At 35.9% G+C, this 57,671-nt stretch carries 54 protein-coding genes, 1 other RNA gene, 1 pseudogene and 1 other annotated feature; of the genes and pseudogenes, 22 read left to right on the plus strand and 34 right to left on the minus strand.

Translation table 11 applies throughout. From position 1 onward, the window contains the following. The first annotated feature begins 402 nt into the window (after positions 1 to 402). Positions 403 to 915, plus strand: a complete 513-nt coding sequence (locus ACQKNC_RS19350; RefSeq protein WP_427426379.1) for a zf-HC2 domain-containing protein — start codon at positions 403 to 405, stop codon at positions 913 to 915. Positions 916 to 967: 52 nt separating this feature from the next. Here the strand turns inward: ACQKNC_RS19350 and ACQKNC_RS19355 are convergent, their stop codons facing one another. The 3 genes from ACQKNC_RS19355 to ACQKNC_RS19365 all read right to left on the minus strand — a co-directional run bounded on the left by ACQKNC_RS19355 (position 968) and on the right by ACQKNC_RS19365 (position 2,990). Continuing rightward, positions 968 to 1,969, minus strand: coding sequence for an anti sigma factor C-terminal domain-containing protein (locus ACQKNC_RS19355; protein ID WP_427426380.1), 1,002 nt, complete (start codon positions 1,967 to 1,969; stop codon positions 968 to 970). Beyond that, positions 1,962 to 2,492 (minus strand): sigma-70 family RNA polymerase sigma factor, encoded by a 531-nt coding sequence (locus ACQKNC_RS19360; protein ID WP_427426381.1) that lies wholly within the window; start codon positions 2,490 to 2,492, stop codon positions 1,962 to 1,964. Before ACQKNC_RS19360 ends, ACQKNC_RS19355 begins: the two co-directional genes overlap by 8 nt. A gap of 159 nt (positions 2,493 to 2,651) precedes the next feature. Further along, positions 2,652 to 2,990, minus strand: coding sequence for a zinc ribbon domain-containing protein YjdM (locus tag ACQKNC_RS19365; protein WP_370048458.1), 339 nt, complete (start codon positions 2,988 to 2,990; stop codon positions 2,652 to 2,654). A 438-nt stretch (positions 2,991 to 3,428) separates the two neighbouring features. Between ACQKNC_RS19365 and ssrS the strand changes: the two genes are divergently transcribed. Continuing rightward, positions 3,429 to 3,621, plus strand: a non-coding RNA gene (gene ssrS / locus ACQKNC_RS19370) — 6S RNA. A gap of 502 nt (positions 3,622 to 4,123) precedes the next feature. Beyond that, entirely contained in the window at positions 4,124 to 4,642 is a 519-nt protein-coding gene (locus ACQKNC_RS19375) for a CcdC family protein (protein ID WP_427426382.1), read from the plus strand. A gap of 615 nt (positions 4,643 to 5,257) precedes the next feature. On the opposite strand, the gene ACQKNC_RS19380 is transcribed toward ACQKNC_RS19375, so the two are convergent. From ACQKNC_RS19380 to ACQKNC_RS19390, 3 genes are read right to left on the minus strand one after another with little or no spacing between them, the layout of a single operon-like run. Beyond that, on the minus strand, positions 5,258 to 5,476 hold the full coding sequence (locus ACQKNC_RS19380) for a DUF3955 domain-containing protein (RefSeq protein WP_427426383.1): 219 nt from the start codon (positions 5,474 to 5,476) through the stop codon (positions 5,258 to 5,260). 25 nt (positions 5,477 to 5,501) lie between these two features. Further along, complete coding sequence (locus ACQKNC_RS19385) at positions 5,502 to 5,711, minus strand: helix-turn-helix domain-containing protein (protein ID WP_427426384.1); 210 nt, start codon at positions 5,709 to 5,711, stop codon at positions 5,502 to 5,504. An 8-nt stretch (positions 5,712 to 5,719) separates the two neighbouring features. Beyond that, positions 5,720 to 6,199: a DUF2975 domain-containing protein gene (locus ACQKNC_RS19390; RefSeq protein ID WP_427426385.1), complete on the minus strand. Its 480-nt coding sequence runs from the start codon at positions 6,197 to 6,199 to the stop codon at positions 5,720 to 5,722. Between the two features lie 673 nt (positions 6,200 to 6,872). Between ACQKNC_RS19390 and ACQKNC_RS19395 the strand changes: the two genes are divergently transcribed. Next, positions 6,873 to 7,115, plus strand: a complete 243-nt coding sequence (locus tag ACQKNC_RS19395) for a DUF3923 family protein (protein WP_427426448.1) — start codon at positions 6,873 to 6,875, stop codon at positions 7,113 to 7,115. A gap of 219 nt (positions 7,116 to 7,334) precedes the next feature. On the opposite strand, the gene ACQKNC_RS19400 is transcribed toward ACQKNC_RS19395, so the two are convergent. After that, entirely contained in the window at positions 7,335 to 8,516 is a 1,182-nt protein-coding gene (locus ACQKNC_RS19400) for a NupC/NupG family nucleoside CNT transporter (RefSeq protein ID WP_427426386.1), read from the minus strand. A gap of 429 nt (positions 8,517 to 8,945) precedes the next feature. On the opposite strand from ACQKNC_RS19400, the gene ACQKNC_RS19405 reads away from it, so the two are divergent. Then, on the plus strand, positions 8,946 to 9,401 hold the full coding sequence (locus tag ACQKNC_RS19405) for a hypothetical protein (protein ID WP_427426387.1): 456 nt from the start codon (positions 8,946 to 8,948) through the stop codon (positions 9,399 to 9,401). 202 nt (positions 9,402 to 9,603) lie between these two features. On the opposite strand, the gene ACQKNC_RS19410 is transcribed toward ACQKNC_RS19405, so the two are convergent. The 5 genes from ACQKNC_RS19410 to ACQKNC_RS19430 all read right to left on the minus strand — a co-directional run bounded on the left by ACQKNC_RS19410 (position 9,604) and on the right by ACQKNC_RS19430 (position 13,264). Further along, positions 9,604 to 10,017: a VOC family protein gene (locus tag ACQKNC_RS19410; protein ID WP_427426388.1), complete on the minus strand. Its 414-nt coding sequence runs from the start codon at positions 10,015 to 10,017 to the stop codon at positions 9,604 to 9,606. Positions 10,018 to 10,200: 183 nt separating this feature from the next. Beyond that, positions 10,201 to 10,827 (minus strand): kinase, encoded by a 627-nt coding sequence (locus ACQKNC_RS19415; RefSeq protein ID WP_427426389.1) that lies wholly within the window; start codon positions 10,825 to 10,827, stop codon positions 10,201 to 10,203. A 102-nt stretch (positions 10,828 to 10,929) separates the two neighbouring features. Then, complete coding sequence (locus ACQKNC_RS19420; protein ID WP_427426390.1) at positions 10,930 to 11,571, minus strand: 3-oxoacid CoA-transferase subunit B; 642 nt, start codon at positions 11,569 to 11,571, stop codon at positions 10,930 to 10,932. Next, complete coding sequence (locus ACQKNC_RS19425; RefSeq protein ID WP_427426391.1) at positions 11,571 to 12,278, minus strand: CoA transferase subunit A; 708 nt, start codon at positions 12,276 to 12,278, stop codon at positions 11,571 to 11,573. Before ACQKNC_RS19425 ends, ACQKNC_RS19420 begins: the two co-directional genes overlap by 1 nt. Before the next feature lie 107 nt (positions 12,279 to 12,385). After that, positions 12,386 to 13,264 carry a LysR family transcriptional regulator gene (locus ACQKNC_RS19430; protein ID WP_427426392.1) on the minus strand — a complete coding sequence of 293 codons (879 nt, stop codon included), beginning with the start codon at positions 13,262 to 13,264 and terminating at the stop codon, positions 12,386 to 12,388. Positions 13,265 to 13,456: 192 nt separating this feature from the next. On the opposite strand from ACQKNC_RS19430, the pseudogene ACQKNC_RS19435 reads away from it, so the two are divergent. Together ACQKNC_RS19435 and ACQKNC_RS19440 are read left to right on the plus strand one after the other, a co-directional pair. Continuing rightward, positions 13,457 to 13,774 (plus strand): annotated as a pseudogene (locus tag ACQKNC_RS19435) (TIGR00366 family protein); the annotation flags it as partial. A 165-nt stretch (positions 13,775 to 13,939) separates the two neighbouring features. Beyond that, positions 13,940 to 14,404 carry a DUF3291 domain-containing protein gene (locus ACQKNC_RS19440; protein WP_427426393.1) on the plus strand — a complete coding sequence of 155 codons (465 nt, stop codon included), beginning with the start codon at positions 13,940 to 13,942 and terminating at the stop codon, positions 14,402 to 14,404. Positions 14,405 to 14,641: 237 nt separating this feature from the next. Here the strand turns inward: ACQKNC_RS19440 and ACQKNC_RS19445 are convergent, their stop codons facing one another. Next, positions 14,642 to 15,283: a LysE family translocator gene (locus tag ACQKNC_RS19445; protein ID WP_427426394.1), complete on the minus strand. Its 642-nt coding sequence runs from the start codon at positions 15,281 to 15,283 to the stop codon at positions 14,642 to 14,644. A 174-nt stretch (positions 15,284 to 15,457) separates the two neighbouring features. Here ACQKNC_RS19445 and ACQKNC_RS19450 point away from each other — a divergent pair, with 174 nt between their 5' ends. Together ACQKNC_RS19450 and ACQKNC_RS19455 are read left to right on the plus strand one after the other, a co-directional pair. Beyond that, positions 15,458 to 15,883, plus strand: a complete 426-nt coding sequence (locus tag ACQKNC_RS19450) for an SRPBCC family protein (RefSeq protein WP_427426395.1) — start codon at positions 15,458 to 15,460, stop codon at positions 15,881 to 15,883. Further along, positions 15,880 to 16,206: an ArsR/SmtB family transcription factor gene (locus ACQKNC_RS19455; protein ID WP_427426396.1), complete on the plus strand. Its 327-nt coding sequence runs from the start codon at positions 15,880 to 15,882 to the stop codon at positions 16,204 to 16,206. The genes ACQKNC_RS19450 and ACQKNC_RS19455 overlap by 4 nt, the downstream gene beginning before the upstream one ends. Before the next feature lie 41 nt (positions 16,207 to 16,247). Here ACQKNC_RS19455 and ACQKNC_RS19460 read toward each other — a convergent pair whose 3' ends face one another. After that, the gene (locus ACQKNC_RS19460; protein ID WP_427426397.1) at positions 16,248 to 17,027 is read right to left on the minus strand and encodes a YqhG family protein; all 780 of its coding nucleotides are present in this window, start codon (positions 17,025 to 17,027) and stop codon (positions 16,248 to 16,250) included. 17 nt (positions 17,028 to 17,044) lie between these two features. Then, positions 17,045 to 18,559, minus strand: a complete 1,515-nt coding sequence (locus ACQKNC_RS19465) for a DEAD/DEAH box helicase (RefSeq protein WP_427426398.1) — start codon at positions 18,557 to 18,559, stop codon at positions 17,045 to 17,047. 743 nt (positions 18,560 to 19,302) lie between these two features. Between ACQKNC_RS19465 and ACQKNC_RS19470 the strand changes: the two genes are divergently transcribed. From ACQKNC_RS19470 to ACQKNC_RS19490, 5 genes are all read left to right on the plus strand, one after another. Further along, positions 19,303 to 20,127: a methyl-accepting chemotaxis protein gene (locus tag ACQKNC_RS19470; RefSeq protein ID WP_427426399.1), complete on the plus strand. Its 825-nt coding sequence runs from the start codon at positions 19,303 to 19,305 to the stop codon at positions 20,125 to 20,127. 186 nt (positions 20,128 to 20,313) lie between these two features. Further along, the gene (locus ACQKNC_RS19475) at positions 20,314 to 20,904 is read left to right on the plus strand and encodes a dienelactone hydrolase family protein (protein WP_427426400.1); all 591 of its coding nucleotides are present in this window, start codon (positions 20,314 to 20,316) and stop codon (positions 20,902 to 20,904) included. Continuing rightward, positions 20,904 to 21,860 (plus strand): LytTR family transcriptional regulator DNA-binding domain-containing protein, encoded by a 957-nt coding sequence (locus tag ACQKNC_RS19480; protein ID WP_427426401.1) that lies wholly within the window; start codon positions 20,904 to 20,906, stop codon positions 21,858 to 21,860. Before ACQKNC_RS19475 ends, ACQKNC_RS19480 begins: the two co-directional genes overlap by 1 nt. 151 nt (positions 21,861 to 22,011) lie before the next feature. Further along, positions 22,012 to 22,860 carry an ABC transporter ATP-binding protein gene (locus ACQKNC_RS19485; protein WP_427426402.1) on the plus strand — a complete coding sequence of 283 codons (849 nt, stop codon included), beginning with the start codon at positions 22,012 to 22,014 and terminating at the stop codon, positions 22,858 to 22,860. Continuing rightward, a complete protein-coding gene (locus ACQKNC_RS19490) occupies positions 22,857 to 23,564 on the plus strand; it encodes an ABC transporter permease (protein ID WP_427426403.1) in 708 nt (235 codons plus the stop codon). Before ACQKNC_RS19485 ends, ACQKNC_RS19490 begins: the two co-directional genes overlap by 4 nt. Positions 23,565 to 23,594: 30 nt before the next feature. Here ACQKNC_RS19490 and ACQKNC_RS19495 read toward each other — a convergent pair whose 3' ends face one another. Then, positions 23,595 to 24,191: a GNAT family N-acetyltransferase gene (locus ACQKNC_RS19495; protein WP_427426404.1), complete on the minus strand. Its 597-nt coding sequence runs from the start codon at positions 24,189 to 24,191 to the stop codon at positions 23,595 to 23,597. A gap of 95 nt (positions 24,192 to 24,286) precedes the next feature. On the opposite strand from ACQKNC_RS19495, the gene ACQKNC_RS19500 reads away from it, so the two are divergent. After that, positions 24,287 to 25,663, plus strand: a complete 1,377-nt coding sequence (locus ACQKNC_RS19500) for a PLP-dependent aminotransferase family protein (protein WP_427426405.1) — start codon at positions 24,287 to 24,289, stop codon at positions 25,661 to 25,663. Between the two features lie 73 nt (positions 25,664 to 25,736). Here ACQKNC_RS19500 and ACQKNC_RS19505 read toward each other — a convergent pair whose 3' ends face one another. The 3 genes from ACQKNC_RS19505 to ACQKNC_RS19515 all read right to left on the minus strand — a co-directional run bounded on the left by ACQKNC_RS19505 (position 25,737) and on the right by ACQKNC_RS19515 (position 29,962). Next, complete coding sequence (locus tag ACQKNC_RS19505) at positions 25,737 to 26,780, minus strand: hypothetical protein (protein WP_427426406.1); 1,044 nt, start codon at positions 26,778 to 26,780, stop codon at positions 25,737 to 25,739. Between the two features lie 18 nt (positions 26,781 to 26,798). Then, on the minus strand, positions 26,799 to 28,256 hold the full coding sequence (locus ACQKNC_RS19510) for an MBOAT family O-acyltransferase (RefSeq protein ID WP_427426407.1): 1,458 nt from the start codon (positions 28,254 to 28,256) through the stop codon (positions 26,799 to 26,801). 737 nt (positions 28,257 to 28,993) lie between these two features. Then, entirely contained in the window at positions 28,994 to 29,962 is a 969-nt protein-coding gene (locus ACQKNC_RS19515) for a quinone oxidoreductase family protein (protein ID WP_427426408.1), read from the minus strand. A gap of 78 nt (positions 29,963 to 30,040) precedes the next feature. On the opposite strand from ACQKNC_RS19515, the gene ACQKNC_RS19520 reads away from it, so the two are divergent. Both ACQKNC_RS19520 and ACQKNC_RS19525 read left to right on the plus strand, forming a co-directional pair. Beyond that, a complete protein-coding gene (locus ACQKNC_RS19520) occupies positions 30,041 to 31,675 on the plus strand; it encodes an ABC transporter substrate-binding protein (protein ID WP_427426409.1) in 1,635 nt (544 codons plus the stop codon). Then, positions 31,675 to 32,292, plus strand: coding sequence for a hypothetical protein (locus tag ACQKNC_RS19525; RefSeq protein WP_427426410.1), 618 nt, complete (start codon positions 31,675 to 31,677; stop codon positions 32,290 to 32,292). Before ACQKNC_RS19520 ends, ACQKNC_RS19525 begins: the two co-directional genes overlap by 1 nt. Before the next feature lie 224 nt (positions 32,293 to 32,516). Here ACQKNC_RS19525 and uhpC read toward each other — a convergent pair whose 3' ends face one another. The 4 genes from uhpC to ACQKNC_RS19545 form a co-directional block, all read right to left on the minus strand. Next, positions 32,517 to 33,839 (minus strand): MFS transporter family glucose-6-phosphate receptor UhpC, encoded by a 1,323-nt coding sequence (uhpC, locus tag ACQKNC_RS19530; protein ID WP_427426411.1) that lies wholly within the window; start codon positions 33,837 to 33,839, stop codon positions 32,517 to 32,519. A 274-nt stretch (positions 33,840 to 34,113) separates the two neighbouring features. After that, complete coding sequence (locus ACQKNC_RS19535; RefSeq protein ID WP_368638443.1) at positions 34,114 to 34,908, minus strand: inositol monophosphatase family protein; 795 nt, start codon at positions 34,906 to 34,908, stop codon at positions 34,114 to 34,116. Between the two features lie 298 nt (positions 34,909 to 35,206). Then, positions 35,207 to 36,184, minus strand: a complete 978-nt coding sequence (locus ACQKNC_RS19540) for an ornithine cyclodeaminase family protein (protein ID WP_427426412.1) — start codon at positions 36,182 to 36,184, stop codon at positions 35,207 to 35,209. An 82-nt stretch (positions 36,185 to 36,266) separates the two neighbouring features. Then, positions 36,267 to 37,268: a proline racemase family protein gene (locus ACQKNC_RS19545; protein WP_427426413.1), complete on the minus strand. Its 1,002-nt coding sequence runs from the start codon at positions 37,266 to 37,268 to the stop codon at positions 36,267 to 36,269. A gap of 440 nt (positions 37,269 to 37,708) precedes the next feature. Between ACQKNC_RS19545 and ACQKNC_RS19550 the strand changes: the two genes are divergently transcribed. Continuing rightward, the gene (locus ACQKNC_RS19550; protein ID WP_427426414.1) at positions 37,709 to 38,257 is read left to right on the plus strand and encodes a helix-turn-helix domain-containing protein; all 549 of its coding nucleotides are present in this window, start codon (positions 37,709 to 37,711) and stop codon (positions 38,255 to 38,257) included. A gap of 285 nt (positions 38,258 to 38,542) precedes the next feature. Beyond that, positions 38,543 to 38,807, plus strand: a binding site (T-box leader). 61 nt (positions 38,808 to 38,868) lie between these two features. Then, entirely contained in the window at positions 38,869 to 40,116 is a 1,248-nt protein-coding gene (locus ACQKNC_RS19555; RefSeq protein ID WP_427426415.1) for an MFS transporter, read from the plus strand. Positions 40,117 to 40,498: 382 nt separating this feature from the next. Here the strand turns inward: ACQKNC_RS19555 and ACQKNC_RS19560 are convergent, their stop codons facing one another. From ACQKNC_RS19560 to ACQKNC_RS19570, 3 genes are all read right to left on the minus strand, one after another. Continuing rightward, positions 40,499 to 41,683 carry an NAD(P)/FAD-dependent oxidoreductase gene (locus ACQKNC_RS19560; RefSeq protein WP_427426416.1) on the minus strand — a complete coding sequence of 395 codons (1,185 nt, stop codon included), beginning with the start codon at positions 41,681 to 41,683 and terminating at the stop codon, positions 40,499 to 40,501. A gap of 50 nt (positions 41,684 to 41,733) precedes the next feature. Next, complete coding sequence (locus ACQKNC_RS19565) at positions 41,734 to 42,162, minus strand: DUF1641 domain-containing protein (RefSeq protein WP_068985866.1); 429 nt, start codon at positions 42,160 to 42,162, stop codon at positions 41,734 to 41,736. Positions 42,163 to 42,663: 501 nt separating this feature from the next. Then, positions 42,664 to 43,281 carry a TetR/AcrR family transcriptional regulator gene (locus ACQKNC_RS19570; RefSeq protein ID WP_427426417.1) on the minus strand — a complete coding sequence of 206 codons (618 nt, stop codon included), beginning with the start codon at positions 43,279 to 43,281 and terminating at the stop codon, positions 42,664 to 42,666. 135 nt (positions 43,282 to 43,416) lie between these two features. Between ACQKNC_RS19570 and ACQKNC_RS19575 the strand changes: the two genes are divergently transcribed. Next, positions 43,417 to 45,603, plus strand: coding sequence for an MMPL family transporter (locus tag ACQKNC_RS19575; protein ID WP_427426418.1), 2,187 nt, complete (start codon positions 43,417 to 43,419; stop codon positions 45,601 to 45,603). Between the two features lie 534 nt (positions 45,604 to 46,137). Here the strand turns inward: ACQKNC_RS19575 and ACQKNC_RS19580 are convergent. Beyond that, the gene (locus tag ACQKNC_RS19580) at positions 46,138 to 47,649 is read right to left on the minus strand and encodes a DHA2 family efflux MFS transporter permease subunit (protein ID WP_427426419.1); all 1,512 of its coding nucleotides are present in this window, start codon (positions 47,647 to 47,649) and stop codon (positions 46,138 to 46,140) included. Between the two features lie 157 nt (positions 47,650 to 47,806). On the opposite strand from ACQKNC_RS19580, the gene ACQKNC_RS19585 reads away from it, so the two are divergent. Continuing rightward, complete coding sequence (locus ACQKNC_RS19585) at positions 47,807 to 48,709, plus strand: TetR/AcrR family transcriptional regulator (RefSeq protein WP_427426420.1); 903 nt, start codon at positions 47,807 to 47,809, stop codon at positions 48,707 to 48,709. An 83-nt stretch (positions 48,710 to 48,792) separates the two neighbouring features. Here ACQKNC_RS19585 and cydS read toward each other — a convergent pair whose 3' ends face one another. The 7 genes from cydS to ACQKNC_RS19620 form a co-directional block, all read right to left on the minus strand. Then, positions 48,793 to 48,894, minus strand: a complete 102-nt coding sequence (cydS, locus tag ACQKNC_RS19590; protein ID WP_427426421.1) for a cytochrome bd oxidase small subunit CydS — start codon at positions 48,892 to 48,894, stop codon at positions 48,793 to 48,795. 12 nt (positions 48,895 to 48,906) lie between these two features. After that, entirely contained in the window at positions 48,907 to 49,935 is a 1,029-nt protein-coding gene (locus ACQKNC_RS19595) for a cytochrome d ubiquinol oxidase subunit II (RefSeq protein WP_427426422.1), read from the minus strand. Then, on the minus strand, positions 49,932 to 51,275 hold the full coding sequence (locus ACQKNC_RS19600) for a cytochrome ubiquinol oxidase subunit I (RefSeq protein WP_427426423.1): 1,344 nt from the start codon (positions 51,273 to 51,275) through the stop codon (positions 49,932 to 49,934). The genes ACQKNC_RS19595 and ACQKNC_RS19600 overlap by 4 nt, the downstream gene beginning before the upstream one ends. Positions 51,276 to 51,940: 665 nt before the next feature. After that, positions 51,941 to 52,573, minus strand: a complete 633-nt coding sequence (locus ACQKNC_RS19605; protein WP_427426424.1) for a response regulator — start codon at positions 52,571 to 52,573, stop codon at positions 51,941 to 51,943. Continuing rightward, complete coding sequence (locus ACQKNC_RS19610; protein WP_427426425.1) at positions 52,570 to 53,607, minus strand: PAS domain-containing sensor histidine kinase; 1,038 nt, start codon at positions 53,605 to 53,607, stop codon at positions 52,570 to 52,572. Before ACQKNC_RS19610 ends, ACQKNC_RS19605 begins: the two co-directional genes overlap by 4 nt. Before the next feature lie 342 nt (positions 53,608 to 53,949). Beyond that, positions 53,950 to 55,596: a sensor histidine kinase gene (locus tag ACQKNC_RS19615; protein WP_427426426.1), complete on the minus strand. Its 1,647-nt coding sequence runs from the start codon at positions 55,594 to 55,596 to the stop codon at positions 53,950 to 53,952. Further along, entirely contained in the window at positions 55,593 to 56,291 is a 699-nt protein-coding gene (locus ACQKNC_RS19620) for a response regulator transcription factor (protein ID WP_427426427.1), read from the minus strand. Before ACQKNC_RS19620 ends, ACQKNC_RS19615 begins: the two co-directional genes overlap by 4 nt. 103 nt (positions 56,292 to 56,394) lie before the next feature. Here ACQKNC_RS19620 and ACQKNC_RS19625 point away from each other — a divergent pair, with 103 nt between their 5' ends. Beyond that, positions 56,395 to 57,561: a DUF418 domain-containing protein gene (locus tag ACQKNC_RS19625; RefSeq protein WP_427426428.1), complete on the plus strand. Its 1,167-nt coding sequence runs from the start codon at positions 56,395 to 56,397 to the stop codon at positions 57,559 to 57,561. Positions 57,562 to 57,671 lie beyond the last annotated feature (110 nt).

The following is a 57,671-nucleotide window of genomic DNA, read 5'->3' on the forward strand; positions in this document are numbered from 1 at the left end:
AGGTCAGTTAGCCGTTATCGCATGGATGCGATGATTTTAGGCTAACATCCTATGTGAACTCCTTTCCGATTCCGTGACATCCGCCAGAGGCATTGGGCCAACAAATGTTTTTTGCGCGAAAGCGAAGTGCTAACGCAGCGTCAGCAACGTGTTTTTGTCTGTGCGAAAGCAAAGCGACAGCAAAATGGTTTTATCTGCGCGAAAGCAAAGCGACAGCGGCAACACAGCATGATGTTGGTCACTCAGTCATTGCCACAGGACGTGGTGTTCTTAGACTGAGTTCCTCTATTTTAGCAAATGTTTTTTGTACCGAAAGCGTAGTGACAGGTACGGATGTTTGGACATCTACTGAAAGAAGTTAAAAAGTCGTATAATGAAAGTAGATCGATTGGAGGGAAGCTTTTGTCACAGGAATGTTCAATTGTAGAAGATTTATTACCTTTGTATAAAAAACAGGCGCTCCAAGCAACTACTATAGAATTTGTTAAACACCATTTAGCTAATTGTGAGCAATGTCGGCAGTTCGCTACTTCAAAGCAACCACAAGACTATAATTTACCAATAAAAAGAACGGTAACCTTTTTCCATGTTGTTTTTATCGTACTATCCTTTATGTTTGCCATTAACTCATCCTTACTTGGTAATCAAACAAGCTTTGCTATATCTTACGCGATTTTTGGCTGCCTTACTTATTTCTTTTATAAAAATATTTGGATTGTTTTTGCCATTAGCTCTGTACCTGTTTTCGTATGGGCTATTATTAACAATCTCAATAATTCACTCTATGTCACCCACTACTCCTTAACGGAAATTGGTACACTGTTAATTGGAGCTAGCTTCATAGCCATTTTACATACTATTTTCGCACTATTTGGTGCAGCTTTTGCTATTCTTTTTCGTAGGTTTACAAAATAATGTTACACCAACAGAAAGAAGTTGACTCAAGTATCTGAGACAACTTCTTTTATCACCAATTATACCCATTCATAAGCTCAACATCCCCTAGCATTTCATTAGAAATACCTTCTAAATCTTGAAGCATCCATAGTTGCTTTGTTGGTCCTGTTACAACAGCACCATATGCTTGAAATCCATTCTTTTTAATATAATCATAGCGTTCTTGCAAATGGCTTAAACCGAGAAATCCTTCGTAATAGCTTTTCTTTTCAGTTAAAAGTTTTTTCATACTTTCTAGCATCCAACGTTGGCTATCATTCACATTATATGATATTTCCTCTGCTTGCGATATATGTGAATAATCATCACTAACTTTTAAGCCTCCTGATAACCCGATTCTATCATAAATTGTAATTGTACCACTGGAGCGGCCAGAAGCAGTTGGTTCAAAGGATTTAAACTCACCTGTATATAATGGCATCCAAACGATTCGGACTTCGTACGGAGCAAGCATTTTTACCAATTCTATAGGCTCTTTAAATGTTGAAGTCGAAAATGCCATTTCCGCTACAGCTCCCTCAGGTAACTTTTCCAACACCTTCCATACATTGTTGTTAAGATGAGATGAGGTTGCTTTTCCCGTCACAGGATCTTCGGGTAAATTAAAATTAAATTGTTGTGATGTATTTGTCGACGGTAAGTCCATACTCTGAGATGAATTAGAATCCAATATAGATTTTTCAACATGCATTTCGCCGACTTCTACCTTTTCCTTTCCTACCTGCTTCTCTAGAGGATAGCTAAATTTTTGCGTCAGAAACGGTGTTATTTCAGCAGGCGAACCCATAGAATATTGACCTTTCATATTTGGATGTAGCCATTCAAGTACCATTAAAGAATTATAAGCATGTTTAAGATCTGGACGCGTTTTATCAAAAACGATGGACACCCCTGCTATATAGAGAGCATAAATAATGAAGCATATTAGCAATATACGTAGTACTCGAAATGTTAACGTAAAACGGTATTTTCTTAAAACCTTTTTTTCATTCTCCTGCGACCACTCAGCCATGTTGAAAACCTCCATTCTTTTTCACTATTTCCTCCAACCTTTTGCGAGCACGATGCAAAAGTATTTTCACCTGCCCCTCAGAAAGCTCTAGTGCCTCCTGCAATTCTAAGTAGGTGAATTGCTCATATTCACGTAAATATAAAATCGTTCGGTAATTTTCAGGCAAAAATTTCAGCAACGTCTGTACATCTTCTGATACTTCCTGCATTAAAAACTCCTCTTCTGGTAACCCATAAGGACTAAGCATTTCATCTTTCCAAAATAAGTGTGCGAACGGAATAGTCCTTCGCCTTTTCTGCTTACGCCATTCATCTAAATACGTGTTCCGCGCTACTTTGAATAACCATGCTCTCACATCCTCCTCTTTATAAAACGATAGCGAGACCGTAGCTCGTACAAATGTTTCTTGCACTAAATCTTCCGCTATATGTACCGACCCAGACATCTTCAGCAGAAAATAATATAACGATTTCGCGTATTTTTCATAAAGTTGCTCAAGCTCGTTTTTCCGCTGTCTGTCCATGCCATCCCCTCGCTTTGCAATTCCACAAGTAAAACGTATATCTTTTCTAAATGTTACAGTAATTTACTAAATTTTTTTAAAAATAAAAAAGAGTCGATTTAGAATAGCCTTCCAACTTCAAGTTTGGAGCGCTTCCTATTACGACTCTTTTTACAGTAATTATGCTTTTTTAACGAACTCTGACTTTAATTTCATTGCACCAAAGCCATCGATTTTACAATCAATATTGTGATCGCCTTCAACGAGACGAATGCTTTTCACCTTTGTCCCAATTTTTAGCGTTGAAGAACTACCTTTCACCTTTAAATCCTTAATAATTGTAACGGAATCACCGTCCGCAAGTAGATTGCCATGAGCATCCTTTACGATTAACGTATCTGTCTCCTGCTCCGTTACATCCGTGCTCCACTCATGTGCACATTCTGGACATACAAAGTTCGATCCATCCTCATATGTGTATTCAGAATTACATTTTGGACAATTTGGATAAGCTGCCATTTCCGCTTCCTCCTTTTACTTTTTTGCCTAGATCAATTTCACCTTGGCGTAATTGCGTCTGGATTTTGAATTGTGCCCGCACAATTCATTCCTTTGAAAATCCATGACATCCGCCGGAGGCTATATCTTCATTCAGTAGGGATTTGGACACCCACTGAAAGGGAATCAAAACTGCATTCATCTCACCCTGTTGAGATGTGTAGCCTTCTACTGAATGAAGGTAAACCCTATATATACTCCTTTATCTTTACATACAAGCCCTATTAAGTAAAGGTTGTTCGTATTTTTCGTTCGCATTTGTGAAAAGTATATGAATCTGTTTCATGCATTTGTCGCCATTTTCATTCTGGATTTGTATGATTTGGGACACTTGTCCATTGACTTTTTTGTACAAACCATCTTACTTGCAAGTTTGTTTATCATGCCTTATTATATCCTTAAAGGCTGCATTGTTCGTATAATATTAAGTTTTAACCTTTAAGCTGTAAAAGGGAGTTTTATTATTGGAGTTGGAATGACGGGCCTCACACCAAGGTGCATGAGGATAAGCAGGAAAGCTTCTGCGAACACCCACTTTGAGGAGTGGTGGTTTAAAACTTTCTATAATAACTACGGCATACGCGGCTTTTTAATTTAATCATACAGCCACTTGGCTTTGAAGCATTTCTCTCATAGTGAAAACTTTGGGGGATTTTTTGTTTGAGCAATAACTTTGGGAGAAAGTTGGGAGAAATAAGTTTTCTAACGTATACGATGCTCACCTAATATTATTTACCTCTTTTGCTTCTCAATTCTAACATTTCTTTTCTAAATGCAGCTTCTTCTTCTAGGGAAATCTTACCAGTTTCCGCTCATCCTTTTTCTCTTTCATTTAATTCTTAACCCCTTAATTGTACTTGAATTTTTTGATAATGGAATTTATTCATCATTACCTACTCTCTAGACAACATTACTTATAATTCTCCGTTCTTTAACTCCCATGAAAGAACTAAATCCCATCTTTCATTTTCTGTGGTGAAGAGCTTATTTTCGCGCTTCATGGATGGATAAAGGGGGCAGTTTAGAAGAAACGTGGATTTTGTTGGAATTTATGCAATAATAGAAATATTAAAACATAATTCAGGGAGGTTTTTATGCAAACTGCAATACCAGCTACTTCTATGTTTCTAATTATCGGATTGTTCATTTTAGTTCGTAGAATCCGTTCTATGTACAAACCAGCCAAAGGCAGAGGAGTGCGAATAATTCTTCCTCTTCTATTTTTAACACCAGGATTTTCATTTTTTCTAAACGCTTCTGGGCACGTCACATACCTTCAATTATCTGTAGCAATTCTTTTAGGAGTGGGGTTTTCTATTCCTCTTATTTTATGGTCAGATTATGAAATAAGAAATGATGGTTTAATTTATGCTAAGAAAAGTCCTGCTTTTATAATTACTTTCGCCATTATGATTGCTTTACGTTATTATTTTCGACAACATATTTCTACTATTGAACCAGGTACACTCAATATGCTAATTTTCTTACTTGTTATTTGTTATTTATTTCCTTGGAGAATAGCTTGCTATATAAAGTATAAAAAGGTTCTTAAACTAAAAATACAATCAGTCTCTAACACCCTCCAAAATGAAACAAGAAGTATTAGTTTGTGAATAAATGCACTTAAACTCCCATGAAAGAACTTAATCATCTTTCATTTTCTGTGGCGAAGTACTAATTTTTGTGCTTCATGGATGGCTAATGGGGAGTTATAATCACTTAATTTCCTACACTCACATCTACATATACTTTTATTGAACGGGCATATACACTAATTCGGATATGTTCTTACTTACAAAGTAATAAACAAAGCAATTAGTCAGTAAAGAAGATGAAGAAATAAATGCTCTATTCTCTATTCACTGTTTCTTCTATATATAATGATTTATTCGATTTATTGCTTAAAAGCTCTAAGTAAATTGAAATCATATCTACTGGAAACGTAGCTATCATTGACGATGTACAAGTTCATATTGCACTTGAAATTAAAGCAGGTATTTAGATATCTAAGATCATGGCCAAAACTACCTCTATACATATAGCTAAATAGGAAAAGGACATGTATGATATTGGTGATTAAATTTGAGAATTGAAGGATTTATTAGATGATGAGTTATTTACCCAGAAAGAATTTGACCCGAAGAAAAAGCAATTGTTAGGGATATAAAATAAAACCAGGCGCTCATATGAGTACCTGGTTATTTTAATGGTTGGTTGAATTTATTACTTTAATTTGAAACTTGTGTTTTCTTAAACATTGAAATTAATGCCACACCAGCTAATGACACAATACCTAAGAAGAATAATAAAAGTCCAATTGGAATTAAGAAGAAAGGTTCTTCTAAAGTGCCATCTATAGCTACTTTACTTCCAATGATAGCTTTTGCAATTAAACATATTACTCCTAAAAGTATTGGTGTAGATGCGATTACATATTTCATTTTCATAATATCTTCCTCCATTAAAGTTAGTTTAATTATTTTTTTGATATTCCAAAATATCACCTGGCTGACAGTCTAATACTTCACATATTTTTTCTAAAGTTGAAAATTTGATAGCTTTTGCTTTTCCATTTTTTAAAATTGAGACGTTTGCCATTGTGATACCAAGTCTTTCTGATAGTTCTGTAACACTCATTTTCCTTTTAGCTAGCATTACATCAAGATTAACTATGATGCCCATGTTACACCTCAAATCGTTAATTCATTATCCTCTTTAAGTTCACTTGCTTTACCCATCAAATAAGAAAGCAAAGAAGTAAATACAGAAATAACTACTGCAAAAAATAGAATAAGCAAAAGAATCATTAAAAGATTAGTATTGTAGTTCCCACTAATAAATATATAAAGCAATGCGATAACATATAAAACTCCTTCTGTCATTGCTAAAACGCTTATACGCATTAACCTTTTTGCATTTTTTAATGTGAAATCGTTACCTAAATTAATGTCTGAACAGATACTCCAGCCTATACATAAAGCATAAAAGTAAGGAATGCCAGTTATCCAAATAAACGCAATAAAAGGTTTATATAATTCTTTTAAGGAATGAGAATCTGACAATATACCCTTCCCTGTTTCTGGTCCAACATAGATACAGAATAATAAACCAAATACCCAGCAGAAAAAAATAATAATTTTTAACCACTTTGCTAATTCCTTATGTTTCATGATTCACCGCCTTCTCAACTTTCTTATGTTAGAATAATCGACAGCACATCCTTAGTCAATATTTTTTTATCGCAAAACGATAAATTTTTATTAATTCACTATAAATGACCATTATTGGTATACAGACAAAAAGCCCTGATTTTAAATTAAATAATACCTGGAATTTAAAATTTTTCGGATATAACATCTGTTACCTATGCTAATTTAGCTCTTACCTGAAAATGTACCTGTTCTAACACGGCATAACTGCCATCTAGCTCGATATATGCACCCAGCGAAAACGATGTTTACCCGACTACTTGCTTATTTAGGATGATATTTTTTTATATCGAGATAATGAGTAAATTAAGAGAGATAGCAGAAACATTAGGAAATCAGTCTTAAGGCTGAGAAGTAGCACCGCCTAAAGTTTGTTTCCAGTAAAAAGGGAAAGTGTTACAATTAAAAAACAATAATCGGAGCATTAAATTCATCATCTGGGGTGACATTTATTAAGAGCGTTTCTATCTCATTATCTTCGTTCTTAGGCGACTCTCTTCATGACCAACATCCTTTCCCACAAAACGGCACATCGGACGCCTCTGGAAAGTGCCTCGCCAGAAAGGAATCATTCCCAAGTTGCGGTAGCAAACCAAATCCAATTATGAATAAAAAGGAGATATTTATTTTGAGTATGAAAATATGGTGGGCTATAAATATTGTATGGCTATTCATTTTTGCTGCTGGGGCCATATTTATTGGCGTAAGAGAAGTTGATTACGCAGGGGTAGTTCAAACTCCTGAAGTTAGAATGGTCTCATTCATTGTTTTGGGTATTGCATTTTTGATTGTTGTACTATTTCAACTAATCCTACTCATTTTTATTCATTTTCTTAGAAAAGGTACAACCAATAATTCAATAAAAAGACTATCTTAACAACGGTGGTCTTTGTAGTTTTCTAAGTCACTTAAAGTGGCTTTTTTTAGGTGAAGTTAAAATGCCTAATGTTGTTGGACCGATGATCATTAAACTCCCCCCCTCTATTCTTCCACTAAACTGTTCCTTTAGTAAACGCTCACTTTAATCATAAAAAAACTGCACCCCAATAGATGTGTCTATCAATTGGAGTACAGTCAACTGCTTCTTTTTTATTAATTAAATAACCAAACCAACAATTGTAGCTGTTAAGATACTAACAAGTGTTGCTCCGTATAACAACTTTAAACCAAAACGAGCAACTACATCTCCTTGCCTTTCATTCAAACCTTTTACTGCTCCGGCAATAATACCGATCGATGAAAAGTTTGCAAAGGATACAACAAATACAGAAATAATGCCCAGTGTATGCGCACTCATAGACTTAGCTACTTCTTTAAGGCTTGCCATTGCAACAAATTCATTCGTTACTAATTTGGTTGCCATAATTCCTCCGGCAGAAACAGCATCTGCCCATGGTACACCCATTAGGAAAGCTATTGGTGCAAAGATATAACCTAAAATATCTTGGAAGGATATACCGAAAATCATATCAAATACTGAATTGATTAAATCCATTAATGCTACGAAACCGATAAGCATAGCTCCAACAATGACGGCTACTTTAAATCCATCCATGATATATTCTCCAAGCATTTGAAAGAAAGTTTGCTTATTTTCATCTTCAATCGCTAAGATATCTTCACTTTCTTCTACGCTATACGGATTAATGATTGAAGCAATAATAAATCCACCAAACAAGTTCAAGACAATCGCCGTTACAACATATTTTGGTTCAATCATCGTCATATATGCTCCAACAACTGACATAGAAACAGTTGACATTGCTGATGCGCATAATGTATACATTCGCTGTGGAGTAATCTTATCTAATTGTTTTTTTACAGTAATAAATACTTCAGATTGACCTACCATTGCTGAAGCAACAGCATTATATGATTCCAATTTCCCCATACCACTTACTTTACTTAAAAATAACCCTATCCACTTCATGATGAATGGGAGAATTTTAAAATGCTGTAAAATACCTATCAATACAGATATAAAAATAATCGGTAATAACACATTTAGGAAGAAGGAATACTCTCCTTTATTCGCTAAACCACCAAAAACAAAAGTTACACCCGTACTTGCATAAGACAATAAATGATCAAATACATTTGTAAATCCTTTGATTAGAACATAACCAAACTTCGTATTTAGCAGTAATGCTGCAAATATAAATTGAATGATTAACATAATAATTATGTTTTTATATTTTATTTCTTTTTTGTTTTTACTCATTAACAGAGCTAAACCAAAAACAAGTAGCAATCCACAAATGGATATTAAGTATCTCATGAGTTCCTCCATAAATAATATTGATAATATTTTTGCACGTTCGATATCCGAAACTACAAATCCTTCTGTCACTCATTATGTTCCATTATTGAAACTTGAATAAAACAGCTTTAGATCTTAAAACTGAAAATATGTAGATAGTCAGACGTCAGACAAATCACTTCACTATACATTGTTTTCACTAGCAATTCAATAGTTAAAGGAAAAAAACTCCGCGAAAAGTGTATACGCTTACAAGATTATCGTTTTATAAAAAAAGACCATCATAATGGATGGCCTCAGCTTACTACAAGTTTTTGTAAACTTTATTCAAATTATACTGATGTATAAAGATTTATTGCTCGCAAAAAAGAATTATAACCTTCCTTCTTTTTGTATAATTCACCTCCAATTTGCGCATATATGGTAGTAACAAGGGAGGTTATTACATTGAAGAAGTTATTTTATCTGTTTTTATTAGCCACACTATTATTATCAGCTTGCGGGAAAAATACTGCTCCAAAGGAAGTTGCCGTCGATAAAAATACTTCCGTTCAAGATATAGTAGGAGCTATCGTTAAAAATAAATTCACTGTTGAAGAAAAGAATGGTAACGTATCAATCTCCATACAGGATACAGATGTGAAAAAAGGTATGAAAAATCAAATGTTGAAGGATTCCACTAAAATCTTTGCAGAGCTGTCAAAGCTAAAAAGTATTAAAACTGCAGCTATTAACTGGTATGCTCCGTTAACGAAACCTAATGGGAACAAATCTATGACAGAGCTATTAAATATTTACTTTAGCGAGGAAGATTTTAGAAAGGCTAATTGGGCAAACTATACCCAGCTAGATATTGAATCCATTGCCACTCATTATCATGAAAATGCTGCTTTAGGACAATAGAATATTCCAATCACAAGATACCCCTCCATGTATAATAGAGGGGTATCTTTTTTATTGCCCATTCTCTGAACATACATATTAATTGTTTCAGACTAAAGTGCTTGTTTGATTTTGTATTAAAAGCTGCGATCACATACCACGCAGGGTATTAAAACTTAAAAAAACGAGCCCACAACAATGTAAGCTCGTACCTCTTATTTATTTAAATACCCTCTGTGCTCATTAATACAAGACGCCAGCCATCAGGGTCTTCAATTGTGACACCTTTTTCAGCCCAATATTGATTTTCTGGTTCTACCTCAGGGAAGCCCATTTGCAATAAGCGTTCCGCAATACGTTGTATGGTTGAACGATTTGGAATATACAATACAAGCAGGTTATCCTTTGTTGGTGCTGGGCAAGGACTTCCTTCAATATGCTCTGTAAATTCTAAATGATAGCTAGCATTCGGCAGACCAATCATGATACCATTGTAGCCTTGATGACCTGAAAATGAGCCGATTTTTTCTAACCCTACGCCTTCGCAATAAAATTCTTCAATTTCCTTTAATTTATCAGTTGGCCTAGCAACGCGCACCTGTGCCACCTGTAATTCATCTGACCATTGTTGTCTCATCGTTATTTTTCTCCTTTTCTACCATTGTATAATCGAAAAACAGAGCTAGAGAACGGCCAATAGTCTGAAAAATCATAATCAACCTACATGCTCGTCCGAAATACCCGCGCTTGAAGGCAAAATACCCGCGATGTTGGTTGAAATACCCGCGGAATCCATGTAAATACCCGCGAAGCGACAATATTACTTTAAAAAATCACAAATTCTATCTGCAATTGCTAACGGATTCTCTTTTTCTAAATAATACTCCTCAGCTGGCCAATATCTTCTTTGATACTTACTTAGTCTTGCTTGAAAATCTCCAATATAGACATCTCGTTGTAATACTCTTTCCTCTCGAAATGTTCGAGGGATGTCTATAAATAAACGATAATCATAAAAGGTTCTCCATTCCTGCCTTAAAAGAAATATTCCCTCGATAAAAAGAATACTATTTGTTTCTAATTTTATCTTTCTATCGTTAACGGTATCTGCTGATTGATTATAAAACGGTAGTTGAAGTTGTAAATTATTATTATGTATTGGTAAAAGAATATTATTTTTAATAACTTCAATATCCCATTGTAAATAATAGTATTCATACCATTCAGCGTGACCAGTATCATAGCGTTTATTTCTCTCTACAATATGATTATCTATTTGGATTAATTTTACAGAGCAGATAGATTGTAGTTCCTTCGCCAGTTCGTAAGCTATAGTAGACTTTCCTGCACCACCCAATCCATCAATCGCGACAATGAATGGTCTCTCTTTAGCAGACCTCGTTTTAAATTGCTTTATAATATCGCATTTTAGTTCTTGTATATCCATTGATTCACATCCCTAATGAAAAATAACCAGCTCTATCACAGAACTGGTTACATTAATTTATCCCGCATTAACTGCCCGTAAGCGCTCGATCGAAGTTTCACTTTATACCGTTAAGGCGACACTAAAGGAAGCAGCTGTCTTCTCTTTTATTTCCTCTAAAGTGACACCCTCTGCTAATTCTATAAGCTGCATTCCTTCCTCTGTAAAGTCGAAAACAGCCAAATCTGTAATTAATCTATGCACAACGCCTTTGCCCGTTAACGGAAGCTCACATTGTTTTTTTATTTTTGACTCACCGTTTTTATTGACATGCTCCATCACGACGACTACCCTTTTTGCCCCGACTACAAGGTCCATGGCGCCTCCCATACCTTTCACCATTTTCCCTGGAATCATCCAGTTCGCAAGGTCACCCGTTTCAGATACTTCCATGCCACCTAAAATAGCAAGATCGATATGACCTCCGCGAATCATGGCAAATGATTCGGCACTATCGAAGAAGGAAGCGCCAGGAACTGCAGTTACTGTTTCTTTACCTGCATTAATTAAATCAGGGTCGACCGCTTCTTCTGCTGGGTATGGGCCAATGCCAAGAAGTCCGTTTTCTGATTGTAAAAGGACGTCATAATCAGCCGGAATTGCATTGGCCACTAGCGTTGGAATGCCAATACCTAAATTGACGTTCATGCCATTCTGTATTTCTTTTACCGCTCTATTTACTATTCTTTGTCTTGTATCAGCCATCACGCATCCCCCTTTTTCATCGTCAAACGCTCGATACGCTTCTCATAATTGCCACCTAGTAAAACGCGTTGCACGAACACTCCCGGCGTATGAATATGATCTGGATCCAGCTCTCCAACTTCAACAATTTCCTCTACTTCTGCAATCGTAATTTTCCCTGCCATTGCAGCTAGTGGATTAAAATTACGTGATGTTTTCCTGAACACTAAATTTCCTAGCTTGTCTGCCTTCCACGCTTTGACAAGTGCAAAATCTGCGACAATTCCTTTTTCTAAAATATATTCCTTGCCATCAAAAACCTTTACTTCTTTCCCTTCAGCAATTGGCGTTCCAACCCCAGTAGCCGTGTAAAAGCCAGGAATTCCGGCTCCGCCAGCTCGCATACGCTCCGCCAATGTACCTTGTGGTGTCAATTCTACTTCAAGCTCCCCACTTAAAAATTGCTGCTCAAAAATTTTATTTTCACCTACATAGGATGCAATCATTTTTTTAATTTGTTTATTTGCTAATAAAAGCCCTAAGCCCCAATCATCCACACCACAGTTATTACTGACAACTGTTAAGTCTTTTGTTCCCTTTTGCACTAGCGCTGTAATTGATTTTTCAGGAATACCACATAGCCCGAAGCCCCCTACTGCTAGTGTATCTCCATCTTTAATATCAGCGACGGCTTCCTCAAACGAATTCCACACTTTCCCTTCCCTCATATCAAAACCCCCTAAATTTGCTCACTTATTAAGAAAAATTCTACCTTAATACTATTTTATAAGTAAAGGGATTAATTGGAATACTATTTATTCTAAAATTGCATAAATTAATTTTCAGAACGAATTGTATTGAGTAGCTGCTTCAATGCAAAAGATTGATATGTATTCTTCTTCGTAATAACACCTAAGCGCCATGGCATGTCAAAATTAGATAATGGAATAATTTTTACATTTTTATTCGTCTGCTTTGCGGCAATTGAATATGGTAAAAGCGTCACTCCTAAATTCGAGGATACTAGCTCCACTATTAAATCCCACTGCGAGCTCTTATAGCCGATTATTGGTGTAAATCCTACACTTTTACATGATTTAATGACATAATCATGCAGTGTGAATTCCTCTGTAAAGATAATGAATGTTTCATTTTTTAAATCTTGTAATAAAATATGTTCTTGCTGTGCTAATGGATGGGATTCATTAATAAAAACAAAAAATTGGTCTTCCACAAATGATTGGACAGAAAATTTCCTTTCATCTGTCGGTATAACAACAATCCCCATATCAACATCGCCATTTTCTACTAGTGTTCCGATCATTTTAGCTCCACGTTCCACTAGCTCTAAATGTACCTTTGGATATTGTTTATGAAACTTCCTAGCGATTTCAGGGAAAAATAGAGTACCAATCAACGGCGGAATTCCTAATTTAATAGTACCTGTTTCGATATTCGATAAATCATCCAGTAAAATATGTAAATCGTGTACAGAACGCATTATTTTTTGTCCTTGTTTATAGACAATACTACCTGCATCTGTTAATTCTACGTTACGTGTAGATCGGTTTAATAACTCCACATGAAGAGTATCTTCCAACTTTTTAATGCTTTTGCTTAATGAAGGCTGTGACACAAAAGATTCACTAGCTGCCTTTGTAAAACTCCCATGCTCAACAACAGTCATAAATGCTTTTAAATCTCGCAACTCCATATAGATCCCCTTATTTATTCTAATTTGTTATAAAAAGTATTCCAAAATCCCTTATTTAGTAATAAATTCTCCTCATTTTCTATGAATCCTTCTTCTAGATAAATATCTAAGACAAATACAATAGCGACAACGTTTCCCCATGATGCCGATAATATTTAACTAAGCAATATTCGCGAATAACAGCCACAAAAAATTTCTAATGAACATACCTTCTATTTATTCACTTTTTTCTCAGCCGGACTTGTTAACTTCTTTATTCCGTCAGGCGGTGGACAATGGGCAGTTCAGGCTCCTATTATGCTAGATGCTGCAACAACTCTAGGTGCCGACTATGCTAAAACAGCTATGGCTATCGCTTGGGGAGACGCTTGGACAAATATGATTCAACCATTCTGGGCACTGCCAGCCCTTGCAATCGCCGGTTTAAAGGCTAGGGATATAATGGGCTTCTGTTTATTCGTTTTAATCTTTACAGGCATTATTATTAGCATCGGCTTACTTTTCATCTAAATATCGAGTATTAAACTTCACGGAATGCAATACACATATTTCCGTGAAGTTTTTATGTGCACTTTGAACGAAGCTAAATTGAACTTTTACGGGCAGGTTGAAGAAGGAATTTTCACATTTTTACTTGAATATATCAATAAAAAAACTATAGATGGAGGGCTGTTTATGGCATTAGTTTCAATCTTTACTGTTGGTAGGCTAAACCATCCCTATGACCACCCGATCTCTCGTGAATTTTATCAAGTGGGAAATGAAGTATACCATCAGGCAACTAAATCAGGACTTATAGAGGCTTTTTCACCTGAAGGCGTCCCTTTCCCCGAAGAAACTGTAAAGGGAAAGGGTTCTCCTATTCTTACGCTAACAGTATGGAGAAATCTTCAATCCTTATATCGCTTTACCTATTCAGGACAGCATATACAAGCATTACGAGATAGAAGCAAATGGATCGAGCCATATCCAGAGAAACACCTTTCTTATGTAGTTTGGTGGACAGAAAAGGTGAAGGATGCCTCATGGGAGGAGGCATTTAAGAGATACAACTATTATATTCAGCATGGTCCAACTTTTTTTGCATTTGATTTTAAGCATACATTTGATGAAAAAGGGGAAAGGTTCTTGATTAAGTAGCAGGGGACCACTCTGGAGGGAGTTGTGAAGTATTACACTTAAACTATCGAGGTGCGTTAGTTGAACAACAAAAACATTCGTTGTGGTAAATGAGATTATTTGTTGTAAAAAAGGATAGATGAATACAGGTATTCTTCCTGTTTATCTATCCTTTTTTAGACCTATAAAATGTGTGACATTGTATTCAGTTATTTAATTCATAACAATTTTAAATATTTTTTGATATTCAATAAAATTTTAGTGGGCTTTTTCAAATGCTAGCTTAATGCCAAAGCCAATTAATACGGCACCTGTCAATCCTTCGATAACAGCCTTCGTCGTTGGCTTTTTCATAAATGCGCTAATTTTATCCAACAAGTAAACATAAAACACAAACCAAAATCCTGTTAATGCTGTATAAATAAGTCCCATTATAAGAAACGGCATAAATGTACCGCTCTTGCCATCTACAAACTGAGGTAAAAATGTTAGAAAAAATACAGCCACCTTAGGGTTTGTAACGTTCGTTAAAAAGCCTTGCTTAAAACAAGATTGCTGCGAATATTTATGATCAATTTGGGTCTCGTCTTGCACAACAGGAGACTGCGTACTACGTATTGCTCGTAATGCCCATAAGATTTTGACACCTAAATAACACAAATAAACCGCTCCGACGTATTTTAAAATGGCAAATACATATGCTGACTTTACAATAATCGCAGAAAGTCCAACAACAGCAGCAAAAGTATGAATCAATAATCCACAGCACGAACCGAGTAAAGTCTGCAAGCCCCCCTTTCTGCTTACGGTAAGTGTATTTTTTGTTGCGATCGCCGTATCTGGGCCAGGCAAAATAATTAATAAAATACACATTAATAAAAAGACAGATACATTCACCATTCTAATACCCTCCTTTTAGTCAGAAAATTATAAAAATAATTTTAACATATGTACTGCTACACAAAAAGATGTGATAAAAATTTATCCAAAGTATTTATAATTGACATATAACCTTAAGGTGTTATATATTCATAACACCTTAAGGTTATATTTTTGAAAAGGAGTTCATTTTAAATGACTGAAAAACTAGAGAATATTGTTAAAACAGTTACACTCAATGCACCGATTGAAAAAGTATGGGAAACGGTAACTGACTCTAAAAAGATTGCTTCTTGGCTTATGCCAAATGATTTTAAGCCAGTTGAAGGTCATGAATTTACAATACAATCACCGTTTGGCCCTTCACCATGTCGAGTAGAACAAGTAGATGCCCCACATTTTGTTCGTTTTGCTTGGGATACAGATGGATGGTTTATCACTTTTGAACTAAAAGAAATTGGTGAGCAAACAGAGTTTACGTTAACACATGGTGGCTGGAAAGAAGCTTCGCATATCATTCCTAAAGCTAACATGCCTGCTGAAGCTATTCGTACAACAATGGAGGGCGGCTGGACAATGCTTGTCGGCAAAAAATTAAAAGAAGTTGTGGAATCACAATGACACAGCTTGCTGTAAAGTATGATGTTTTTCAAGCAATCGCTGATCCAACAAGACGTCATGTCCTACAGCTACTTGCCTCAAGTGATAAACCCATCTCACTTATTTCTGAGAATTTTTCTATAAGCCGAACTGCTGTCGTGAAGCATTTAAAAATTTTAGAACAGGCTGAGCTAGTTTCTGCTCAGAAAAAGGGCCGAGAAAAAATTTACACATTACATGCCGAAAAACTAAAAGAAATCGAAGACTGGCTACAATACTTTGATTTATTTTGGGATAATAAATTGGCACAGTTACAAAGTATTTTTGAACTTGAACAAGATTAAAATAGCAAGGAGCTGTCCCCACTATTAGGACAGCTCCTCGTTTAATAAAGATAAAATAATCCACCATTTATAATTTCTATTTTAATTTTTGTATCATATTGTTCCTCTAATGCCTTCTTTTCAATGTCATAGCATTCCGGTTTGTCATCTTCCTCCTCATAAAAATAATCGAGTACTCGCTGATCACGTTGCCATCGTATTTTTGCTTCAGTCGCCCATGAATGGTCATCTTGTTCAATGATCTTTTCAACGGTAGCATTTAATCTTTCAAGTGCTCTATAGGGCTTAATGATAGATTGAACATGAAAAGCATTGTCTGCTGGAACAGTGTCAAATTCGGATGCATATATAGTCTCGTGAAAATCCTCTTTTATTATCCCAGTTAGCAAGTTTATGCCAAATGAATAAAGCATTTCTTTCGTTCGGTCGCAGCAATACGACACTTTAAAATTAACACCAAGCCAAGGAGTAAGGATAACCTGCCCTATTGCGTTATCCACCTTTTCAAAAAGCTGAACATAAGCTCCTAGCTCCCTAGTTGCTTGAAAAAGCTGGTTCATTCTCGGAGAACCGAAATGAATAGCCTCGCCATAAAGGCTTCCAGCTGATGCTGTTTGATTTGTAATGAAAGTTACTTGGGCTGGATTGGGCTCGCTATTTGTAGCTTCAATGTATTGCCAATAAAAAGGGCGATTCATTATTCTTTTATCAATATCAACTGTTAATTGTACTGTAAGATAATGATGATCTTCTCCTAAAATAGGGCAATTATTTTCGTTAAAAAATTGTCGTAAATAACTATGAACTTGCTGTGGATACATGGTACTACTCCCTTACACTATACAGATTCTTTGAAATTAGATAGAATCGCATCTAAGTCGCCTACTACCTTTTCGAAAACATCAATTTTCGTATGAAGTAATGCTAATATGTTCTCTTCAATCGTATTGGCAATAGCCAAATTATAAATATGAACATCATGCTCTTGCCCTAATCGATGGACACGACCAATCCGTTGCTCTAGCTTCATAGGGTTCCAGGGCAAATCATAGTTAATGACATGATGACAAAATTGAAGGTTAATCCCCTCACCACCTGCCTCTGTTGCAATTAGAACCTGTGCCCTTTCCTTAAAAAGATGCTTCATATAATCACGTTTGCTTTTATTATATTTACCGTTAAACAAGACACTCGTTATTCCGTTAGAATGTAAATACCATTGCAAATAAATTTGAGTAGCTCTATACTCTGTAAAAATAATCACTTTATCCTTGGCCTTTTCGATTATTTCAAGTGTCTTTTCCGCCTTTGAATTCACTTCTAGGGCCATTAATTTTGCTAGTATTTCTTCAATTTCTTGTGATTGTGCATTGTCTTCAAGCATTTTAGATAATGTTAAAGCTGTTGCTTCTTTGCTACTACACATTTCCTTCTGCAATGTAATCATTGAAAAAGAGCCTGTATTTTGAAGCGTTCCGAGCAGATTATAAATTTCCTCTTCTTCCTTCGTAAATCGGATAGGAACAATTTGAACACGGCGATTTGTCCATTCAATACCCGTATCCTCTCTCCTATTCCTCACCATCACCTGATTCACTAATTCCTTTAAATAATCATTATGCTCTAAATCATGCTTACTTGCCGAGAATGCAGATTGAAATGTATCATAATTGCCTAGATGACCAGGCTTAAGTAAAGAAATAAGATAAAATAATTCAAAGACATCGTTTTGAATCGGTGTTGCCGTTAATAATAAACAAAACTTTTTCTTTAAACCTTGTACGAATTCATAAATTTGAGTTTTATGATTTTTTAATTTATGAGCCTCATCGATAATAACCATGTCGTAATCTTGCTCATAAATGCGCTCTTTGTGAGGGCTTTTCTTAGCCGTATCCATACTCATAATAAGGACATCGTAGCGCTCAATCGGAACATTTTTTTTATAGGCTATTGCCGGAATGTGAAACTTTATATTTAATTCTTCAATCCACTGATTAATAAGAGATGCCGGAGCTAATATTAATGCTCTTTTAACGAGTCCTCGAATCAGATATTCCTTTAAAATTAAACCCGCTTCAATTGTTTTACCAAGACCCACCTCATCAGCCAGAATCGCTTTTCCATTCATACGTTCAATAACCGTTTCCGCTGCTTCCAACTGATGCTTAAGTGGCTTTAAATTTGGTAAATATTTTGTCGCCTGTAAACCTGTGAAATCAGTAATTAACTTCATTTTCACAATGTCATAATTCATCTTGTACAATGTCCAACTATCCCACTTTTCAAGATGATTTAGTTTATTTATAAAGCCTTCTTCCCATTCGGACGACCTTTCTATTTTCATGATCATCACCTCATACCATTATTTCTAGTTTAGGTTGTCCAAAAAAGAGAAAGCTATGTTAAGGTTTTGCGAAAGAAAATCACCTGCTGAATTTTTTCTATCAGTCATATCAACATTAGCGTAGAACTTTTAGTTATTACCATATTTGAACGAATATAAAAGTGATGCGAATACCTCTGCTGTCTCTTCGCTTGCGCACAGGTAAAAGCATTGCTGACGTTTCGTTGTATGACTAAAATTAGCATGACAAACCAGAGATATATTCTTGGCGAAGTGGTTGATTGTAGTGGAGGCTGGGTGACTCCTTGGGGATCAGCAATAGAGGAACGAAGGCTAAAACCATCACATCCTGTGATAACGCCTACGTGACCAACATCATGTTGGCCCGAGACCCTGCAGCGAAGCGGATGTTTTCTGTGCGAAAGCGTAGTGCCAACGTAGCGGCAGCAAATGTTTTATCTGTGCGAAAGCGTAGCGACAGCAATAAAAGCGCCCAGTCAGAACGGAAATCAACTACTCGTTTTGCAAAAGAGCACTACGCAAAATCCAACCCCTTTTTAATCAAATAAAAAAGCATATAGTACCTTAATTTCGTACAATTTAAAAGGATATTGGTATTAAGATAGTCTTTTTATTCTCTTCCTTTTTTCATACAATTAAAGAAGTATTACTTTCCAAAAAATTACGTTTTTAGAAGGACGAGATTATGCCCCAATTTAATGAAGCTTACATATACCTAGGAGGTTACTATGAATATTCTTGAAGCATTATCAATGTCAATACCTTACATTCATTTAGCTATGAAGGGCGAGGCCATGATGACAGTAGTAGATAAAGAGAGTGAGAGCATTATTACTTATTTACCTGGGAAACGGATAGATGCTGGTTATAAAAATGGACAAAAAATTCACCCAGATGATGCAATCTTATATCTCCCACTTAAAGGCAAAAGTACTGATTCACCTGTCCCAAAAGAGGTTTATGGGGTAGATTTTAACGCATTTTCTTTTCCTGTTCGTGAAAATGGACATATCGTAGGCGCACTAGCCTTTGGATTACCCATTGATCATTCTCTCCAAATGGAGAAATATATTCTTACTATGAATAGTATTATCCAAAACCTACAGGATAAAGTACATACAATCGCCTCTCATTCGGAGGAGCTAGCTGCAACTAGTGAGGAAATTAATAAACAAACACAATTCGCTTTAGAGGACGCTGAAAAAACAAATGGTATTACTGATTTAATAAAAAATATTTCTCGTCAAACAAATCTACTCGGATTAAATGCATCCATTGAGGCAGCGCGAGCAGGCCAGCATGGTGCAGGATTTAATATAGTAGCACAAGAAGTTCGCAAGCTTTCTACTGAGACAACGACTGCTACTGATAGCATTGAATCTTCGCTTCGAAGCATCAATCATAATCTTGAAAATTTAAAACAAAACATGACTCAAATAAATAGCGCTACAAATGAACAGGCACAACTTGTTCAGGACTTTAGTGAAATTATTGATGAGCTAAGCACGCTTAGTACGGAAATGAAAGGTTTTATGTCTACAGTAATGAAATAAAGGCTTATATCAATGGGAAAATCCGCCTCAATTTCTGTGGTTAAATCAAGAGCCACATTAGTTTGAGCGGATTTTTTCTTTCGAAATAACTATACCAGAATAATAAAATAAAACCCAAAAATTTCTAAAATATACGATATGATAACTTTTTGGTACACTATTGAAAAAAGCAAACATGAGGTCAACATGAAAAGAAAGATATTTATTTTACATGAGATTTATGGCATCAATGATTTTATAAAAATGCAAGCTGAAGCATACAGTAACACCAACACTACCGTTGAGTGCATTTCTTTATATTCAGACAATAGAATATTTCCATATGAACAAGAGCAGGAAGCCTATGAGTATTTCATAAATGAAATTGGCTTTGATGCTCCCCTCGAAAAACTTACTGAAAAAATACTGGAAGATACGACACATTATGATGAAGTGCTGTTAATCGGATTTAGTGTAGGTGCAACGTTGGCTTGGAGACTATCAGAACTGCCATTACAGAGAGTCGTTTGTGTTTATGGTTCACGCATTCGCCAATACTTGGATGTAAACCCCTCTTGTCCGACACTTGTTATTTTACCAAGTCATGAGAAAAGCTTTGATGTCCATGAATTAAAGGAAACACTCGATACATTACCAGCTGTTCACACGAGACAATATCTAAGTCAGCATGGTTTTATGGACTTCAATAATCCAAACTATTGTTATGAAAGCTGTTTACAAGCACAGGCTGAAATCACGCAATTTTTTGAAATTAAACAATCAAGGAGGACTAAGTAATGATCCAAAATGAAAGCATGATTATTGACCCCTATATAGAAGGAGGAAATGTAATTTATCCAAACTTTCACCTATCTATGCAGCCAGGCATTATTATAGGCATCCATACTGACGTGTCAAAAATACATACATTAATACAGTGGTTTTCGAAGCAAAGCAATACGTATACACATTTTCGTGAAAATGCCTTGTATGAGCGACTGACAGTTCGAGAATATATCAATTTTTGCTTAAAACTTTTCAATGCTTCTTCTGAAAAGATAGAGAATCTATTAAAATTATTCGCTTTAGTGGAGCAAAAAAACATTAAAATCAGCAAGCTTTCAAATGGAGAAAAGCAACGCTTAAAATTGATTCATACATATCTTAATCAGGCACCGATACAAGTTTTAGAAGAACCGTTCCAAAATATAGATGAATTCTCCAAACAAAAAGTCATTCAGTTATTGGATGTCCTTCAAAAGCAAAATAAAACAGTCATTTTACTATCTAACAATTTTGAGGATTTAATAGTTTCGAGTACAGAAATACATAGACTGGATGCAATGGGCTTACATGCATTAGATGTGAAAGAAGATGAGACAGAACTAGCTTCTCCCTCTCTTGAAAGTGCACCGATTCGACTTGATAAAATACCTACAAAGAAGAACGATAAAATCATTTTATTTAATCCTCCTGAAATCGATTATATCGAAAGTGTTGAGGGTGTTGTTTCGCTATATGTTGCAGGTGAAACCTATCCATGTACATTATCATTAAACGACCTTGAGCAAAAATTGACACCGTTCGGCTTCTTTAGAAGTCATCGCTCTTATATCGTTAACTTACAAAAGGTACGGGAAATCATTACGTGGACTCGCAATAGCTACAGTCTTGCCTTGAACAGCAATGAAAAGACCGTAGTACCTTTGTCGAAAAATAAGCTCGCTGATTTAAAGGAAATACTCGGAATTTAGTAGATTTCCCAGGAAATAAACGACTCCTGTCAGCTGAAATATTGCTCCGCTAAAGGTCATTTTACTGCCTTTCACCTGTAATTTAATGTTGAGGTCCTTATTGTCCCTTATAGTGTAGATATCAACAACAACAACACAGGGAGGTTTTCAAATGAACGCAGTGATCGATGTTCAACATTTGAAAAAAACATTTAATAAGGAAGTAGCATTACGGGATGTTTCATTTACCATTCAAAAGGGAGAAATATTCGGCTTCCTTGGACCAAGCGGCTCCGGAAAAACTACTACTATTAAAATATTAACAGCACAAACTGAAAAAACTGCTGGCGATGTTTTATTGTTTGGCCGCCCAGCAACTGAAATGAAACAAAGTAACAATCGTAAACGCTTCGGTATTTTAACAGATAATAGTGGAATATATACGCGACTTTCAATCGAGGAGAATTTATTACTCTTTAGTAACTTATATCAATTACCTAAATCAGCCATAAAAGAGGCGTTGGATTTTGTTAACTTATACGCTGATCGTAAAAAGAAAATTAGTCAGCTTTCTAAAGGAATGATGCAACGCGTTACGCTAGCACGTGCCATCATGCATAAACCAGAATTATTATTTTTAGATGAACCAACTTCTGCACTCGATCCTGTTAATACACAGCATATTTATAATGGCTTGCGTAAATTAAACGAGATGGGTACGACAATATTTTTAACAACACATGATATGAGTGAAGCAGAAATACTTTGTGACCGTGTAGCCTTCTTACATAAAGGTAAAATTCGAGCAATCGGTGCGCCAAAGGATTTGAAAAAAGAGTTTGGCGATGAATCTATTACAGTCGAATTAAAGAATGGTGCTTGTGAAGTCATTCAAAATGGAGAACAGGATGCTGAAAAACTGTTTCATTGGATGCAATCTAACGAAGTTTCTCGCATTTATACGAACGAGCCAACACTAGGTAATATTTTTATGCAAATAACAGGGAGTGATTTAGTATGAACCTTTCAATGACACGTATTCAGGCTATTTTTATGAAGGATTATAAGGAATTTTCACGTAACTATGCAGTATCCACTATGGTATTAATGCCACTTATTTTAGCATTTGTATACGGTCAAACAAGCGCCAACACTATCATGGCCTATTTCCTTCCAATCAATATGGCATTTTCTATGGTGACTACCTATGTACAATGCAGTTTAATTGCAGAGGAGCAAGAAAAAAATACGCTTCGTAGTCTAATGCTGTCCCCTGCTTCACTTGGCGATATTTTAATTGGTAAAAGCTTGTTTGTCTTTATCGTTACGATAGTAGTTGTAGCAGTAAGTATTTTTATTGTTGGTTATACCCCTGCTAATCTGTTCCTTATAGCAATTGCTTTAATGCTTTCGGCTGTGTTCTATATTGCGATAGGAACATTATGTGGATTATTCTCCAAATCGATTATGGAAGGATCTATTATCGTTCTACCTGTTGTCATTATTTTCTCATTCGGCCCTTCTCTCCTAGCATTATCGGAAGCCTTTCCTTTTTTAAAAATTGCTGAATGGTTACCAAGTTCTCAATTGGTACTATTAGCTGAGGCTTTAGAAGGAACATACACAACAATGGATGTCATTATTCCAATAGCTACAATCATTGTTTGGTCAATAGTAACTTGGATTGTAGTAGGATATATTTATAAAAAAAGAATGGTTGACTAGGACCATTCTTTTTTTAGTATAATAATTTCTTTATCCCAATTTTCCAGTAGTATTAATTAGCAAATGCTGCAAATGTTTTTTCACTTGTGGCCATTCTTGTAGAGTAATGCTGTACATCACTGTATGGCGAGTTGTGCCATCCTTACGCACCATATGATTACGTAAGACCCCCTCCTTTGTTGCACCTAAACGTTCAATCGCCTTTTGGGAACGCACATTTTCATGGTCTGTTTTAATTTGTACACGCTGTAGATTTAATACCTCAAAGCAATATTGTAATAATAAATATTTACAATTTGTATTAATGGCCTTACGCCAAAAAGCAGGTGTAATCCATGTAGTACCTATTTCAAGCCGTTTATGCGTTTCATCAATATCCATAAACCGAGTCGAACCAATGATTTGTCCAGATTTTTTATCCACAATGACAAATGGAAACTCGGTTTTCTCTTGTTTTTTTTCTAATGCCTTGTCCACAAAGTTATTCACATCGACCATCTTCTCAACAGTTGTGGACATATGTGGCCAAATCTCTGGATAACTACCTGCCTCCAATAATCCTTGCGCATCCTCTTGTTGTAATGGCTTCAGTAATACTACCTCATTTTCTAATGCTATAAAATTCATGTTGTTTCACTCCTTTTTTAATATTTAACGGTATTTTTGATATGATATATAGAACCAATTTTCAAAAAATACACCATACCAGGAGGTGCAATATTTTGGAGTTATCGATCTCATTTACTGGAAATGCATCGAAATATGTGCAAATTTACGAAGAATTAAAACAAGCAATATTAAGGAAACAACTACTTGCTCATGAGCAATTACCTTCTAAAAGAGCCCTTGCTAAAACGCTTGATGTAAGTGTCCATACGATTAAGGAAGCTTATGAACAATTACTAGCTGAAGGCTATATCTATAGTAAGGAACGCTCTGGCTATTTTATAGCACCCTTTGAATTCGAATGGGAACAACAGCAAAAGCAGCATCTCTCCACAGCTATAATATCAACTACATATACTATAAAGTTTGATTTTAATAACGGACATGTGGATAAAGAAGCTTTTCCATTTTCGATCTGGCATAAGCTGTTGAAAAAGCACTTCTATGTGGATAACTTAACAACAAGTCCTTGGCAAGGAGAGGCTATATTACGGACGGAAATCGCTCGCTATGTTGAACGTTCAAGAGGAGTTGCTTGTGAAGCATCACAGGTGTTTGTTTACAGCGGTACACAAATTCAGCTTCAAGCCCTATGTCACTTTTTTGGATCAAAAGCACATGTTGGCTTAGAGGATCCAGGCTTTAAAAGAGTCCGTGCAACATTGCAACAATGTGGATTAACAACCCACGCTATTCCTGTTGATAACTCAGGGGTTGCAATACCTAAAAAATCAATCCACATGTTATACACAACACCCGCACACCAGTTTCCACTCGGGATGGTCATGCCTGTTGAACGGCGTGCTGCACTTCTGCAATGGGCTACTTCTGAGAGGGCGTATATTATTGAGGATGACTATGATTCAGAATTTCGTTATAAGGGGCTCCCTATCCCCTCTTTAGCAAAAATGGATCAGCTACAGCGTGTTATTTATTTCGGAACCTTTTCCAAAACACTTATTCCATCATTGCGCATCAGTTACATGATTTTGCCTAAATCTTTAGTCGAAGAATTTATTCTTTTTAATCAAGAACAAAAATCTGTTGTCTCCAAAATAGATCAGCTTGTGATAGCAGATTTTATTGCTCAAGGTTATTTCGATAAGCATTTAGCAAAAATGCGCACTATTTATCGTAAAAAGCAGCAAGCTTTACTAGCAGCTATTAACACCCATTTTTCTGAGGAATTCGAAGTAATTGGTGAAAAATCTGGGCTACATATTGTTATGAAGTTACCAAAAAGGCTTTCTGAACAGGATGCGATAAGACTTGCACAGGAGGTAGGAATCAAAGTCTATCCATGTTCAACCTCCTATCAGGGAGGCTCTAAACATGCTATGGTCATTATGGGCTATGGTGGGCTAACCCTCGAGCAAATCAATGAAGGCGTCGCGTTACTTGCAATAGTTTGGCAAGCATCCATACCAGAATAATTTCAATTCGATCCCCTATTAAAATCAAAAAAGATGACTCCGACAGTACACATCAGAGTCATCTTTTCATCGTTTAATTAATATTAACATCGACCACTACATTTTTAAGGTACTCATCAAGATTCCCTTTATTTACATCCTGCATAATATTTGATGGTTCTTCCTTGTTCTCTAAAGATTTAATTATTAAATCTCCAACGTTTGGATAGTAATGCAACCAATCAAAAAAGTTGTTCTCATTTGTCGTTACTTCATTCACACCATGGAAGCTATAAACGGTACCAAATACACCAACCATATCGTTCATCCATCTACTATAAGCCTCGTAACGATTATCGTTATGCAAAATTGTTTGAAGCCGTTTTGCAGGCATTAATTCCGTAAAGACCACAAGTTCTGAATTTGGGAATGCATCTTTTATAGCTTGAAGCCTTTTTCGATAGTCGGTATCGTACATAAAAGGCTTAGCTGACTCTGCTTTAAAATTATTTTTAAATTTTTTCCATTCCTGCTCCATATCATCATTTGGATATGTAGTTTGTGCAATATTATTACGCGTGTAACTGCGAGCACCGTCGTAATGATTTGCTTTTGAAATATCATAATTAAAAAGAGCATAATGCATCGTGCTTGCCGAAAATAAGGACTTTATTGCATAAAACGGTGCCTCAGACGTCTCAATATAAGTCTGTGGCGGATTCAATGTACTAGGTTTGCCAGCATTAGCTGAATCAAAATATAACTCAATAAAAATTCTCTTAAATGGCTTACCATTCTTCTTCTCGGCATATTTCATATAAGGCAAGTATTCTTTTATATGCAGCCCACTCAATGAATAGTTATAAACACTTTCTTTTTTAAAAGCCCTCTCATCAAGATACGTAATCCTGCTCGTCCCAATTAACAAACTATCATAGTTGAAATCATGGCTATTTATATAATTTGTTTTTAATTGTCTTTCATCAAAGCCAAGCTGATAGTCGTTAAAGTCATTCGCATGTGTGTAATTCCAAAGAGGGTCAATATAATAATTGAAACCCATAATTCCGAAAACAGGTATTCCTATTACTATGAAAGATGTGGCAAACAATTTTACTAACCATTTTTTCGGATCCAAGTTAATTCACACCTTTATTTAGAAATTAAAATATAAGAATATACTATTTTTTTGCATATAGTAAATCGATACTAGCACTAGTGCAATCATAAATTGTGTATAAATGATTGCTCCCCAATTAAATTTCATCTTATTCATTAATTGAATAGAATTTAAGGCAGTAAAGGCAATAACAAGTGTAATTAAGAGTCCTACTACAATCACTATTGGATCACTTAATGTTAGTCCCAAAATATTAAATGCTTCTGCTTGAGCAAAATTCGTATGCGGCTCCGTAAAGAAATCATTTATAGCTGTCATATTTGGCGTAAACATTTTGGCTAGAATGGTATTCGCTTGCTCCATACTTGTTGCACGGAAGTACACCCACGCGATATTAACAAATTGGAAAGTAATAAACCACGAAAGTAAATACGGAAGCTTAATACCGGTTTTACTAAAAAATCTCACAACAACAGACGCAAAGCCATGTAGAAGTCCCCATAAAATAAAATTCCATCCAGCACCATGCCAAAATCCACTGATAAAGAAAATAATTAATATATTTATATAGGTTCTAAAAGCCCCTTTACGACTACCACCTAACGGAAAATATACATATGTAGTTAAAAAACGGTTCAATGTCATATGCCATTTTTTCCAAAACTCCTGAATATTACGTGATTTGTAGGGAGAGTAGAAATTTACTGGCAGTTTAATATTAAATAATAATGCTAAACCAATCGCCATATCAGAATATCCACTAAAATCATAATAAAGTTGCACTGTATACGATAATGAGGTAATCCAAGCTTCTACAAAACTTAAATTACTATAATTTTCAAAGCCCGCATTAGCCCATATGCCAACAGTATCCGCAATAACAATCTTCTTGACTAAACCGATGACAAAGATAAACAAGCCTCGTGCAACATTAGCATGTATAATTTTTCGATTTTCCTTGATATCATACTGTGGAAGCATTTCATCATGCTGAACAATAGGCCCCGCTACTAATTGCGGGAAAAACAAAATGAACAACGCATAATGACTAAATTTATAATGAGCTGTTCCATCTCGATAACTATCGACAATAAAAGCAATTTGTTGAAATGTAATAAAACTAAGTCCTAATGGTAGCAATAAGTGTAATAGTGCAAAATTTGTACCAAATAAACTATTTATATTGTCAATAAAGAAATCTGTATATTTATAGTAACAAAGAATTAATATATTGAAGATTACCCCAATAATCATATAAGTCTTTCTCAAACGACTATTGGTATTATTAATCATCCGACTTAAAGCAAAGTTCACAATGATTGAGATCGTGATGATTGTTAAATAAGTTAACTTAAAATAGGCGTAAAAAAATAAAGAGCTCAGTACCAACCAATAAATCGCATATTGCTGGTTCCTTAAACGATTTAATAAAAAATAGACTACAAATGTTACTGGTAAAAATAGAAAAATAAATTCAAAGGAATTAAAAAGCACTTCACCACTCTCCTATTAGCCATTCCTTTATATTCGTGCTCCATAATACAAGAGGCCAAACATAACAATATATTTTAAAATTGACCTAAAACACATAAATATCAGGTATGTCGATTAACCATTTTTATCCATAATAATTAATATAAAGACTCTGATTTCCGTTACGGGCTACAATTAGGGCTCATTACCATAACGTGTGGTTGATTTCCGTTCCGACTGGACGCTTTCCTAGGGCGTCCGATGAGCCGCTTGGGCCTACACGATGTAGGTCACGAAGGCGTTATCACAGGACGTGATGCTTTTAGCCTTCGTTCCTCTGCCTGCTCGCTTCAGGGTCTCGGGCCAACACGATGTTGGTCACGAAGGCGTTATCACAAGACGTGATGGTTTTAGCCTTCGTTCCTCTTTTCGCTGATCCCCAAGGAGTCGCCCAGTCTCCACTCCAATCAACTTATATACAGGGCATATAATTTTAAAAATGTTAATGTATTTACAAGAGGCCAAATATAATATTATAGTAAAAAATTGAACTAAAACAAATAACAATGTAAAAATAAGGCATAGAAAGACAAAAATCCATATAATAATACCTCATTTTAACAAATATTTAAAGGGAATTTCTGTATTATTGTCAAAAAATAAAAGAGGGTTTTAGTTTACATACAAACCTATGAATTGATGGAGTTATTCTTTAAAAAAACCCTGTATAGTGTGTATCTATACAGGGTTTGAATATTTTATATTTTAATTAAAATTTTCCCTTGATGCTGGCGACTTTCCATCAAGTCATGCGCTTTCTGCATGTCCTCCAAATTAAAGATATTAGCAATTGGTACTTGGAAGCTTTCATCCTTCAGCAATGCAAACATCTCCTGTGCTACTTGTTGTAGCATTTCTGGCTTGGAAGCTCGAGTTGTTCCTAGGCTAAAGCCTTTTACATTGCGGCAGCTATTATGTAAATCAGATGTTTTTATATTTCCTGCTTTACCACCACTATTTCCAAATTGCACTAGCGTTCCATACGGAGCTAAACAGTTAAAGCTCTCTTCCGTAATATTTCCAGCAATGGAGTCAAAAATAGTGTTAACACCATGACCATCCGTATATTCATTGACTTGAGCACTAAAATTATCGTATGTCAGTACATGATGTGCCCCTAGTTCAAAGGCAATTGGCGCTTTCTTCATATCACTGACCGTGCCAATAATATTTCTAGCACCTAGCTTTTTCGCCATTTGAATAAGCATTGTCCCTACTCCACCAGATGCAGCATGAATTAATACGCTATCGTTTGTACTAATTGGAGCAATTTGATGTGTTAATAGATAGGATAAAAACAAAACTGTTGGCACAGCGGCTACCTTTTCCAAAGGAATATCATTCGGAACTTTAAAGACGAGCTGCTCTTTCGCCACCACATATTCTGCATAGGCTCCATTTTTCGGGAATGCAATAACGACATCTCCAACTTTAAAAGTACTACTTTCATCAAAAACCTCTTCAACTACGCCAGCTACATCTAAACCGAGTATCATTGGGAAATTCGCTTTTGCTTTATTTCCTTTTCTATTTTTAATATCAGCAAAATTCACACTCGTATATGTCGTTCTTATTAATACTTCCCCTGCTGAAATAGTAGGCTTTGGACATTCCACGTACTTTAAAACATCAGAAGTACCAAACTCATTAATGATAACAGCCTTCATAAATTTTCCCCTCCTTGTGTTATAGTTAGATTATAAAATAGAACAATTTTCACAAAAAGAGACAAAAGGAGATATTAAATGTCCACCTTTCTATCAAAAAATAAAATGCTATTTTATTTACTTTCACTCTATTGCCAACAGAAAGGCATCACCTTTCATCATCAGCAATTAGCTACTATATTAAAAATAAGCCCTAAACAATTGAATCGTTATCTTAAATTATTTCAACAACACAATTGGTTAATTTATAAAGCGGGGAATGGACGTGGACACTTATCCAAAATTCAATGGCATGAAGATATAGAACAAATTATTGTAGATAAGCTAAAATCCAATCTCTCAACAATGACGATGATGGATTGGGAAGAATTATTTTCATTTCCTAATTTAAAAGATTCTTTGGCAGTGCAATTTAAGCATCTTTATCAACAAAATATAAAAAACAATATCCTATATAATGAGCGTTTGATTGTTCCAATCTACCATCCTATTTATACTTTACAACCCAATCAAGTAAATGATGTTTATAGCGCTGCACTTCTATCTAATGTTACAAATCGTTTAGTTGAAGCGGGTACTAATGGTAATATTATTCCCTCTCTTGCTCATCATTGGAAAGTTAATGACATAAAATTGCGTCTTTATTTACGAAAAAATGTTGCTTTCCACAATGGCGATTTATTAACAGCACACGATGTAGCTTGGTGTTTACGCCAATTACTACATCTTCCTTTATGGCAGCCTATTCGAGAAATTATCATTGTTGATATGTGGACAATTGATTTTATTTTTTCGAGGTCTTGTACATATGTACTACACTTACTAACAGACATACAAGCAAGTATCTATAAAATTGTAGATCATATAGTTTTCGGAACAGGTTCATTTGCAATATCTAAGCATACGCCGCATCAAATTATTTTAGAAGCAAATGACAATTATTTTGGTATGCGAGCATTATTACAGACGGTAGAATTAAACATACTTCCAAAAGCATCCCATTCGTTTTATCGAACTAATTTCTCAAATGATATAACGCGTAAAAAAATTAATATCCAAAACGGGATTTGTGCAATCATTCTAAACAAAAATGAAAAAGCTTGTTCAACTAAAGCTCAAAGGCAACATATTAAAAACATAATACATAAGCATTTATATAAAGCTATTCAAATGGACTCTTCTTTACAAAATCATTTAAGTAGTTTTGCTAATACTATCTCACTACTAAATAAAAATGAGGTTTTAAAAATCGGTGTGCCTAAAGGGAAAGCCAATCTAAACCAATACTTAATTTCATCTCTAATGAAATATGGATATCACCCTCAAATAGAAGCATTAACACTATCACAATATATTAAAGACAGTCTTCACCCTCTTAAGTACGATGCATTTATTTATACGGATGTCGTAACTGTAAATAACGCTTTTCATAAGTTACATGCCATGTTCAGTCCAGTTTCTCCAATTTATAAAGTGTGCAAAGAAGATGCATATTTTATAAATATCTTTGAAAAATTTAAATTAGCCACAATCGAAGAATGGCCGTTACTTTTCGAATCTTTAAACCACTATTTAATTGAAGAAGCTATTTTAATACCATTATTTACACATCTCGATGATATACCGTTTGCTCATGATATTTTAGAATTGAACTTCAACCACTTAGGGTACATCGATCTTTCAACGATTTGGTATGACACGGAGGAATTATGATGAAAATCAAACCAAGAAAAGAACAATACAACAATGTTACATACAATTACTTTGATAAAGAAAGTGATAAGGTGTGCTTTATGTTTTCTGGCACAGGCTATACGTATGAAAAACCACTTCTTTATTATTCCACTGAGCTGATGCTAGAGCTTGGCTATGATGTAGTACAAGTATGCTATGCATTTGATTCAAAGCAATTTGAACAGGAGCCAGAAGCTATTTCAGCAATGGTTTATAATGCAGCGAATCCTATTGTGGATTATATTTTAAGTACAAAATCTTATACAGAAACTATATACATAGGTAAATCGCTCGGAATATTACCTATTACAGATTTTTATATGCAACAGGCTGCATCTGTTCCTTCTCGTTATGTGCTTTTTACACCCCTGCTGTCACTTGATCATGTTATGAAAAATTTGCTCGGAAAGCAGGCATTTCTAGCAATCGGTACAGCTGATCCGCATTACTCTAAAGAAAGATTAGAACAACTTTCTTCACATCAGCTTGCTATTGTAGAAAATGCTGATCATTCTCTTGAAATAACAAATCATACAGTAGAGTCAATCATCATTTGCCAGTCACTATTAACAGCGCTTAAAGCTTATCTTCAATAAGATTTATCGGAACCTTTTCGTGAAATATCGGTTTTTATCGGAATCTTTCTTACATTTTATTAGCGATAAAAAAACAGCTTGAGCCCATTAAAATAAGGCTCAAGCCACTTTTGTTACCCCCTCAATTGAATATTCGGGGTTTCTTTGATGAACAATTTATATTCCTGCTATATCACCAGCAAATCAATAAATTATAAAAAATCAATTAACCAGCGATGTTTGAATTAAAAAGTAACATTTGCTTTCTTCTTTTTTAACATTGGTACCAATATAAGTGCCGATAACAGGGTAGATACAATCATTGTTATAAAAAATCCATTCCACCCAGTACTCTCAATTATTTTAGAAAGTGGATACCCTGCAAAAGCCGCACCTATGTAACCAAATAAACCTACAAACCCATTGGCCGTTCCAGCAGAATCTTTATGAGCTACTTCAGCTGCAGCTATACCAATGAGCATTTGCGGACCGAAAACAAAGAATCCAATTACAAAAAAGCAAGCGGCAACTAATCCATACCCAAGATCTGGGAAAATCCATAATAAAGCCGCAGCAACCCCAATACCAATCATAAAGAGAATATTCATTGGTGTTCGATTCCCCTTGAAAAGAACATCAGAGCCCCAGCCTGCAACCATAGTTCCGAAAAAGCCACCTATCTCAAATAAAGAAAGAGCAGAGTTAGCTTTGACCAAGTCATAATTATATTCACGCACTAAATAAAGATTTGTCCAGTCATTGAGCCCGATCCGGACGATATAAATCAGGATGTTAGAGATTGCCAATAACCATATTAACTTGTTAGTAAAAATATAATGAATAAGAATTTGCGACATCGGCATTTTTTTACTATTATTTACTTGCTCTAATTCTAGCGGGTCATTACGCCATTCCCCGACTGTAGGTAAACCCATAGAAACTGGACGATCACGTAAACGCCAAATAACAATCAATCCAGCGATAATGCCAATTGTTCCTGGCACGATCATGCCATAACGCCAACTAAAATGGACCGCCAGGCCACCTGCAAGCAAAGGAATTAATGCTCCGCCTACATTATGTGAGGTATTAGCAATCGCATACCAAAATCCTCGCTCTTTCCGAGAATACCAAACAGTTAATGATTTAATAGCTGGTGGCCACCCCCAACCTTGAAAAAAAGCATTCAAAATCCACAGGCAAATAAATAAAATCAGCGAAGAGCTAAATCCAAAGAGAATATTGCTGATTCCTGTAAGAATTAAACCTATTCCCATGAAATACCTTGGGTTGGATTTATCACTCATCATTCCAGAAATAAACTTTGAAGCACCATAAACCAGGGCGAAAGAAGTAGTTAATATTCCGACATCCGTGACCTTCATATCAAGATCTTCTAACATAACAGGCATTACATAGTTAAAACTTTTTCTAGTAAAATAGAAAACTGCATAACCGACATAAAGGGCGATCATGATATGGATTCGCCAATAGCGATAGAGTTGATTAATTTCTTCGTTTGTTTTCGTAACTGGTTGTTCAGGTTGTGATTTGAACCACTTAAACATAGTACCTCCCCCTTTTACATAGGCTCTTTAAAAACTCGATAAGACTTTTCAAAAAGAAAACAAGTCATATTACAATTTTGTAAATAGTTCATTTATAATCCCTGCTTAAAGGTTATAACATAAGCCAAAAACAACAATTTTACGACTATACTTGTTTTAGTAGAGATTACTACTAGTTAACTGTAGTATTTCCGAAATCTCCCTCCTCAGGATGTTAGCGCTTTCAAAAAAATGAACAGAGTACAAGGGCAAACCGCCCTTGTTTTTCTCTCAATTATAGATATTGCGACAGTATTGCCAATGTCTGTGCATGCAAATCGGCATCACCCGCAGCGACAACAGTTGTCCCGGAATGAATAGTTAAGGGATCTCCAGCCCAGTCTGTAATAACACCTCCAGCTCCTTCAATTATTGGTACCAATGCACAATAGTCTACCTCGCGCATCCCACCACTATCTATACTTACATCGAGCTTGCCGGAAGCTAGACATGCATAGGCATAACAGGCTGATCCATAAACGCGCCATTTAGTTGTCTCAATCATTTTTTCATATCCCAGGCGATGTTCAGGCAATACTGGTTCGGTATTACTAGAAGACATCAAAGCTTCCGATAATTTTTTACGCGCTCGAGTAGAAACTTTTCGGCCATTCAATGTTGTCTGTTGCCCTTTAATGCCAAGCCATCGTTCCTTAACAGCTGGAATATCAATCACACCTAAGACAGGTACACCATGGTGGCAAAGAGCAATCAGTGTACCATAAACCGGTATTCCTGCAATAAACTGTTTAGTGCCATCAATCGGATCAATTACCCAAACAAATTCTTGATCCTTAGAATCTGTACCATACTCTTCACCTAAAATTCCATGGGTAGGGCACATTTCTTGAATTACCTCGCGTATTTGCTGCTCTACCTTCCGATCTATTTCAGTTACCGGGCTAGCATCCTCCTTAGTTTCAAAATCAAAATGTCCATAAAGATAATTTTCACGGTGTAAATTAAGCGTTTTTCTTGAGATGTCTGCTGCTTTTTGTGCTACATCTATAAACTCTGTGTAATCTTCCATTTTACTGTACCCCCTAATTTTAAAATTCCAAGTTTTTTTACAAAAAAAGGGGGAGTTTACTCTCATGTACATTGAGAATAAGTCCTTTTTCCATTCCACCCTTCACTTGGAAAAGATCCCCCAAGAGCAAACAACCTGATAAGCTCCAAATCGAAGTCTCCACTTTTTAGCTGCCTTATTTAACCGTTTTACTTTGTGATGCATAAAGGGACACATTTTTTGAAACCTCTACTAACATGCATTCTCCCTCCTAGATGTATAATTATCAAAACATCTTTTGATAACAAAAATTTACACCTTAAAGGTTGATACTAGTTCCTACCTTATTTTTAATCGCCTTTTCGTAAAAATATTTTGCAACTATAATGTCTACAACTGCTAGTCCTACAGATTTAAATAGAGTAATTTCTTCGTTACTTTCTCTTCCGTTTCGTTCTCCATTTACAATTTGCCCAAGCTCACCATATATATCACCTGCCTTAAAAACGCCTTCTTCTATTGGAACAAGCAAATCACCCGTTTCTTCTAGAGCTGCTTCACTTGATTCAACTACTACTTTGTGTGCTACAGAAAGAGCATGAGATGGCAATTCTTGCATCGTAGGTCTGAATGAACCAACCGCATTTACATGAACACCAGGCTTTAACGGTTCAGAAAAAACTGGTGTTGAAGAATTGGTTGTGGTCACAATAATGTCAGCTTTAAGTACTGCTTCATTCGGATCTGAATAAACTTGTACATGCTTATCGAATTTATTTCTAATATACTTCGCGAATTCATGTGCTTTTTGTTCTGTTCTATTATAAAGAAGAATTTCCTCAATATTTCGTACAGCTAATATAGCCTCAACTAGACCTTTTGCTTGTTCTCCCGTGCCGATAATGCATAACTTTTTTGAATCTTCACGGGATAGATACTTCGTTGCAACACCTGATAAAGCGCCCGTTCTAATCATTGTTAAATAAGAACCTTCTAGAAGAGCAATTGGTTCCCCAGTTTTAAAGTCTGATAGCATTACCACTCCAGTTATCGTTTTCTTACCTAATTCTTTATTATTAGGTGCTACTGTTACTACCTTTAATCCAACACTACTAAGTTCTTCAGCTACAGAAGGCATAATCAATGCTGTATTTTGGTTGTTATTGAAAGGCAGAGCAGCGCGGATAGGTGTAATAGTTCTATTTGCTGAAAATTCCTTCAAGGCAGCAGCCACGCATTCAATAATTTCATTCATATCTACTAAACTTTTTTGTTCATCCGTACTTATAACTAACATAATTCTCCACCTTTTTTCTTCCTTTATTAAAATGCTATTCTTCTATTGTTATACTGAATTGGATGCAAAATCAGCAGCAAATTTACTTCAATAAAAATCCACTATTAAGGGGATCTTCTGGGCTAATCACAAATTGATGGAAACCTGTAATAAAAGCATTCCCAGTAACTTTTGGAATAACAGCTTTATATTCATCCACTTTCGTTAAAGAAAGTACTTCACCAACAAATTGTCCATCCGTTATACTTTCATGAATAAAACTTCCATCTTCCTTAAGTACGCCACGTTCGTATAAAGTAGCTACTCTTGCAGCAGTACCCGAACCACAAGGGGATCGATCAACCTGTTTGTCAGCAAAGATTGTGACATTTCGTAAATCAGCATTGCTGTCTTTTGGACTATCAGAGAAAATTACACCATAGATCCCCGATATATCTTCAAATGGATGTTTTACTTCAATTTGACTTTCAATGTAATGTTTAATTTTGTCACCCGATACTTGTAAATCCCATAAATCTTTGTTGTTCACTTTTAAGCCAACTTTCTCACTATCAACCACGGCATAAAAAGCACCTCCGTATGAAATATCCACATCAAATTCGTAACCATCAATTTTAATCGGAAAATCTTTTCTATAGACAAAAGAAGGTACATTTTCAAAAGAGACTGATTCTACTTTAGTTCCTCTACACTTTGCATACGCTGTTACAGGCCCACACGGACAATCAATGATAAGTTTATCGTTTTCACCTTTTACATCAATCATGCCTGTTTCAATAGCCATCGTCACTACCGCAATAACGCCATGACCGCACATTGTACTCCAACCTTCATTGTGCATAAACAACACACCTAGGTCTGCACCTTTACTTGCTGGAGGAGTAATAATGCAACCATACATGCCATCATGACCTCTTGGCTCATACATTAATACTTCTCGAACATGATCCAAATGTTCCATACAATAGGCGCGTCTTTCTAGCTGCGTGTCTCCTTTAATTTCTGGTAAACCTCCAGTAATAATCCGCAACGGTTCTCCTGACACATGAAGATCAATAGTAGTAAACATTTTTTTAAATTCCATCATTCTTCCCTCCAATTTGTTTGATATTTAATACACTTGTTAATAGCAGACATCTCGACAAACACGATTTTTAATCGTAGCTTTAATTATCTGCACATATCCCTCAAAATTTAAACCTGACTTAAATTTTTACCTAAAAAAATTGCATTTATTAAATGCTATTTCATGATTTACCTAGATTTGAAATTGATTGTTACATAAAAAGTTCAATTTCATAAAGTTTATGTAAACAAAAATTTAAATACCACTTAAATTTCACTGAAAGATACAATTAGGCATGTAAAGCGTTTACAATTATTATACACTCGTTTTTTGAAAATTCAATATTTTTCAGCAAACTTCTACGGAAACAACTCAAACCCAAAGGCTACCATAACTTTACAAGAATTTAAGTATTATATATACTTTATTACAATAAGACTATATTTGAGGTTGATAAAATGGATCAAGATATAGGGATTTTAATAAAAAGACTTCGTAAGTCAAAAAAAATGACATTAAAGGAAGTCTCTGAAAAAACAGATTTATCAATAAGCTTTTTATCTCAAGTAGAACGATCTCTTTGTTCTATTACATTACACTCCTTGCGCAAAATATCTGAAGCTCTCGGTGTTAGCCCTAGTTATTTTTTTCCAGATTCAATACAAATGGACAAAAATATGATTAGACGTGGCGCTTATAAACAATCGGAACATAAATCATCATTTATTTATTCGGACCTTTCTGGAAATGTATCAAATCCTATATTTGTTCCAATTTTAGTAACCTTATTACCTGGGGACAAACGAGAAACTCCTTTTTCTCATGAAGGACAGGAATTTATTTATGTCACCGATGGAATCTTGACGATCATTCTTGATAATACAGAATATGATCTTTTACCTGGGGATAGTATTCATATGAATTCAACCATACCCCACAACTGGTTTAATAAAACAGATAAACCTACAAATTTTATCTTTATTTCTTCAACTTCCATCAAAGTCTAAAATAATGCCATAAATCCTCTAACTGACGCATTGCTTCGTATCCGTGTAGATATATGCCAACCCACAGATCATTTTGGAGAAATTATTATTTTGGCAAAACTTAATAGATGGCAAGAGTCAATTATTCACCACTTTTATTTAAACAAGCCAGTAGCCCTTTTTATCGAAATGAAAGGCTACTGGCTTATTTGTCTTTTTGATTTTTTCAAATATATTTTTTCGGGTTTATCGGAATATTTTAAAAAGGAATACTTTACTAAAAATATAAACATATGCTACACTATCGAAAATACATTGAAGAGAAGAGTAAATAAGGCTGTTCTTCCCAGAGAGCTCGGGTTGCTGAAAACGAGTAAGAACGAATTATTGAACCAAGTCTCGGAGTAGCGCATTGGATTTTAGCTTGAATGATGGTGCGACGGGAACTCCCGTTACAGAGTAACAGTATAAGCATAAGAATTTATGCCGTACTGAAAAGGCTATTATGGTGACATAATAGCGAACTAGGGTGGCACCACGTGAGTATAAATTCCACAATCTCGTCCCTAAGACAAATCGTCTTGGGGGTGGGATTTTTTAGTTACTTGTCATAACTACAAGGAGGAATTTATATGAGCATGAATAAATTTTTAGAAAAGTGGCGTTATCCGTCGATATTATTGTTTAGTATTGGTATTTCCAGCGTTGGAAGCTGGATATATTTTATAGCTTTAAATCTTATTGTCTTAAATCTTACTGGTTCGGCTATAGCTGTGTCCGGTTTGTATATCGTTAGAGCGTCATCTTCACTTTTCGCCAATTTTTGGTCAGGCAGTTTGATAGATCGTTTAAATAAAAAATATCTCATGATTGTTCTCAATCTTTTCGAATCTTTTCTAATTGTCATACTACCTTTCTTCTCTACTTTGACTTGGATATATTTCATGGTTTTTGTTATCACAATAGCTAGTTCTATGTATCATCCGACTTCCATGACCTACATTACGAAATTGATACCAATTGAACAAAGAAAACGTTTTAACTCGCTTCGTAGCTTACTTGATTCCGGTGCATTCGTAACCGGTCCAGCCATTGCAGGACTGCTATTTACGATTGGAACGCCTAATATGGCAATTTACTTGAACGCCGCTGCTTTATTTTTATCAGCATGTATTACATTAGGCATGCCTAATATTGAAGCTAATCAACAGCTTGCTCGTAAGGACGAGGAGAAAATTTCCTACAAAGTATTATTTAATGATTGGAAACTTGTTATAAGATTTAGCCTTAAAAATCCGTATATTATGATGATCTATTTTTTATTTAGTGCGATGATTGTCATGATGACAGCGACAGATTCTTTAGAGGCTGCCTTTGCTACCCAAGTACTTTCATTTTCCGAAGGTGAATACAGTGTTTTAGTGAGCATAGCAGGCGCTGGGATATTAGTTGGTTCTTTAATGAATACAGCATTCGTTGAAAATATCCCAACCGCTTGGCTTATAGGGTTGGGATCACTAATAACAGCTTTAGGCTATTTAATTTTCACATCCTCTTATACATTTCTTATAGCTTCTTTAGGCTTTTTTATTACATCCTTTGCAACAGCCTTTGCCAATACGGGCTTCCATACTTTTTATCAAAGCAATATTCCTGTCGATAGCATGGGGAGAATAATAAGTATTTACGGTATTGTAGAAGCCTTGCTAATTATCATCATCACTGCCGTCTTTGGAGTTGCAGCTGATATTATATCTATTCGATATGTTGTTGTATCTGCAGCCATCATCATGTTTTTAGTAGCAACTATACTGCTAATTTTTAATGTTCAACCTTCAAAGGCCAGATTTTATAGAAATATTTCTAAGCTTACTGATTAGACGCAATTTTATATTGTCGCTTTCGTTTCGCTTTTGTATACGGAAGAAATAGCGATATAAAAATGGTAGCACCTCCTATTAAAGAGGTGCTACATAAAATCGTGGGATAAGACATAATGGCATTCTACCGTAGTATCAATAGCTCATTCGTCGTTTCGGCATTTCTTTCCGTCGCTCTAGCTCTGCTATCCGTCGCTTCGACTTTTCTTTCCGTCGCTCTAGCTCTACTATCCGTCACTTCGACTCTTCTTTCCGTCGCTCTGTCGGGGCTATCCACGATTTGGGCTGTTCTATCCACGGCTTTGACGATGCTATCCTATCTAAAACTAAAACAAAAAAGGGCATGAATTCAATATAACTATTGATTCATGCCCTTAAAATATTAATACGCTAAGCCGAATAGCGCTTTAATGTGTGTAAGATAGCGAATGTTAGACGCTTCTTTCATAAGTGTTGCAGGAAGACCTTTAAGTTCTGTGTTGCTAGCACCGATAGTCGCAACAGCGTCTTTACGGCCTAAGCTTGCAAGTGTACCAGAGTTAATTGCAGAGAAAGTCTTCATCTCTTGGTTTTTGTATTGTGCGAATAGGTTGTAGCCAGCGCATTCACCCATTTGCCATGCAACTTGAGCAGTTGGTGCGTATAGCGGACGTCCGCCATCAGCTGGTAATGCTACAGATGCATCACCAATTACGAATACATCATTGTGAGATGTAGATTGTAAGAACTCGTTAATCGTAGCCTTACCGCGGTCTGCTGCAAGACCAGACTCACCTACGATTGGAAGTGGAGCTACCCCACCTGTCCAAATAAGTGTATTGGCAACGATTGGCTCACGATCTTTAAGAGAGATAACATTACCATCAACACCTGTTACAGGAGTACCTGTAATGAATTCAACGCCACGTTTTGTTAAGCTTTCAGTAGCACGTTGAATAAGTACATCTGGAAGTACTGGTAAAATTTTAGGACCAGCTTCAACAAGTTTGATTTTAAGATCTGCAAAGTTAACACCGTGTTTTGCTGCGATTTTCGGGAAGTTGTCCACAATTTCACCAACAAGCTCAACACCTGTTAAACCGCCACCACCGATAACGATCGTCGCATCTGCTTCGTCTTTTGTTTGAGCATATGCCTTAATACGGTCTTCGATGTGTTTGTTAATTTTGTTTGCTTCGTTTACTGATTTAAGTACCATTGAGTTTTCTTCTAATCCTGGGATACCGAAGAATCCAGTTTGGCTACCTAAAGATACTACTAATGTATCGTAATTTAAAGTATAACCAGTGTCTAGGTCAACTTTTTTAGTGTCTACATTGAATTTCGTTACTTTAGCAATTTGTAAATCGATATCTAAACCTTTAAAGATTTTTTTTAGTGGTAAAGCAACAGCACCTTCAGCAATAGTACCACCAGCTAAACGGTGAAGCTCAGTGATGATTTGGTGTGTTGGGAATTGGTTTACTACAGTAATTTTAGCTTCATCAGCTGATAAATACTTACGTGCAGTTAATGCAGTTAAAACGCCAGCGTAACCAGCACCTAAGATGACGATTTCTTTTGACATGATTAATTAATCCTCCGTCCTTACGTTTTGAATATATCTCGAGTCGAGTCTTATTTAGATTTACGTTCAGCGCTTACTTGTAAGAAAGCATTAACAAAACGGAAAACACCTTGAACTTGTGGGTCTTTTAACATTTTCATAAGACCGAATAAACCAATTACTTCTTGGCTTTCAGAAGCACGATCTTTCGCTTCAATTGCAGTAGCTGCAAGATTTTTTGCTGAGCCTACTACTGGGCCAGCCATTTCTGTTACCGCACCAACAGTATCATTTTTAAGTACTTCGTCAGTTGCAACAGCTTGAGCAAACTCATATGATTTTGTTAATAACGTCATCATTTCAGTTAACTTAGGTAATTGTTCCACTAAAGTTGTAAGTGATTCCTGAACCTCAGGCTTTAATAATTGATCTAGCACATCCAGTTGTTCTTGACTCACAGTTAATTGTTCAGACTGTGTTTGGTTATTCGTTTCTGACATTTTGAACTCTCCTTTGCCATCACTATCACTATTTTAATTTTATTGCTTCCATGTAAAAAAGACCATTAAGGCACTTCTTAACAGTCGATACAGCGCGTATATCTTACAAATCACCAGTCTCAAGAGCTGGATAGCAATTCGTATAACTTGTTATTACAATGTTAACTTTATTTTGCAAAAAGTGCATCATAATTCCATCCTTATCTTGTCTTGGTGACGTTACAACCTCCATTATAAGGCTGTTTGTACATTATTTCAATGAGCTAAATCACAATTTCGACAATCTTTTCAAAATTCATTGATTTTGTTAACTATATATCGTAGTTAAGTTTGCTTTTTGTCCCCATTGTTAAAAAATACAATATTTTTGAGCTCGAATTTTTAAAATGCCTTTGTAAAACATTTGATTTTCAATAGTATTTGGTCTAATTAAGCTTCCCCTAAATCGATCTCGTATACTTATTTTATCTTCAGCATTTTTATTACTTATAATAAAAGAAATCATTTCCTAACAGATCGCCAGAAAAAGTCTATAATTTCGTTCGCGGCCATAGCTTCTGATTGAAATAAACTTTTCCCTTCCCCGCCTCTAACGTAGCCTACTGACATTAAAGCCATAAACGCATGTGCAAAAAAAGTAGCATCTCCCTTCCGAATCGTGCCTAGCTCCATCTCTAGCTGCATCGCCTGCTCTATCGTTTTATACATATTATTTTCTGCTGCTTGCACTTCTTTTAATTGAGATTTCGATAAATTAATTGTCGCTTCTCTCATAAAATTTTTCATGTCAATATCCACAGTAGCCGACAAATGAATTTCAACAAGTTTCTCCAGCCGGTCTTTAAATGATATTGACTGCTCTAAGATCTGCAAAATGGACAATTTGATTTGATCCATCATCACCAGCAACGTTGATGTATATAAATCACCTTTAGTCGGGTAATAGTAATAGATAGTAGCCTTTGTAACGTTACAAGCTTTTGCTACATCATCCATCGAAATATTTTTATAGCCTTCTTTTATAAAAAGCTTTGTTGCCGTTTCAAGGACAATATCTTTTTTTGGTTTCGCATTTTCATCATGGCGAGGTCTCCCGAGAATACGCGGTGACTGCTTCAACAAGTTCGCCCCCTTATAAAGGATTCTTTTTAGACATAGTATAGCATATAATTTTTTTACAATTGATTAATTAACCTTCCGGTATATATAATTAATATTACTACATAATTACTTACATGAAATGGAGGTCCCATCATGAAAAAACATCCCCTTGAGCAATGGGGCTCAATGGTAGCAAGTAAAAAGGGTCGCTTATTAGCCATTGCTTTTTGGGTTTTACTTGTGGTTCTACTCTCTTTTGCCTGGCCACAGATTAATAGTATCAAGAGTGAATCTGGTAATAATTTACCCGAGAGCGAAATGTCTCAGCAAGCAGCGGCTATTATTGCAGAACAATTTCCGAATGAAGCAGGTACACCATTATTACTCGTTTGGCATCGAGAAAGTGGGTTAACTACCGACGATTTCCTAGCCATTCAAAAGGTTTACGGAGAACTTAAAGCTAAACCTTTAGAAAACCAAACTCTTATTCCGCCTTATGATAAAATGCCACCTCAAGCCTTTGTAGCGTCTGCATCTGACAACGGCACGACGATCGTAACGCCTGTTTTCTTTGAAAAAGGTGTGGCTACTGATACGTTACGAGAGAGTTTAAAAGCATTAACAAAAACAATGAATACGTATAATGTCCAACTAGATAAAGACTTAGCTAATGACGATCTTCATGTGCGTTATTCCGGACCAGTTGGTATCGCTACAGATGCTGTCAGTTTATTCTCTCAGGCTGATGTGAAATTATTAATTGCCACAGTGCTCCTTGTTTTAGTATTACTAATTATTATTTATCGTTCACCATTATTAGCTATTATTCCATTAATCGTTGTTATTCTTGCCTATGGTGTCATAAGTCCAACGCTCGGCTTCTTGGCTGATCATGGATGGATAGATAAGGATTCGCAGGCCGTCTCTATTATGACTGTTTTACTCTTTGGTGCAGGTACAGATTATTGTTTATTTTTAATATCAAAGTACCGAGAGATATTATTTGAAATTGAGGATAAGACTACTGCCATGAAGCTTGCTATAAAGGAATCTGGCGGTGCAATTATAATGAGTGCCTTAACGGTTGTCATCGGTCTAGCTACTCTTAGTCTTGCCCATTATGGTGCATTCCAACGCTTTGCAGTTCCATTTAGCTTTGGCGTACTCGTGATGGGAATTACAGCACTTGTTGTTCTTCCAGCAATTCTTGTCATTGTAGGTCGCGTCGCCTTCTTCCCATTCATACCTCGAACAGAGGAAATGACTCATAAGAAGGGTAAAAAACAGCACAAACCAACACATAAAATAAGCCATAAGATTGGGCGCTTTGTGACGCATAAACCACGGATTGTCATTGTTGTCACTTTACTGTTACTCGGTGGATTAGCAGCATTCGTGCCACGTATTCAGTATACTTTTGACTTATTATCGTCATTCCCTGAGGATATGCCATCACGTGAAGGCTTTACTTTAATAGAAGAAAATTTCTCACCCGGAGAACTAGCACCTGTACAGCTTGTCATTGATACAAAAGAGGCAGATTTTAATTTGCAGCAGCCATTAACGGAAATCCCTTATATTGATAGTGTTGCAGATGTCCAAATCGGAAAGAAAAATAATGACATTCAATTGTACGAACTTTCTTTAAACGCAAATCCTTATGCTAAGGAATCGTTAGCTCATATTCCAGAGCTCAAGGCAGAGGTTGCAAAAATGCTTGAAGCTGAAGGTGTAAAAAATGCAGAAAATCATATCTGGATTGGCGGCGAAACAGCCAGTCAATATGATACACAACAAATAACTGTACGTGATGAAACCGTTATTATGCCAACAATGATTGCTTTAATTGCTTTACTATTATTTATTTATCTGCGTTCAATAACAGCGACTGTTTATTTATTAGCAACGGTTGTTATTTCTTATTTTGGGGCACTTGGTGCAGGCTGGCTTATTTTACACCATGTAATGGGAGCAGAGGCCATTTCAGGAGCAATCCCACTATATGCGTTTGTATTTTTAGTAGCACTCGGGGAAGATTATAATATCTTTATGATTTCGGAAATTTGGAAGAAACGTAGAACAGAAGATCATTTAACGGCCGTTGAGGAAGGTGTCGTACGAACAGGAAGTGTTATTACATCTGCTGGTCTTATTTTAGCTGGAACATTTGCTGTCCTAGCTACATTACCTATTCAAGTACTTGTTCAGTTCGGTGTCGTTACGGCAATTGGCGTGTTGCTTGATACATTCATTGTACGTCCATTGCTCGTACCTGCCATTACGACAGTTCTCGGTAAATATGCGTTTTGGCCAGGAGCATTATTTAAAAAGGATGCTTAATTACTGCAAGGACATTAGCGTAAAAGGTTTAGAGGATTTTAAAATTCATCCACCCTTTCTCTTTGGCTAATGTCCGTGCTTTTTTGAGTGCCCTACAACGAATATCGCTATCATTTTATATATACTTAAAACAAAATTTCTTGATTTTTTATGTGTTTCTATTCCTAAATTAACAAAAGATATGCATTCATGAACTTCGAAAATCGCAACAGCAATTTCCATTATTGAGATATTTTTTAGATAATAAGACAGAAGGTTTCTGTTTCTTTGTTTCGGTAAAGAGAGCTATTTTACTTTGAACGGCCCTTGAAGCATTACTTGGAAAAAGCATTAATTTCCTATAATTAAATCCTCAATTGTTCGCTATTATTGAATGTATTGAAAACGATGAATTGCTTAGTTTTTCTCATTACATCGATATTTTACGTAAAAATAGAGAGACCAACTTTAATATATGCATCAAAAAACTCCCCTTCGATAAACAGAATTAATTCTTTCATCCGTCTATCTATAAGGGAGCATAGCAGTTCATTATTATTTAGTTGGTTTTTTCAAATCCGTGGAAACCACTTCAACTTTGGAACGTTTTAGGAACAGCGCAAGCACAAGTGCCACCACTGTAAGGCATGCAGCAATTAAGAATGAGTGAGTAATACCATCTAATAATGCATTTTGCATAATTTGTTCTTTCATTTGTTGCATTTGCTCAGGTGTTGGTGTAGCACCTGACTGTACCGCATTTGCCTTCGCTTCTGCAATTAAATCTTGAGCAGTTGCTTTTGTACGGTTATTCATAATCGTTACCATCACAGCACTACCAATTGCCCCTGCCACTTGCTGGACTGTATTATTAATCGCTGTACCATGTGGGTTCATCTTTTGTGGTATTTGGTTTAAACCGTTTGTCATAATTGGCATCATGACCATTGACAAGCCGAACATACGAATCGTGTACATTGACACAATATACGTATAGCTTGAATCAATTTCTAATTCTGCTAACCCGAATGTTGCTAGTGTTGTAATGGATAAACCAATCATCGCTAACACTCGCGGTCCAAATTTATCAAAAAGTTTCCCTGTAATCGGCGACATAATCCCCATTAAAAGTGCTCCAGGAAGCATCATTAAACCCGCTTTAAATGGATCAATTCCACGAATCGATTGTACATAAGCAGGAGTTAAAATCATACCAGAGAACATAGCCATTGAGACGATAACCGAGATAGCTGATCCCAACGCAAACATTGGGTATTTATAAATACGTAATTCTAACAAAGGCTGATCCATACGTAATTGTTTTAATATGAAGATCATTAAGGCGATAAAACCAACTGAAATCGTGCCATATACCCAAGGACTTGACCAGCCCTTATCCCCCGCTGCACTAAATCCATACAGTATACCACCGAATGCTATTGTTGATAATAATACGGATGGGAAATCTAAATGAACTTCACGTGTTTCCATCACGTTTTCTAATTTCCAAACAGCAAACAATAAACTAATAACAGCAAACGGAATAATCATTTGGAATAGCATTCGCCAATCATGGTGCTCAACAATATATCCTGATAATGTAGGACCTATTGCTGGTGCCATAATCATGACTAAACCAAATATCCCCATCGCTGCCCCACGTTTTTCTCTTGGGAAGCTAGTTAACATGACATTCATTAAAAGTGGTGACATTGTTGATGCACCCGCCGCTTGCACCATACGACCCGCTAATAGCATACCGAAGTTAGGTGCAAATCCAGCCATAATTGTACCAATCGTAAAGACTGACATCGCTGCAATAAATAAATGTCTATTTTTAAAGCGTGTTACAAAGAATGCCGAAGCTGGTACCAAAATACCACTTACAAGCATATACCCTGTCGCAAGCCATTGTACCTTAGAGTACGTTGTGATACCAAAATCTTTCATGATTGTTGGTAATGCAACATTTAATAATGTGTTATTTAGAAAAGCAACAAAAGCACCCACAAATAAAATAGCAATCATGCCATAAGGGGGCTTTTTCATTGTTTGCTCACTATTCATTTATATCCCTCAATTCTTTCTTGTTTTTTTCGATAAAACTTATTTTATACTCGCAGTCTACTTTTTTCAAGAAAAAAGAATATTCCCTCCATAAACATTGATATATAGGCGTTTTCGTATTAGAATGATAGTATAATAACTTTAAAAAGGTGAGGTTATGAACAAAAGAAAAAGACAAATAATTACTGCTGCTCGTGAGCTTTTTATCGAAAAAGGATTCGTGGAAACATCAATTAACGATATTATTAGTGCAGCAAAAATTTCAAAAGGTACATTTTATAATCATTTCGCTGCCAAAAACGAATGTTTAATCGCCATTCTAGATGAAGGGCGTGAAGAGGCAAGCAATCGTCGACATGAGCTTCTTTACGGAAAAGACCCGACTGACTTAGAAGTGTTAACACAGCAAGTTGCCGTGCTCATGTATGTCAATCGGGAGCACAATCTAATTCAAATTTTTGAATCGATTACCTCTTCTCGTGACAAAGAACTTAAAAAGATTATTTTGAACTATTACTTACAGGAGCTAGAATGGCTTGCTAATCGTTTTGTACAAGTTTTCGGTGAAGAAATTAGTACTCTGAGCTATGAATGCGCTATACAGGCTCTCGGAATGATTAACCTTTCATTACGAGCAGTTTTAATTTCGGATTTCCAATTTATTAGTCGCGAAGCAATTGTCCGTGTAGCATTGCGCAATATTAAAGCAATCATTCCTGTAATGTTAGAATCCAAAGAAGTCATTATAAACGTTGAAATGATTAACGCTATTCAAAATGTGGTGAACTATCAATCGATTAACAAGGAAATGATTGTTGAACAATTGCATGGATTTATGAAGGAATTGTCTAAGGATGAAACAGTTGAGGGCTTAGAATACACTGAATTTTTGCTAGAAGAATTACAACGTGAGAAACCAAAGCTTTTCATTATCGAATCACTACTTACTCCTTTCAGAAAAGCATTTGTCGGGACGGGACATGCTGCTGAAGCACGCGACATCGCCAATAATTTATGGCGCTACGTGAAAATTGAGCATCCATCAGAGAGATGTATATAGTAAAACACTTAAAGGAGCTATCTAGAAAGTCAAGCACTCATGTCTTGCTAGATAGCCCCTCAATTAATATGGAATTTACCTATTTATTGCTTCATTTGACGATCTTTCGGCCCTATCCAAAAGCCAATCACAATACTGGCAGCCACTACAAGAAAAGGTGCATACAAAATAATAAATTGATTCATTATAGTTCCTCCCTATACATGATGATTACGTTTACCACAAGCATAGTCACGATCAAACACAAACCATTTCATTACTAAATATAGTGAAGGTATGAGTAGAACTAGCCCTCCAATAAACGCTATCACTAAGGCAACAGCCATTGTTTCGTTTGTAAAGCTGTCATAGACTGATAGATACGGATACAGCAAATAAGGATAATGTGAAATACCATAACCGAAAAATGCAAATCCGAATTGTGCAACCATTAAAAATACTGCTATTCCATATTTTTTCTTTTTAAATAAAAGAATTAGTGTTATAAAAAATAGAACACCTGATATCGCGAAAAGCCACCACAGATTTAACATATTTTCATAATGCTCAGGCACATGTCCCTTTAACGCCACCATAACCCCTACTACACTTATTACGAGCGGTAACGACCAACCGAGTGCATATTTTCTCATTAAATTAGAAGCATGTTCATCTTGCGCTCTTTCCCCATACCAAGTTAAGAAAACAGCTGAAATATACAAAACCGCCACTATACTTAATAGCACAATAGACCAAGTTAACGGACTTGTGAAAAGTTTAGCAATTTGTAAGTGTGGCACTTCATTGACAATTTTCACAAACCCTCCCTCAGATATCGTTAATACAATAGAAAGGGATGCTGGTATGAATAAACCAGTAATTCCATACATCAATGTATAACCAATGTGTATCCCCTTCGAACTGTAAGATTCAAATGCATAATAACTACCTCTAATTGCAATTAATATTAATGAGATACTAACCGGCACTAGCAAAATTGTGCCATAATAATAAGCCGACTGAGGAAAGAAACCCACTATTCCTACAAAGAAAAATACAAGGAAGACGTTTGTAATTTCCCACACCGGAGATAAATAGCGCTTAATGACATTTGCCAATATACGGTCTTTACCAACCATGACACTATAAGCATTAAAGAAACCTGCTCCAAAGTCTATGGATGCAACAACGACATAGCCGAAAAGAAATAACCATAGTACTGAAATTCCTAAGATTTCTAAGTTCATTGTTCTTCACACCCTTCCACTTGTTTATGTTCTTCAATTTCACGTTCAATTGGGTTGTTACGGAACATACGAATAAGTGCTACGACACTCCCTATTGCTAATACAATGTAAAGGCCTGCAAATAGTATTAGCATAATATCGACTTGACCACTTGTTGTGGCTCCTTCCTCCGTTTTCATATAACCACGAAGTATCCAAGGCTGACGCCCTACTTCCGCAAACCACCAGCCTACCTCAACAGCAATAAGCGATAGTGGACCACCTGCCACCACTATTCTCTTAAAGCTTTTTGAAGAAATAAACTTCCATCCTCGCCACTTACCTAGTACATAAATAGCTGCAACGACAATTAATAAAGTCCCAATAACTACCATGATGTCAAACAAATAATGGATATAAAGCGGTGGCTGTTCATCCTTAGGAAATTGATCTAAACCTTTTACTTCTGCAAAAGGATTATTATGCGCCAATACACTCAGTGCGTACGGTACTTTAATGGCATATTTTACTTCTTCTCCATCTAATACGCCAAATAGTACAAGCGAAGCATCCTCTTTAGTTTCAAAATGCCATTCAGCAGCAGCTAATTTTTCAGGTTGATATTCAGCTAAATACTTCCCTGAAAAGTCACCTACGATCAGTGCCGCTAGCGAAAATACTAATCCAAGTTTCAATAATAGATGTAACGATTTTTTATGATACACATGCTTCGATCCTCGCAGCATACGATAAGCTGCGATAGAAGCTAATAAAAACGCTGCCGTCATATAAGATGTCACTAATACATGTGCTACCTTCGTTGGCATCGCAGGATTTAACATAGCAAGTACAGGCTGAATATTCACAAGCTCCCCATCTACAAGATCAAAGCCCTGTGGTGCGTTCATAAATGCATTCACAATCGTAATAAAAACAGCCGACATAGAAGCACCAATCGCTACTGGAACCAATAATAATAGATGTCGCTTTGGATTTTTGAATCGATCCCATGTGTATAAATAAAGCCCTAAGAAAATTGCTTCAACAAAGAACGCGAACGTTTCCATAAACAACGGCAACGCTATTACTTGACCAGCCAACTCCATAAAATTTGGCCATAGTAGTGATAGCTGCAATCCAATAGCAGTACCAGTCACAACACCAATCGCTACAGTAATTACAAACCCTCTTGCCCATCTTCTTGCGAGTAGTAAATAGTGTTCGTCATTATTTTTTAATCCAACCCATTGAGCAATCATTATCATTAAAGGTATGCCAACACCAATAGTTGCGTAAATAATATGGAATGACAATGTTAACTCTGTTAAGGCTCTACTCCACATTACAGCTGAATCATTCATTTAATTTCATCTCCTAGGTACCAAAAATTCTTCCAATTAGTGAAAGAAACATTATCCCAGCTACTAAAAAACTCATAATTATTAGCTTTTTCTCTTGTGATTTATAGGCAACAACTTTTTGTTTTTTAATCATCATCAATCAACCCCAATTTTAATCGTTGTCGCTAAAACAAAATTTTTGCTTTCATTTTTTATTGCCCAAGTGGAGCCGCCAGACTTTACGGTAATGAAAATGCCGCTAGGCCAAAAGGTGGCGGTATATATAGTGGCATTAAGTATTTAATGATTGAACCGCGTGTTCCCAATGTACTGGACATAAAAGATCCAACGCATCCAATCAGGAATCTCGCAATTAAAAATGTTATATCCACTGTGCTTGCATCTCCTTTTATTCATGTGCTTTCAGTATAATCTCGCTGCTTTTTCAGACATATAGGGGTTTTCCACTATTAGCTTTCCTCACTGTGACAATATTGCAAATTACTTTGAATAAGAAGAACAAATATGCTAAATCGCTACATCTGGCGCGAGGAATCGAAGCGACCTCGAAGTACAAAAACATTTGTTAATGACAAAAAAAAGACCACTCATTGTTTGAGTGATCCTGTAACCGTTCTAACGTCCTTTCGGGATATTATTTTTTACATTTAAGAAAGCTCCAGCTTCTACATATAGTTATTTGCAAGTCCATACTGGATAAGCTCAGCTTTATTACTTAAATCAAGCTTTTGCATAATATTTGATTTATGATTTTCAACCGTTTTACTACTGATATATAGCTGCTCAGCAATTTGGACATTCGTATACCCTAGAACCGTTAACCTCATTATTTCCTGCTCACGCACAGTTAAAATGCATTTATCTTCATGCCCTTTATGTTCAAACAATTTATTAATCTGTTCCTGTGGAATACCAACGTTATAATATATACGACCACTAGATACAGCATGGATAGCCTCATAGAGGACCCCACCTTGACTATTTTTCAAAATATAACCATTGGCTTCAACAGCAATCGCTTTTTGAATATAAGCAACTTCATTGTGCATTGTTAACATAATAATTTTAACGTTTGGCATTTGCTTATGAATTTCTTGAGTAGCTGTAAATCCATCTAACCCATTCGGAATGGATACATCCATCAAAATGACATCTGGTTCTAATGATAATGCCTGAGTTATCGCCTCTGCTCCATCACCTGCTTCACCTACGACGTCTACATCTTTATAATTTCCCAATAAAAGAACAAGTCCTTTACGGATTAGCACATGATCATCTACCACTAATACACGAATCATCTATAGTCATCCTTCCAATTAGGTACTTGAATACTAATTTTTGTACCTTTATTGTAAGCAGAAGTAATATTAAAAGATCCGCCTAACAAAGTTATTCGTTCCTCCATATGCTTTAAGCCAAGTCCTTCTTTCTTCACGTGCTGTAGATCAAATCCTACGCCATTATCTTCTATATAGAGTGCTAAATTTGATACTTTCTTTTCGAGCCGAATAACCACCTTAGAAGCCTTTGCATATTTAGCAATATTGTGTAAAGCCTCCTGTACAACACGATAAATATTGATTTCTACAGAAGGATGACAACGTTCTTCAAAATCTGTTTCTAATACTATAGAAATACTGGGATGAACCTTCTGCACTGAATCTACAAGTGTGCCTAATGTAGGTGAAATCCCTAACTGGTCAATACTTTGAGGACGGAGCTGATAGGCGTACAATTTAATATCATTCATTACTTGCCCTAGCTCATTGCGTACTTCTTCAATATACGTATTTAGCTTTTCATTATCTTTGACATAAGATTCTATCGCTTGCAATGCAACAGCTATTGTATACAATGATTGGCCAACGCCATCATGTAATTCCTGCGCAAGCCTTTTGTGTTCTTCCTCTTTCGCCTCAATCAGCTGTTTAATAATAAGTTTTGAAATCCGAGCCTCTTCTTCTTTTAACTGTAGGGTTTGATCGCGCAGTACAAGAAGAAACTCTTGCTCGTTTGTTTTACTGTCTGTATACATCAGCGCTGTGCTAATTTCAACATCTATTTTACAACCATGATACGTAAGCATTTTCGATAAAAAATAGGGAACCTCATTATGTTCTATTAAATAACATGTATGTTCTGTTGGAGACTTTTGGCGATTTTCGCAAAATGAACAATAGGGTACTCGATCTCCTAATTTCCACCCCGTTAACCGCATCGCTGAAGGATTCATCATTAAAATTTCACGATTGTGATTCATAATGATGATTCCGTCTTGAATATATTGAAATATTTGCTGTAAATATTTATTTTTTAGCTGTTCTTTCTCCAACCTAAACACACTCCTGACTTAAAATGAAGGCACACTGAAAAATATATTTCTTAAATTTCTTTGCAGTTACCTTCCTTTAAGTTTACTTGTTACCAATAAATACTTTGCCCTAAATTTTTTCTTCTATCAAGCTATAACTCTTCACTCCATGCCCCTCTTTCCAAATGATGAGAACACTCATACTTTTTGGATCATCACCATAACATGTGGTTGATTTATTTCCGTTCCGACTGGGCGTTTTCCCGAAGCATCCAATGAACCCCCAGCCTCTAATCCAATTAATATATGGCATACGTTTTAACAAATATCATCCCTAACTTTTGGTGATGAGCCAAAAAACTACTATTTACAGTTAAATTTCAATACAAAAACTGTACCTTCCGCTCCTGATTGGACACTAATGGTACCATCGTGTAAATCAATTAACTGCTTAGTAATTGCCAATCCTAGACCTGTACCCGTTGTATCGTCCGTTGTATTAGTACCGCGATAATATCGCTCAAAAAGGTTATCGAGCTCCTCCTGAGGAATTCCCGGACCTTGGTCGGCAATCGTCAGCATAATTTCCTTACCTAGATTTTGCGCTTCTACGTTTACCTTTGTACCAACAGGTGTATATTTTTTAGCATTGGTTATTAGATTATCTAAAATGCGCTTTAATAAAAGCTCGTCCGCTTCGAGCATGATATCTCCATAAACTTTTACAGACACTTGCTCATCTGCAAATTGTGGCAACCATACGTTGAGTGGTAACAACACTTTTTCTAGCTGTATCGCTTTATTTTTTATTTGATACGTATATGTTAGGTCTTGTATAAGAGCATCCATATACGTTGCCTTCTCCTGCATCGTTGTTGCAAAAACTCGCATTTCTTCCTTTGTCCACTCATAGTCTTCAGAAGCTAGCATTGTTGAATAACCATAAATAGAGCTTAACGGCGTCTTTAAATCATGGGATAATCCTGTTATCCATTCCTCACGTAATTGCTCTACTTGCTTAATCTGCCTTTCATTGGAGGAAAGGCGTTCTGATAAATTATTAATCGATTCATCAACTGGCTGAAATAATTTAAATTTCCTCTTTAACTCCCCTGTCTTCCGATGATGGATTTTTCTATCTTTCACCTTACTGTAGTCAAACTGCGTTAGTCGCTCGATACGAGATATTACATAAACAAGCGGACGAACAAATTGACGGGAAACGCTAATTGATAAAAAGATGACCCCTATTAACAAGAAGATATGTCCACCAAAGAAGATGGAAACAAATAAAACCATTGCTTTATTAAAAGGTTCCTCAAATGGCTTATATGATGGATTAGGCATACGCACAACTAATGTCGAGCCATCCTCTAAAGCAGCATTTTGCGTAAACTCTTTATGCTCAAAAATATCGTATTTCTCTTCTAGCAATTGAGGTTTATGTAGCTTTTTATAGCGCTCACCGATGACTTCTACACGATCCCACTGCTCATTATAAATTTCAACAGAGGCCTTCTTATCCTGTAAACGCTGGAGCAATTCTGAGGGAATCTGTCCTTTTTCCTTCCAATCCTGAAATGCTTCCTCAAATAGTGGTTGAACAGGTGAAGTTGGGAGGAATAACAAATAATAGTTAGGAATTTCCCATGTGTGCATTCCTGGACGCTTCAGAGCCATTATTTCGTTATCTGTCATTCCACATAATTCACATGTATCTCCCGTGTAATCAACAATATTCATCGATTGATTGAGCAAATATAATTGTCCTACGTTTTCCTTGGCACGCTTCACTAAATAATCAGCAATCTTTATAGAATCTCCACTTTCTACGACAGCATCATCTTTTATTTCAGAGGAAGTCATTATATGGATATTGTCTCCGACATGACCATTGATAAAGATTGCAAAAAACACCAAACTAATAATAAAGCCAGAAATAATTAGTAAATAAAAAATGATGAAATAAGACACAAAACGAAGCGATAATTTTCCAGCCGGTTTCATCATTGAACATCTCCAACAAGCTTATAACCAATACCCCTCACAGTAATAATGCACGTTGGTTTACCTGGATTCTTTTCTATTTTTTCTCGCAGTTTTCGAATGTGTACCATCACTGTATTATCATCAAACAAACAGTCACCCCATACACGCTCATAAATTTGCTCCTTCGATAATACTTGCCCTGCATTTTCACATAAATATTTCAATAAATAAAATAATCTACCACTAATAATTTCCTTTGTATCATTAACAATTATCTCTGCTGCATCGACATCAAATGTAAAGCGACTACATATAAATAAATGACTTTCTGGCACATCCTTTTTCTTTATATATCTTGCAAGCTGTACTTTCACCCTCGCAACAAGCTCAAGAGGATTAAATGGCTTTGTAATATAATCGTCTGCACCGTTCATAAAACCACGAAGCTTATCTGCATCACTACCTTTAGCAGTTAAATAGAATATAGGTGCTTCACTTTGCTCTCGAATCATATTTGCCATATCAAGTCCACTACCATCCGGGAGCATAATATCTAATAGATAAAAGTCAAAAATCTTCGTTTCAATTTTCTTTTTTGCTTCTTGAACAGTGCCACAGAGTGTAATGTTCAAAAATCCTTCTTTTCTTAAGATAATTTCAATCATTTCTGCAATTGCACGTTCGTCCTCTAACACTAAAATTGATGCGTCTTGCATGCTATCACCTTCTTTTAAGATTACTTTAAGGTAGTCATCATTTCACCATAAGCTTTGCCAACTACACTATGTATAAGATAACCAATTAAGGAGATAAAACGCAATGACAACTAACCGTGTTACCTTCATAGATACAATGCGTGGGTTTAGCTTATTCGGCATATTAATGGCAAATCTGTTAATTTTCCAGTTTGGCATGTACGGCAAAGATGAACTAAAAGATCTTTCTGCCCTAGATAATGGAGCTTTGTATTTTGTAAAAATCTTTATAGAAGGATCATTTATGCCAATCTTCACCATTTTATTTGGCTTCTCACTTATTAAACTTATAGAGTCTATTCGTAGAAAAAAGGAAAAGAGTCGATGGTCCATTTTACGCCGTGCAACAGGGCTAATAGCATTAGGATGGCTCCATTCATTTTTATGGGATGGCGATATTTTATTTTCCTACGGTTTTATGACTTTATTTTTAATCCCATTTATTAATCGCAAACCAAAAACAGTATTTATTTGGGCAGGCATTTTATTTTTACTGACAACGGCTCTATCATTCGGTCCTACAATGGTATCTGAAAAAGAACAAAAAGAGTTAGCAACATATATTGAGAAGGCTGACAATGTGTATGCGAATGGAAGTTATTTAGAAATACAGAATTTCCGTTCAACTGTCATACCTCCTGGAATGGACGATCCTGCTATCATACTTATTATTCTTATTTTGGGACCTATCATGTATGCACCATTATTCCTTTTTGGTATGGGTCTCGCTAAAAAGCAAGCGTTTGTAAATATGGAAAGTGAAAAGAAATGGTATTTGATAGGATCAATACTCGTTCCTATAGGCCTTGCTTGTAAAAGTCTTAGTTTTATAGATAGCTATTTTTCCGGAATGTTGATGATGGGTGGGTCACAGCTACTTTCAATTGGCTATGTCTGCCTTGCAGCTTTAATATATAAAACTCGCCCAGTACAAATGCTAGCTCCTGCTTTTGAGAGTGTCGGTAAACTTTCATTAACCAATTATCTAATGCAAACCATTATTTGTACAACAGTATTTTATGGATATGGTCTAGGCTTATACGGCAAGCTAGGCGTATTTGGCGGTATTATATTTGGATTAGTCGTGTACAGCTTACAATGTGTTTTCAGCCTTGCCTATTTCAAGAAATTTAAACGCGGACCATTCGAATCAGTACTGCGCGTATGGACGAATTGGTCTTGGAATGGACAGATTAAAACCAAACTGAAAGGAAGTATTTTACATGAATAGTGACTCCAAAGAGGACTTTACAGATACATGGTGGTTCTTAGGAATCTGTACTGCTGTAGCCATAGTTTTAACACTATTTGCGTTTTAATAAATTGAAACTTTACTCAGTG

It is taken from the genome of Lysinibacillus sp. NPDC094177 (assembly GCF_050279145.1).
Taxonomy (GTDB): Bacteria; Bacillota; Bacilli; order Bacillales_A; family Planococcaceae; genus Lysinibacillus.

Bases quoted from the DNA above. Each gene is read 5' to 3' on its own strand.
- ACQKNC_RS19355 (WP_427426380.1), bottom strand. From the start codon at position 1,969: ATGGCTGAGTGGTCGCAGGAGAATGAAAAAAAGGTTTTAAGAAAATAC.
- ACQKNC_RS19360 (WP_427426381.1), bottom strand. From the start codon at position 2,492: ATGGACAGACAGCGGAAAAACGAGCTTGAGCAACTTTATGAAAAATAC.
- ACQKNC_RS19365 (WP_370048458.1), bottom strand. From the start codon at position 2,990: ATGGCAGCTTATCCAAATTGTCCAAAATGTAATTCTGAATACACATAT.
- ACQKNC_RS19375 (WP_427426382.1), top strand. From the start codon at position 4,124: ATGCAAACTGCAATACCAGCTACTTCTATGTTTCTAATTATCGGATTG.
- ACQKNC_RS19380 (WP_427426383.1), bottom strand. From the start codon at position 5,476: ATGAAAATGAAATATGTAATCGCATCTACACCAATACTTTTAGGAGTA.
- ACQKNC_RS19385 (WP_427426384.1), bottom strand. From the start codon at position 5,711: ATGGGCATCATAGTTAATCTTGATGTAATGCTAGCTAAAAGGAAAATG.
- ACQKNC_RS19390 (WP_427426385.1), bottom strand. From the start codon at position 6,199: ATGAAACATAAGGAATTAGCAAAGTGGTTAAAAATTATTATTTTTTTC.
- ACQKNC_RS19395 (WP_427426448.1), top strand. From the start codon at position 6,873: ATGAAAATATGGTGGGCTATAAATATTGTATGGCTATTCATTTTTGCT.
- ACQKNC_RS19400 (WP_427426386.1), bottom strand. From the start codon at position 8,516: ATGAGATACTTAATATCCATTTGTGGATTGCTACTTGTTTTTGGTTTA.
- ACQKNC_RS19410 (WP_427426388.1), bottom strand. From the start codon at position 10,017: ATGAGACAACAATGGTCAGATGAATTACAGGTGGCACAGGTGCGCGTT.
- ACQKNC_RS19415 (WP_427426389.1), bottom strand. From the start codon at position 10,827: ATGGATATACAAGAACTAAAATGCGATATTATAAAGCAATTTAAAACG.
- ACQKNC_RS19420 (WP_427426390.1), bottom strand. From the start codon at position 11,571: ATGGCTGATACAAGACAAAGAATAGTAAATAGAGCGGTAAAAGAAATA.
- ACQKNC_RS19425 (WP_427426391.1), bottom strand. From the start codon at position 12,278: ATGAGGGAAGGGAAAGTGTGGAATTCGTTTGAGGAAGCCGTCGCTGAT.
- ACQKNC_RS19430 (WP_427426392.1), bottom strand. From the start codon at position 13,264: ATGGAGTTGCGAGATTTAAAAGCATTTATGACTGTTGTTGAGCATGGG.
- ACQKNC_RS19440 (WP_427426393.1), top strand. From the start codon at position 13,940: ATGGCATTAGTTTCAATCTTTACTGTTGGTAGGCTAAACCATCCCTAT.
- ACQKNC_RS19445 (WP_427426394.1), bottom strand. From the start codon at position 15,283: ATGGTGAATGTATCTGTCTTTTTATTAATGTGTATTTTATTAATTATT.
- ACQKNC_RS19450 (WP_427426395.1), top strand. From the start codon at position 15,458: ATGACTGAAAAACTAGAGAATATTGTTAAAACAGTTACACTCAATGCA.
- ACQKNC_RS19455 (WP_427426396.1), top strand. From the start codon at position 15,880: ATGACACAGCTTGCTGTAAAGTATGATGTTTTTCAAGCAATCGCTGAT.
- ACQKNC_RS19460 (WP_427426397.1), bottom strand. From the start codon at position 17,027: ATGTATCCACAGCAAGTTCATAGTTATTTACGACAATTTTTTAACGAA.
- ACQKNC_RS19465 (WP_427426398.1), bottom strand. From the start codon at position 18,559: ATGATCATGAAAATAGAAAGGTCGTCCGAATGGGAAGAAGGCTTTATA.
- ACQKNC_RS19470 (WP_427426399.1), top strand. From the start codon at position 19,303: ATGAATATTCTTGAAGCATTATCAATGTCAATACCTTACATTCATTTA.
- ACQKNC_RS19475 (WP_427426400.1), top strand. From the start codon at position 20,314: ATGAAAAGAAAGATATTTATTTTACATGAGATTTATGGCATCAATGAT.
- ACQKNC_RS19480 (WP_427426401.1), top strand. From the start codon at position 20,904: ATGATCCAAAATGAAAGCATGATTATTGACCCCTATATAGAAGGAGGA.
- ACQKNC_RS19485 (WP_427426402.1), top strand. From the start codon at position 22,012: ATGAACGCAGTGATCGATGTTCAACATTTGAAAAAAACATTTAATAAG.
- ACQKNC_RS19490 (WP_427426403.1), top strand. From the start codon at position 22,857: ATGAACCTTTCAATGACACGTATTCAGGCTATTTTTATGAAGGATTAT.
- ACQKNC_RS19495 (WP_427426404.1), bottom strand. From the start codon at position 24,191: ATGAATTTTATAGCATTAGAAAATGAGGTAGTATTACTGAAGCCATTA.
- ACQKNC_RS19515 (WP_427426408.1), bottom strand. From the start codon at position 29,962: ATGAAGGCTGTTATCATTAATGAGTTTGGTACTTCTGATGTTTTAAAG.
- ACQKNC_RS19520 (WP_427426409.1), top strand. From the start codon at position 30,041: ATGTCCACCTTTCTATCAAAAAATAAAATGCTATTTTATTTACTTTCA.
- ACQKNC_RS19525 (WP_427426410.1), top strand. From the start codon at position 31,675: ATGAAAATCAAACCAAGAAAAGAACAATACAACAATGTTACATACAAT.
- uhpC (WP_427426411.1), bottom strand. From the start codon at position 33,839: ATGTTTAAGTGGTTCAAATCACAACCTGAACAACCAGTTACGAAAACA.
- ACQKNC_RS19535 (WP_368638443.1), bottom strand. From the start codon at position 34,908: ATGGAAGATTACACAGAGTTTATAGATGTAGCACAAAAAGCAGCAGAC.
- ACQKNC_RS19540 (WP_427426412.1), bottom strand. From the start codon at position 36,184: ATGTTAGTTATAAGTACGGATGAACAAAAAAGTTTAGTAGATATGAAT.
- ACQKNC_RS19545 (WP_427426413.1), bottom strand. From the start codon at position 37,268: ATGGAATTTAAAAAAATGTTTACTACTATTGATCTTCATGTGTCAGGA.
- ACQKNC_RS19550 (WP_427426414.1), top strand. From the start codon at position 37,709: ATGGATCAAGATATAGGGATTTTAATAAAAAGACTTCGTAAGTCAAAA.
- ACQKNC_RS19555 (WP_427426415.1), top strand. From the start codon at position 38,869: ATGAGCATGAATAAATTTTTAGAAAAGTGGCGTTATCCGTCGATATTA.
- ACQKNC_RS19560 (WP_427426416.1), bottom strand. From the start codon at position 41,683: ATGTCAAAAGAAATCGTCATCTTAGGTGCTGGTTACGCTGGCGTTTTA.
- ACQKNC_RS19565 (WP_068985866.1), bottom strand. From the start codon at position 42,162: ATGTCAGAAACGAATAACCAAACACAGTCTGAACAATTAACTGTGAGT.
- ACQKNC_RS19575 (WP_427426418.1), top strand. From the start codon at position 43,417: ATGAAAAAACATCCCCTTGAGCAATGGGGCTCAATGGTAGCAAGTAAA.
- ACQKNC_RS19580 (WP_427426419.1), bottom strand. From the start codon at position 47,649: ATGAATAGTGAGCAAACAATGAAAAAGCCCCCTTATGGCATGATTGCT.
- ACQKNC_RS19585 (WP_427426420.1), top strand. From the start codon at position 47,807: ATGAACAAAAGAAAAAGACAAATAATTACTGCTGCTCGTGAGCTTTTT.
- cydS (WP_427426421.1), bottom strand. From the start codon at position 48,894: ATGAATCAATTTATTATTTTGTATGCACCTTTTCTTGTAGTGGCTGCC.
- ACQKNC_RS19595 (WP_427426422.1), bottom strand. From the start codon at position 49,935: ATGAACTTAGAAATCTTAGGAATTTCAGTACTATGGTTATTTCTTTTC.
- ACQKNC_RS19600 (WP_427426423.1), bottom strand. From the start codon at position 51,275: ATGAATGATTCAGCTGTAATGTGGAGTAGAGCCTTAACAGAGTTAACA.
- ACQKNC_RS19605 (WP_427426424.1), bottom strand. From the start codon at position 52,573: ATGATTCGTGTATTAGTGGTAGATGATCATGTGCTAATCCGTAAAGGA.
- ACQKNC_RS19615 (WP_427426426.1), bottom strand. From the start codon at position 55,596: ATGATGAAACCGGCTGGAAAATTATCGCTTCGTTTTGTGTCTTATTTC.
- ACQKNC_RS19620 (WP_427426427.1), bottom strand. From the start codon at position 56,291: ATGCAAGACGCATCAATTTTAGTGTTAGAGGACGAACGTGCAATTGCA.
- ACQKNC_RS19625 (WP_427426428.1), top strand. From the start codon at position 56,395: ATGACAACTAACCGTGTTACCTTCATAGATACAATGCGTGGGTTTAGC.